The 56,539-nt window shown below is 74.2% G+C and carries 55 protein-coding genes; 26 read left to right on the top strand and 29 right to left on the bottom strand.

Annotated elements, in window-relative coordinates; all coding sequences use genetic code 11:
- From ACJOT3_RS01635 to ACJOT3_RS01665, 7 genes are all read right to left on the bottom strand, one after another.
- On the bottom strand, positions 1-418 hold a 418-nt coding region (locus ACJOT3_RS01635; protein WP_406968069.1), incomplete at its 3' end, for a transposase.
- Positions 415-831, bottom strand: coding sequence for a transposase (locus ACJOT3_RS01640; RefSeq protein WP_406967963.1), 417 nt, complete (start codon positions 829-831; stop codon positions 415-417). The genes ACJOT3_RS01635 and ACJOT3_RS01640, both read right to left, overlap by 4 nt.
- Before the next feature lie 357 nt (positions 832-1,188).
- Positions 1,189-2,115, bottom strand: coding sequence for a cytochrome d ubiquinol oxidase subunit II (locus ACJOT3_RS01645; protein WP_406967965.1), 927 nt, complete (start codon positions 2,113-2,115; stop codon positions 1,189-1,191).
- 13 nt (positions 2,116-2,128) lie between these two features.
- Entirely contained in the window at positions 2,129-3,391 is a 1,263-nt protein-coding gene (locus tag ACJOT3_RS01650; RefSeq protein WP_406967967.1) for a cytochrome ubiquinol oxidase subunit I, read from the bottom strand.
- Between the two features lie 147 nt (positions 3,392-3,538).
- Positions 3,539-4,219 (bottom strand): response regulator, encoded by a 681-nt coding sequence (locus ACJOT3_RS01655; protein WP_406967969.1) that lies wholly within the window; start codon positions 4,217-4,219, stop codon positions 3,539-3,541.
- The gene (locus tag ACJOT3_RS01660; RefSeq protein WP_406967971.1) at positions 4,216-5,403 is read right to left on the bottom strand and encodes a sensor histidine kinase; all 1,188 of its coding nucleotides are present in this window, start codon (positions 5,401-5,403) and stop codon (positions 4,216-4,218) included. Before ACJOT3_RS01660 ends, ACJOT3_RS01655 begins: the two co-directional genes overlap by 4 nt.
- A gap of 114 nt (positions 5,404-5,517) precedes the next feature.
- Positions 5,518-6,360 (bottom strand): spermidine synthase, encoded by an 843-nt coding sequence (locus ACJOT3_RS01665; protein WP_406967973.1) that lies wholly within the window; start codon positions 6,358-6,360, stop codon positions 5,518-5,520.
- Between the two features lie 175 nt (positions 6,361-6,535).
- On the opposite strand from ACJOT3_RS01665, the gene ACJOT3_RS01670 reads away from it, so the two are divergent.
- Positions 6,536-8,272, top strand: coding sequence for a proline--tRNA ligase (locus ACJOT3_RS01670; protein ID WP_406968071.1), 1,737 nt, complete (start codon positions 6,536-6,538; stop codon positions 8,270-8,272).
- A gap of 83 nt (positions 8,273-8,355) precedes the next feature.
- Here ACJOT3_RS01670 and ACJOT3_RS01675 read toward each other — a convergent pair whose 3' ends face one another.
- Entirely contained in the window at positions 8,356-8,802 is a 447-nt protein-coding gene (locus ACJOT3_RS01675) for a DUF4439 domain-containing protein (protein ID WP_406967975.1), read from the bottom strand.
- A gap of 43 nt (positions 8,803-8,845) precedes the next feature.
- Positions 8,846-9,361, bottom strand: coding sequence for a ferritin-like domain-containing protein (locus ACJOT3_RS01680; protein WP_406967977.1), 516 nt, complete (start codon positions 9,359-9,361; stop codon positions 8,846-8,848).
- Between the two features lie 374 nt (positions 9,362-9,735).
- On the opposite strand from ACJOT3_RS01680, the gene rimP reads away from it, so the two are divergent.
- The 7 genes from rimP to truB all read left to right on the top strand — a co-directional run bounded on the left by rimP (position 9,736) and on the right by truB (position 16,748).
- Positions 9,736-10,218, top strand: a complete 483-nt coding sequence (gene rimP / locus ACJOT3_RS01685; protein WP_406967979.1) for a ribosome maturation factor RimP — start codon at positions 9,736-9,738, stop codon at positions 10,216-10,218.
- Between the two features lie 24 nt (positions 10,219-10,242).
- On the top strand, positions 10,243-11,265 hold the full coding sequence (nusA, locus tag ACJOT3_RS01690; RefSeq protein WP_406967981.1) for a transcription termination factor NusA: 1,023 nt from the start codon (positions 10,243-10,245) through the stop codon (positions 11,263-11,265).
- Positions 11,266-11,293: 28 nt separating this feature from the next.
- Positions 11,294-11,602: a YlxR family protein gene (locus ACJOT3_RS01695; protein ID WP_406968073.1), complete on the top strand. Its 309-nt coding sequence runs from the start codon at positions 11,294-11,296 to the stop codon at positions 11,600-11,602.
- Between the two features lie 212 nt (positions 11,603-11,814).
- Positions 11,815-14,937 carry a translation initiation factor IF-2 gene (infB, locus tag ACJOT3_RS01700; protein WP_406967983.1) on the top strand — a complete coding sequence of 1,041 codons (3,123 nt, stop codon included), beginning with the start codon at positions 11,815-11,817 and terminating at the stop codon, positions 14,935-14,937.
- A gap of 87 nt (positions 14,938-15,024) precedes the next feature.
- Complete coding sequence (locus ACJOT3_RS01705) at positions 15,025-15,321, top strand: DUF503 domain-containing protein (RefSeq protein ID WP_406967985.1); 297 nt, start codon at positions 15,025-15,027, stop codon at positions 15,319-15,321.
- A 2-nt stretch (positions 15,322-15,323) separates the two neighbouring features.
- Positions 15,324-15,770 (top strand): 30S ribosome-binding factor RbfA, encoded by a 447-nt coding sequence (gene rbfA, locus ACJOT3_RS01710; RefSeq protein WP_406967987.1) that lies wholly within the window; start codon positions 15,324-15,326, stop codon positions 15,768-15,770.
- Positions 15,771-15,860: 90 nt separating this feature from the next.
- Positions 15,861-16,748: a tRNA pseudouridine(55) synthase TruB gene (gene truB, locus ACJOT3_RS01715; RefSeq protein ID WP_406967989.1), complete on the top strand. Its 888-nt coding sequence runs from the start codon at positions 15,861-15,863 to the stop codon at positions 16,746-16,748.
- Positions 16,749-16,923: 175 nt separating this feature from the next.
- Here the strand turns inward: truB and ACJOT3_RS01720 are convergent, their stop codons facing one another.
- Together ACJOT3_RS01720 and ACJOT3_RS01725 are read right to left on the bottom strand one after the other, a co-directional pair.
- Positions 16,924-17,793 (bottom strand): alpha/beta fold hydrolase, encoded by an 870-nt coding sequence (locus tag ACJOT3_RS01720; protein WP_406967991.1) that lies wholly within the window; start codon positions 17,791-17,793, stop codon positions 16,924-16,926.
- A gap of 66 nt (positions 17,794-17,859) precedes the next feature.
- A complete protein-coding gene (locus tag ACJOT3_RS01725; RefSeq protein ID WP_406967993.1) occupies positions 17,860-18,201 on the bottom strand; it encodes a hypothetical protein in 342 nt (113 codons plus the stop codon).
- 441 nt (positions 18,202-18,642) lie between these two features.
- On the opposite strand from ACJOT3_RS01725, the gene ACJOT3_RS01730 reads away from it, so the two are divergent.
- The 4 genes from ACJOT3_RS01730 to ACJOT3_RS01745 all read left to right on the top strand — a co-directional run bounded on the left by ACJOT3_RS01730 (position 18,643) and on the right by ACJOT3_RS01745 (position 24,173).
- Complete coding sequence (locus ACJOT3_RS01730) at positions 18,643-19,590, top strand: bifunctional riboflavin kinase/FAD synthetase (protein WP_406967995.1); 948 nt, start codon at positions 18,643-18,645, stop codon at positions 19,588-19,590.
- Between the two features lie 256 nt (positions 19,591-19,846).
- Positions 19,847-20,116, top strand: a complete 270-nt coding sequence (gene rpsO / locus ACJOT3_RS01735; protein ID WP_406967997.1) for a 30S ribosomal protein S15 — start codon at positions 19,847-19,849, stop codon at positions 20,114-20,116.
- A 300-nt stretch (positions 20,117-20,416) separates the two neighbouring features.
- Entirely contained in the window at positions 20,417-22,732 is a 2,316-nt protein-coding gene (locus ACJOT3_RS01740) for a polyribonucleotide nucleotidyltransferase (protein WP_406967999.1), read from the top strand.
- Positions 22,733-22,838: 106 nt separating this feature from the next.
- Positions 22,839-24,173 carry a M16 family metallopeptidase gene (locus ACJOT3_RS01745; protein WP_406968001.1) on the top strand — a complete coding sequence of 445 codons (1,335 nt, stop codon included), beginning with the start codon at positions 22,839-22,841 and terminating at the stop codon, positions 24,171-24,173.
- Positions 24,174-24,233: 60 nt separating this feature from the next.
- Here the strand turns inward: ACJOT3_RS01745 and ACJOT3_RS01750 are convergent, their stop codons facing one another.
- The 7 genes from ACJOT3_RS01750 to ACJOT3_RS01780 form a co-directional block, all read right to left on the bottom strand.
- Positions 24,234-24,788 carry a sigma-70 family RNA polymerase sigma factor gene (locus ACJOT3_RS01750; protein ID WP_406968003.1) on the bottom strand — a complete coding sequence of 185 codons (555 nt, stop codon included), beginning with the start codon at positions 24,786-24,788 and terminating at the stop codon, positions 24,234-24,236.
- A 116-nt stretch (positions 24,789-24,904) separates the two neighbouring features.
- Positions 24,905-25,462, bottom strand: coding sequence for a hypothetical protein (locus tag ACJOT3_RS01755; RefSeq protein ID WP_406968005.1), 558 nt, complete (start codon positions 25,460-25,462; stop codon positions 24,905-24,907).
- A gap of 401 nt (positions 25,463-25,863) precedes the next feature.
- A complete protein-coding gene (locus ACJOT3_RS01760; RefSeq protein ID WP_406968007.1) occupies positions 25,864-27,069 on the bottom strand; it encodes a Dyp-type peroxidase in 1,206 nt (401 codons plus the stop codon).
- A complete protein-coding gene (locus ACJOT3_RS01765) occupies positions 27,069-27,617 on the bottom strand; it encodes a copper chaperone PCu(A)C (protein ID WP_406968075.1) in 549 nt (182 codons plus the stop codon). The genes ACJOT3_RS01760 and ACJOT3_RS01765 overlap by 1 nt, the downstream gene beginning before the upstream one ends.
- Before the next feature lie 157 nt (positions 27,618-27,774).
- Positions 27,775-28,248: an Hsp20/alpha crystallin family protein gene (locus ACJOT3_RS01770; RefSeq protein ID WP_406968009.1), complete on the bottom strand. Its 474-nt coding sequence runs from the start codon at positions 28,246-28,248 to the stop codon at positions 27,775-27,777.
- Between the two features lie 18 nt (positions 28,249-28,266).
- Positions 28,267-29,847, bottom strand: coding sequence for a BCCT family transporter (locus ACJOT3_RS01775; RefSeq protein ID WP_406968011.1), 1,581 nt, complete (start codon positions 29,845-29,847; stop codon positions 28,267-28,269).
- A gap of 234 nt (positions 29,848-30,081) precedes the next feature.
- Entirely contained in the window at positions 30,082-30,570 is a 489-nt protein-coding gene (locus ACJOT3_RS01780) for a MarR family winged helix-turn-helix transcriptional regulator (RefSeq protein WP_406968013.1), read from the bottom strand.
- A gap of 178 nt (positions 30,571-30,748) precedes the next feature.
- On the opposite strand from ACJOT3_RS01780, the gene ACJOT3_RS01785 reads away from it, so the two are divergent.
- The 4 genes from ACJOT3_RS01785 to ACJOT3_RS01800 are packed head-to-tail and all read left to right on the top strand — an operon-like array spanning position 30,749 to position 35,336.
- On the top strand, positions 30,749-31,849 hold the full coding sequence (locus tag ACJOT3_RS01785; protein ID WP_406968015.1) for a polyprenyl synthetase family protein: 1,101 nt from the start codon (positions 30,749-30,751) through the stop codon (positions 31,847-31,849).
- On the top strand, positions 31,846-33,363 hold the full coding sequence (crtI, locus tag ACJOT3_RS01790; protein ID WP_406968017.1) for a phytoene desaturase family protein: 1,518 nt from the start codon (positions 31,846-31,848) through the stop codon (positions 33,361-33,363). The genes ACJOT3_RS01785 and crtI overlap by 4 nt, the downstream gene beginning before the upstream one ends.
- Positions 33,360-34,322 (top strand): phytoene/squalene synthase family protein, encoded by a 963-nt coding sequence (locus tag ACJOT3_RS01795; RefSeq protein ID WP_406968019.1) that lies wholly within the window; start codon positions 33,360-33,362, stop codon positions 34,320-34,322. Before crtI ends, ACJOT3_RS01795 begins: the two co-directional genes overlap by 4 nt.
- A 6-nt stretch (positions 34,323-34,328) precedes the next feature.
- On the top strand, positions 34,329-35,336 hold the full coding sequence (locus ACJOT3_RS01800; protein ID WP_406968021.1) for a Rieske (2Fe-2S) protein: 1,008 nt from the start codon (positions 34,329-34,331) through the stop codon (positions 35,334-35,336).
- 4 nt (positions 35,337-35,340) lie between these two features.
- Here ACJOT3_RS01800 and ACJOT3_RS01805 read toward each other — a convergent pair whose 3' ends face one another.
- From ACJOT3_RS01805 to ACJOT3_RS01820, 4 genes are read right to left on the bottom strand one after another with little or no spacing between them, the layout of a single operon-like run.
- Positions 35,341-35,892, bottom strand: coding sequence for a PIN domain-containing protein (locus ACJOT3_RS01805; RefSeq protein ID WP_406968023.1), 552 nt, complete (start codon positions 35,890-35,892; stop codon positions 35,341-35,343).
- 12 nt (positions 35,893-35,904) lie between these two features.
- Complete coding sequence (locus ACJOT3_RS01810; RefSeq protein WP_406968025.1) at positions 35,905-36,372, bottom strand: helix-turn-helix domain-containing protein; 468 nt, start codon at positions 36,370-36,372, stop codon at positions 35,905-35,907.
- Between the two features lie 36 nt (positions 36,373-36,408).
- Positions 36,409-37,950 (bottom strand): FAD-dependent oxidoreductase, encoded by a 1,542-nt coding sequence (locus ACJOT3_RS01815; protein ID WP_406968027.1) that lies wholly within the window; start codon positions 37,948-37,950, stop codon positions 36,409-36,411.
- Positions 37,947-38,693, bottom strand: coding sequence for a class I SAM-dependent methyltransferase (locus tag ACJOT3_RS01820; RefSeq protein WP_406968029.1), 747 nt, complete (start codon positions 38,691-38,693; stop codon positions 37,947-37,949). Before ACJOT3_RS01820 ends, ACJOT3_RS01815 begins: the two co-directional genes overlap by 4 nt.
- A gap of 56 nt (positions 38,694-38,749) precedes the next feature.
- Here ACJOT3_RS01820 and ACJOT3_RS01825 point away from each other — a divergent pair, with 56 nt between their 5' ends.
- Positions 38,750-39,991, top strand: a complete 1,242-nt coding sequence (locus tag ACJOT3_RS01825; RefSeq protein ID WP_406968031.1) for a lycopene cyclase family protein — start codon at positions 38,750-38,752, stop codon at positions 39,989-39,991.
- Here the strand turns inward: ACJOT3_RS01825 and ACJOT3_RS01830 are convergent.
- Positions 39,921-40,823, bottom strand: a complete 903-nt coding sequence (locus ACJOT3_RS01830; RefSeq protein WP_406968033.1) for a MerR family transcriptional regulator — start codon at positions 40,821-40,823, stop codon at positions 39,921-39,923. The two genes, ACJOT3_RS01825 and ACJOT3_RS01830, sit on opposite strands and share 71 nt — an antisense overlap.
- Before the next feature lie 92 nt (positions 40,824-40,915).
- Here ACJOT3_RS01830 and ACJOT3_RS01835 point away from each other — a divergent pair, with 92 nt between their 5' ends.
- The 3 genes from ACJOT3_RS01835 to ACJOT3_RS01845 all read left to right on the top strand — a co-directional run bounded on the left by ACJOT3_RS01835 (position 40,916) and on the right by ACJOT3_RS01845 (position 45,209).
- Positions 40,916-41,407 (top strand): DUF4383 domain-containing protein, encoded by a 492-nt coding sequence (locus ACJOT3_RS01835; protein WP_406968035.1) that lies wholly within the window; start codon positions 40,916-40,918, stop codon positions 41,405-41,407.
- Positions 41,404-42,882, top strand: coding sequence for an SDR family oxidoreductase (locus tag ACJOT3_RS01840; RefSeq protein ID WP_406968037.1), 1,479 nt, complete (start codon positions 41,404-41,406; stop codon positions 42,880-42,882). The genes ACJOT3_RS01835 and ACJOT3_RS01840 overlap by 4 nt, the downstream gene beginning before the upstream one ends.
- A gap of 167 nt (positions 42,883-43,049) precedes the next feature.
- Positions 43,050-45,209: an MMPL family transporter gene (locus ACJOT3_RS01845; protein WP_406968039.1), complete on the top strand. Its 2,160-nt coding sequence runs from the start codon at positions 43,050-43,052 to the stop codon at positions 45,207-45,209.
- Between the two features lie 25 nt (positions 45,210-45,234).
- Here the strand turns inward: ACJOT3_RS01845 and ACJOT3_RS01850 are convergent, their stop codons facing one another.
- Complete coding sequence (locus ACJOT3_RS01850; protein ID WP_406968041.1) at positions 45,235-46,026, bottom strand: aminotransferase class IV; 792 nt, start codon at positions 46,024-46,026, stop codon at positions 45,235-45,237.
- 130 nt (positions 46,027-46,156) lie between these two features.
- Positions 46,157-46,861: a GntR family transcriptional regulator gene (locus ACJOT3_RS01855; RefSeq protein WP_406968043.1), complete on the bottom strand. Its 705-nt coding sequence runs from the start codon at positions 46,859-46,861 to the stop codon at positions 46,157-46,159.
- 235 nt (positions 46,862-47,096) lie between these two features.
- Here ACJOT3_RS01855 and ACJOT3_RS01860 point away from each other — a divergent pair, with 235 nt between their 5' ends.
- From ACJOT3_RS01860 to ACJOT3_RS01880, 5 genes are read left to right on the top strand one after another with little or no spacing between them, the layout of a single operon-like run.
- Positions 47,097-48,347: an NRAMP family divalent metal transporter gene (locus ACJOT3_RS01860; protein ID WP_406968045.1), complete on the top strand. Its 1,251-nt coding sequence runs from the start codon at positions 47,097-47,099 to the stop codon at positions 48,345-48,347.
- Positions 48,348-48,365: 18 nt separating this feature from the next.
- Positions 48,366-49,124 (top strand): LamB/YcsF family protein, encoded by a 759-nt coding sequence (locus tag ACJOT3_RS01865; protein ID WP_406968047.1) that lies wholly within the window; start codon positions 48,366-48,368, stop codon positions 49,122-49,124.
- A 37-nt stretch (positions 49,125-49,161) separates the two neighbouring features.
- The gene (locus tag ACJOT3_RS01870) at positions 49,162-49,773 is read left to right on the top strand and encodes a 5-oxoprolinase subunit B family protein (RefSeq protein WP_406968049.1); all 612 of its coding nucleotides are present in this window, start codon (positions 49,162-49,164) and stop codon (positions 49,771-49,773) included.
- Positions 49,770-50,624: a 5-oxoprolinase subunit C family protein gene (locus tag ACJOT3_RS01875; RefSeq protein ID WP_406968051.1), complete on the top strand. Its 855-nt coding sequence runs from the start codon at positions 49,770-49,772 to the stop codon at positions 50,622-50,624. Before ACJOT3_RS01870 ends, ACJOT3_RS01875 begins: the two co-directional genes overlap by 4 nt.
- Positions 50,625-50,663: 39 nt before the next feature.
- Positions 50,664-51,443: a putative hydro-lyase gene (locus ACJOT3_RS01880; protein ID WP_406968053.1), complete on the top strand. Its 780-nt coding sequence runs from the start codon at positions 50,664-50,666 to the stop codon at positions 51,441-51,443.
- A gap of 30 nt (positions 51,444-51,473) precedes the next feature.
- Here ACJOT3_RS01880 and ACJOT3_RS01885 read toward each other — a convergent pair whose 3' ends face one another.
- The 3 genes from ACJOT3_RS01885 to ACJOT3_RS01895 all read right to left on the bottom strand — a co-directional run bounded on the left by ACJOT3_RS01885 (position 51,474) and on the right by ACJOT3_RS01895 (position 54,740).
- Positions 51,474-52,952 (bottom strand): vWA domain-containing protein, encoded by a 1,479-nt coding sequence (locus ACJOT3_RS01885; RefSeq protein WP_406968055.1) that lies wholly within the window; start codon positions 52,950-52,952, stop codon positions 51,474-51,476.
- Between the two features lie 261 nt (positions 52,953-53,213).
- Entirely contained in the window at positions 53,214-53,822 is a 609-nt protein-coding gene (locus ACJOT3_RS01890; protein WP_406968057.1) for a hypothetical protein, read from the bottom strand.
- Positions 53,823-53,966: 144 nt separating this feature from the next.
- Complete coding sequence (locus ACJOT3_RS01895) at positions 53,967-54,740, bottom strand: alpha/beta fold hydrolase (protein WP_406968059.1); 774 nt, start codon at positions 54,738-54,740, stop codon at positions 53,967-53,969.
- A 53-nt stretch (positions 54,741-54,793) separates the two neighbouring features.
- Here ACJOT3_RS01895 and ACJOT3_RS01900 point away from each other — a divergent pair, with 53 nt between their 5' ends.
- On the top strand, positions 54,794-55,147 hold the full coding sequence (locus ACJOT3_RS01900; RefSeq protein WP_406968062.1) for a MerR family transcriptional regulator: 354 nt from the start codon (positions 54,794-54,796) through the stop codon (positions 55,145-55,147).
- Between the two features lie 223 nt (positions 55,148-55,370).
- Here ACJOT3_RS01900 and ACJOT3_RS01905 read toward each other — a convergent pair whose 3' ends face one another.
- Positions 55,371-56,360, bottom strand: a complete 990-nt coding sequence (locus ACJOT3_RS01905; protein ID WP_406968064.1) for an ROK family protein — start codon at positions 56,358-56,360, stop codon at positions 55,371-55,373.
- Between the last annotated feature and the right edge of the window lie 179 nt (positions 56,361-56,539).

The raw sequence follows: 56,539 nt of genomic DNA on the forward strand, positions 1-56,539 counted from the left end.
CGTGGCCGACCGGTCGGCCCCCGGCCGATCCCTTCCTCTTGCGGTTGGCCGCCTGGTCGGCCTTTTCCGGGATCACCGCTTTGATGCCGCGCCTGCGCAGGTAGGCGCGGTTGGCGCGGGAGGAGTAGGCCTTGTCCCCGGCCGCCGCCCCGGGCCGGGTCCGGGGGCGGCCCACCGGGCCGCGGACCCTGATCTTGTCCATCACCGGGATGAAGCGGGGGCTGTCCGCGGCCTGGCCGGGGGTGAGCACGATCGACAGCGGGCGGCAGCGCCTGTCGGCCGCGAGGTGGATCTTGCTGGTCAGCCCGCCCCGGGACCGGCCCAGGTCGGCGGCCTTGCACCGTGCTCTGCGGCGGCGCCGCAGCGCACGGCGCCGTGCTCGCTCGGTCCCGGCCGTCTCCTGGGCGGTGGGGTCTATGACGTCGTGTCGTTCTGTTCTCGGATCCCCTTTTCCTCGGCCAGGGCCTTGTCGAGGTCGTCCAGTAGGTCGGGGTCCACGTGCATGCCCGCGGCGTGGTGGTGGGCGCGGGTGATGGTGGAGTCCACGCCGACCAGGTCCAGGTCGACGTCGCCGCGGGCGGCGGCGTGGGCGGTCATCTCGTCCATGAGGTGTTGGAACAGGCCGGTGGAGGCCCATAGGCGGAACCGGTCGTAGATGGTGGACCAGGAGCCGTAGCGTTCGGGAACGTCGCGCCAGGGTGCGCCGGTGCGGAACCGCCACATGATGGCGTTGAAGTAGCTGCGCAGGTCGGGGATGGGTCCGCGGGTGCCCAGGGGCAGGTGCGGTCCGATCAGGTCCCATTCGTCGTCGGTGAGGTCGCCGCGTGCCATGGGTCTGGTTTACCGGTTCGGGCCCTCGCCCGGGGGGCGAGTGCCCGAACCGTGATCAAAACCCAGAACAGGCCCTAGTGGCAGTTGCCGCCGCAGGCGCACGAGCCGCCGTTCTGGCAGCCGCAGCCACAGCCCGAACCGCAACCGCAGGCGCTCGGGGGAGTGGTCAAGGGGTGGGTCATGTTCCCTCCTCGGATCGGTCCGAAGTCCGGTCCACCGCGCCCGGGCGGCGCGGTTCCCGACAGATGACGTGCCCGGGGCCGGGCTTTTCCAATCCGAGACGGGGTCCTTGACGAATCCTGACCGACACGCCCGCGGGCCGCGGGGGCCGACCCCACCGGCCTGAGGGGGTCGGACTCAGGCGAAGAAACCCGCGGAACGGCTCGGTCGACGCGTCATTCGGTAGAGCCAAACCTGGCCGATGAGCATGACCGGAATTGCGGGGGCCAGCACCGACCAGACCAGCACCGCGGTCGTGTCCGGAACGGGGGACACCGGCAGGTCGCCCGCCACCGCCACCAGCACGCCCGGCACGGCGATCGCCACCGCAGAGGTGTGCCGCGACAGCATCGGGCCGGACAGGCCCGCGGTCGCCGCCAGGGCGGCCGCCAGCACCACGGCCGGCACCAGCGCCGCAGCGCCCACCCCGGCGCCCGACAGCGGGACGGCCGCCCCGGTGACCAGGGTCCCGGCCAGGGCGGCCAGGGCGAGCCGGCGGGTGTCCCGGGCGGCCACGTCCGCGCTCTCGGCGTCGGCCTCGCCGACCAGCCGCTCGGCCCCGAAGGCCGCGCCCCGCAGCGCGAACAGCAGCGCCACGGTCAGCGCGCACGCGACCGTGAACAGGGAGACCCCCGGCTCCCCGGCGATCAGCGACGCCAGGATCCAGCCCCAGGACAGGGCCAGCGCCCAGCTGCCCGCGACGACGGCGCCGTCCCACAGCGCCGCCCACCCCGCGCCCGGCACCCGCGAGCGCAGCCACAGGCCCGCGTCGCGCACCAGCAGCCCGGCCGCCAGCACCACCAGCACCGGCCACAGCCGCGCCACCACGTGGTGCTCCACCGACGGGAACAGCCCGGCCAGCACCCCCACCAGGGACACCAGCCACACCTCCGTGGCCAGGAAGTAGGGGGCGATCGCGGCCACCACCCGGCGCCGCTGGGCGGGGCCGCGCGCCACGCGCGGCATCAGCATGCCCAGCCCCACGTCGGCCCCGGCCAGCACCAGGTAGCCGACGACGAACAGGGCGAGCAGAAGAGAGGACAGGGAGGTCAGGACGTCCGACATGGCACGGCTCCGTTCAGAACGTGGGGACGGGGGCGGAGGACTCCGCGGGATCGGGGTCGTCATCACGGCGTTCGGCCAGCGGGCCGCCCCCGGGGCCCCGCCGGGCGAACCGCACCAGCAGCCACCAGGTCGTGCCGCCCAGCAGCGCGAACGCCAGAGTGAACAGTCCGAAGGAGACCGCCGCGGCCGCCGGCGACATCGGCGTCACCGCGTCGGCGGTGGTCAGGTGGTGCACGACCGCCCACGGCTGGCGGTTGGTCTCCCGGAACACCCACCCGCCGATGCTCGCCAGGTAGGGCGGGAAGGGCACGGCGGCCAGCGGGTACAGCGCCCACCGCAGCGGCCGTGCGCCCCTGGCGAGCCAGGCCACCACGCAGCCCAGCAGCAGGACCGGGCCCAGCAGGAACATCAGGGTCCACATGACCACCATGAAGATCTCCGCGGCCCCGCCCACGGACTTGGCGATCCCGCCCGCGGCCGCCTCGACGGCCTCGATCTCCGCCGCGGTGTAGGTCTGGCCGCTGGTCGGCGGGTCCTGGCCGAACAGCTGGAACTGCACCCCGCCGAACCCCGCCACCGGGATCGGCAGGACGCACATGACGATCGCCCCGTAGGCCATGCCGCGCGAGAACATCCGCTGCGGGTCGTTCCCCCGCCGCAGGTGGTAGGCGCTGGTCGCGATGATCACCGCCGCGCCCACCAGCAGGGCGCCGGTCACGATGTGCCCGAACGCCATCGTCGCCGCCGGGTTGGCCATCAGCGCCACCGGGTCGGTCAGGTGCGCGACCCCGTCCACCATCTCGAAGCCCACCGGGTTGCGCAGGAACCCGTTGGACACCAGCACCCACCAGGCCGACATGTACGCCGTCGCGGTCACCACCGCGAAGCACCCCAGGTGCGCCCAGCGGCCCATCCGGTCCCACCCGAAGATCCACAGCCCCAGGAACGTGGACTCGATGAAGAACGCCGTCATCGTCTCCAGGGCCAGCGGCGCCCCGAAGGAGTAGCCGTACATCTCCTGGAGGCCGCTCCAGTTGAGCGCCAGCTGGAGCTCCATGACCAGCCCGGACAGCACGCCCATGCCGTAGTTGACCAGGTACAGCCCGCCCCAGAAGCGGACCGCGGACATCCGCGCCCGGTCGCCGGACAGGGTCGCCCGCAGCTGGGCGACGAGGATGTAGGGGGCCAGGCCCAGGGTCAGGGCCACGAACATGAAGTGCGTCGCCGCCGTGAACGCGAACTGCAACCGCGCCAGGAGGAGGGGATCGTCGAACATCGCAGGGCCTCGTGATCGTCGTCGGGAATCACGAGAAGCATCCGGCGAAGGTCCGGCGCCCGGCATCGTCCACCGGAGGGCTTTCGCCCGTCTCCCCCCGCGGTAGCCGGCCCCCGGGCCCTACTCCCCGAGGGCTACGGGGAACCCCTAGGGGGCGCGGTCCCCGGTCCAGCCCGGGGTCACCAGCGCCGACTCGTAGGCGAGCACCACCAGCTGCGCCCGGTCGCGCACGCCCAGCTTGACCATGGCGCGGCTGACGTGCGTCTTGGCGGTGGCGGGGCTGAGCACCAGCTCTCCGGCGATCTCCTCGTTGGACAGGCCCCGGCCCACCAGCGCCACGACCTCCCGCTCCCGGTCGGTGAGGCCGTTCAGCAGCGGCGCGGGCTCGGGGTTCGCGCGCGGACGGCTGGTGTAGTCGGAGATCAGCCGCCGGGTGATCCCGGGCGACAGCAGCGCCTCGCCCCCGTGCACCACCCGCACGGCCTGGAGCAGGTCGCGCGGCTCGGTGTCCTTGACCAGGAACCCGCTCACCCCCGACCGCAGCGCCTCGAAGATGTACTCGTCCAGGTCGAACGTGGTCAGGATGACGATCCGGGTCGCGGCCAGGGCGGGCTCGGCGATGATGCGCGCGGCCGCGGCCAGGCCGTCCACCCCGGGCATGCGGATGTCCATGAGGACCACGTCGGGGCGTTCGGCGCGGGCCAGCCGCACCGCCTCCTCGCCGTCGGCGGCCTCGGCCACCACCTGGATGTCGTCCGCGCTGTCCAGCAGGGCGCGGAAACCGGCCCGCACCAGCGCCTGGTCGTCGGCCAGCAGTACGCGGATCAACGTTCACCCCGTTCGTTCGCCGGAACCCGTGATTCGTCCGAACCCGCGATCGGCAGCCGGGCCCGCACCCGGAATCCTCCACCCTCCCGCGGGCCCGCGTCCACCGTGCCGCCGACCAGGGCGGCCCGCTCGCGCATACCGGTGATCCCGTTGCCCGCGGCGGGCACGCCCAGCGTGCCCCGCCCGTCGTCGGCCACCTCCACGACCACCGCGTCGGGGAGGTAGTCGACCAGCACCGTCGCCCGGTCCGCCTCCGCGTGGCGCACCACGTTGGTCAGCGCCTCCTGCACGGTGCGGTAGGCGGCGGAGTCGGTGCCCACCGGCAGCCGCACGGGGGTGCCGGTGACCTTGACCTCCACCGCGATCCCGGCACCGCGGGCGGCCTCGGCCACCTCGTCGATCCGGTCGACCCCGGCGACGGGGGAGCGCGGGGCACCCTCGTCCGCCGCCCGCAGCACACCGAGGATGGCGCGCAGCTCCACCAGGGTGTCCTTGCTGGTCTGCTTGATGGTCGCCAGCGCCTGGGAGGCCCGCTCCGGCTCGTTCTCCATCAGGTACAGGGCGGTGCCGGCCTGCACGTTGATGAGCGAGATGTTGTGCGCGACCGTGTCGTGGACGTCGCGCGCCAGCCGCAGCCGCTCCTCGGAGGCCCGCCGCAGCAGCTCCTCCTCCCGGGTGCGGTCGGCCTCGGCCCGCCGCTCCCGGTCCGCCTTCTGGTACTCGCTCCGCCAGCGCATCACCTCGCCCGCGCACAGCAGGACCAGCACCCAGCCGATGATGCCGAGCGCCTCGGCCCGGAACGCGCCGCTGAACACCAGCTCGTATCCGTTGAGCGCGGCGAACTGCACCGCTCCCAGCGTCCACCCGAACGTGCGGTACCCCCACCGGACCAGGGTGTAGAGCATCACGGCGGTACAGGCCATGACCACGCCGTCGGGGAACCCCAGCGGGTAGTAGACCGTCGCGGCGGTCACCGAGACCAGCGCCACCGGCTGCGGGAACGCGGTGCGCCACAGCAGCGGCAGCGCGGCGGCCGCGATGACCGCGTACCCCCACGGCCACGGGTCGGTGACGTCGGGCCGCGGATCCACCAGCTGGATCGTGAGCGTGCTCCCCGCCGACAGGACGAACAGGCTCAGGGCGATCCATACATCGGTGCGCGTGGGGCGCGGTAGTGCTGTCACACCCTCGACGGTACGGCGGGCGCGCAAGGGTTTCCGTCCCCCCTCGGGAGGCGATCGCGCCCCGCGCCTACTCCCCGGGGAGTAGGCGGGCGCCCGACGCCGGGGCCCGACCGGTCAGAAGACGTCGTCGGGCGGGGCGGGGGAGTCGACCGCGTCGGCGTCGCGCACCGGGGCGCGGCCGGACACGAACCGGTCCAGCTCCCCGCCGGAGAGCAGCCGGGCCATCTCCGGGTCGCGGTGCGCGCGCCGGGACAGCTCGTCCTCCGGCAGCGGCCCGTGGGAGGCGGTCAGCACCAGGTTGCCGAACCGGCGCCCGCGCAGCACGCCCGGCTCCGCCGACAGCGCCACGTGCGGCAGCACCTCCCGGACGGTCGCGACCTGGCCGCGGGTGTGCGCCAGCGCGCCGCCGTCGCCCACGTTCACCGCCAGCAGCCCGCCGGGGCGCAGCACCCGGGCGGCCTCGGCGTAGAACTCCACCGACGTCAGGCGGGCCGGGGTACGCGCCCCCGCGAAGACGTCGGACACGATGAGGTCGGCGCTCGCGTCGTGCCGGGCCGAGATCCACTCCCGGGCGTCGCCGATGCCCACCCGCAGCTGCGCCCGCCGGTCCCACGGCAGCCGCCGCCGCACCAGGTCCACCAGCGGGGCGTCCACGTCCACCGCCCGCTGCCGCGAGCCCGGGCGGGTGTGCGCGATGTAGCGGGCCAGGGTGAGCGCGCCGGCGCCCAGGTGCAGGGCGTCGACCGGCTCCCGGGCCGGGGCGACCAGGTCGGCGGCGTGCGCGATCCGCCGCACGTACGAGAAGTCCAGGTGCTCGGGGTCCGACAGGTCCACGTGGGACTGCGGGGTGCCGCCCACCACCAGGAACCACGATTCGGAACGGTCGGCGTCGGCCAGCAGCTCCATGCCCGGCGCCCCGATGACCTCGTCGTCGTCCCGTGTCCCGCGTCCGCCCATGTCCCCGTCCCGTCGTTCCGATGCGGCACCCAGCGTAGTCGTCCACAGGTCGGGGAATCGCCGCGCGCCGCGCCCTCCGGTGGCGCTAGCCTGGGGTTCCCCTGTTCTTTCGAGTTGTTCCGATACCCGCGCCCCGTCGGGGCGCGTTCACCGAGGAGTGGCCGTGCTACTGCGGATGTCGACCCTGTTCCTGCGCACCCTGCGTGAGGACCCGGCGGACGCCGAGGTGCCGAGCCACAAGCTGCTGGTCCGCGGCGGCTATGTGCGCCGCGCCGCCCCCGGCGTCTACTCCTGGCTGCCCCTGGGCAAGATCGTCCTGGAGAACGTCGCCCGCGTGGTGCGCGAGGAGATGGACGCTATGGGCGGCCAGGAGCTGCTGCTGCCCGCGCTGCTGCCCAAGGAGTACTACGAGGCGACCGGCCGCTGGGAGGAGTACGGCGACACCCTGTTCCGCCTCCGGGACCGCAAGGGCGCCGACTACCTGCTCGGCCCCACCCACGAGGAGGTCTTCACCCTCCTGGTCAAGGGCGAGTACTCCTCCTACAAGGACTTCCCGGTCATCCTGTACCAGATCCAGGAGAAGTTCCGCGACGAGGCCCGGCCCCGGGCGGGCGTGCTGCGCGGCCGCGAGTTCCACATGAAGGACTCCTACTCCTTCGACATCGACGATGCGGGGCTCCAGGAGTCCTACGACAAGCACCGCGCCGCCTACATCCGGATCTTCGACCGGCTGGGCCTGGAGTACGTCATCGTCAAGGCCACCTCCGGTGCCATGGGCGGCTCGGCCTCCGAGGAGTTCCTCGCGGTCGCGCCCACCGGCGAGGACACCTTCGTGCGCAGCACGGGGTCGGACTACGCGGCCAACGTCGAGGCGGTCACCATCCCGGCCCCCGCCGCGCTGCCGGTCGAGGGGCTGCCCGAGGCGAAGGTCCACCACACCCCGGACACCGCCACCATCCGCACCCTCGTCGACCTGCTCAACGAGCTGGACCTGGGCCGCGACTTCACCGAGGCCGACACCCTCAAGAACGTCCTGGTCAAGACCCGTGTGCCGGGTTCGGACGAGTGGGAGCTGCTGGCCGTCGGCCTGCCCGGCGACCGCGAGGTGGACTTCAAGCGCCTGGAGGCCGCCCTGGAGCCCGCCGAGGTGGCGCTGCTGGACGAGGCGGACTTCACCGCCAACCCGTTCCTGGCCAAGGGCTACATCGGTCCCCGCGCGCTGCTCGACAACAAGGTCCGCTACCTGGTCGACCCGCGCGTGGTCACCGGCACCGCCTGGGTGACCGGCGCCGACCGGGCCGACCACCACGTCATCGACCTGGTGGCCGGGCGCGACTTCACCCCGGACGGCGTCATCGACGTCGCCGAGGTCCGCGACGGCGACCCCTCCCCGGACGGGCGGGGCACCCTGTACACCGCGCGCGGCATCGAGATCGGCCACATCTTCCAGCTGGGCCGCAAGTACGCCGACGCCTTCCAGGTCGACGCCCTGGGCCCGGACGGCAAGCCCAAGCGCATCACCATGGGCTCCTACGGCATCGGCGTCTCCCGGGTGGTGGCCTCGGTCGTCGAGCAGTCCCACGACGACAAGGGCATCGTCTGGCCGCGCGAGATCGCCCCGGCCGACGTGCACGTCATCGGCACCGGCAAGGGCGACCAGATCGAGGAGGCGCTGCGCGTCGCCGGCGAGCTGGAGGCCCGCGGGCTGCGCGTGCTGGTGGACGACCGCAAGGGCGTCTCGCCGGGCGTGAAGTTCACCGACGCCGAGCTGCTGGGCGTGCCCACCGCCGTCATCATCGGCCGCGGCCTGGCCGACGGTGTGGTGGAGCTGCGCGACCGCGCCACCGGCGAGCGCGAGGAGGTCGCCCTGGACGCGATCGTCGAGCGCACCGTGGCCGCCTGCCGCGGCTGACCCCGCGACGACGGCCCCGCCCGGAGGAGATCGAATCCTCCGGGCGGGGCCGTTCGCGCGTTGTTCCTGTTCGGGATCCGCCCCTAGGCTCCCTCGAACCCTGGCAGCGCGCCGGGCTCCCCGCCGCGTTCCACCACCCGCACCGCCGCCTCCTGGAGGCCGCGGGCGCCGGCGGTGCGCAGGTCGGTGCCGCGGGCGGCCGACAGCCACGCGTAGGCGCGGGCCGCCGCCTCCTCCAGCCCCAGCAGGAAGGCGTCCAGGGAGGCGTTGTCGCGCTCCCCGGGCAGGGGGTACGTCGCCAGCGCGGGCGTCGGCTCCACCCCCGCGGCCACCGACAGCGCGTGCAGTTCGTCACGCTGCGCCTTGTGCACCAGCGCCGCCTCCTTGGCCCGGGTGCGGTAGTCGAGGTCGTCCCCGGCCCCGCCCGCGAACTCGTACCCGTACACCGCCGCGTGCTCGGCCGCCAGGGCCAGGGCCAGCGCCTCGGGGCCGTCGTCGACCGCCTCGACGGACAGGTCCGCGTCACTCACCGGCCATCGCCACCTTCCACCGCTCCGTCCATCGCCCGGCCGGTCACGCGCGCGCCAGCAGGTGGGCGTGCACGGCCTCGCAGGCACCGATACCGCTGATCAGCTGCGCCAGGCCGGGATCGGACACCGCCGCCGCCTGGTCGATCCGGGCCGCCGCGGCCGAGGCCTCCAGCACCCGCAGCCCCTCGGCGTCGGGCGCGGTGCCCGGGGCCGGGTCCGTCGGCCGCTCCGAGGGGTCCGCGGCCTCCCGCGCCCCCGGCGCCGCCACCGAGCCCTCGGGCAGCGCCGCCGTCAGCGCGTCCACGTGCTCCAGGTGGTGGGCGCGCAACCGCTCCAGCAGGTCGGCCGGGGCGGACCCGGTCTCGATCGCCGCGGCGTAGCGGGCCGTGACCAGCTCCTTCTCCCACAGCAGCGAACGGACCACGTGCTCGTCGGGGGTCACGTCGGCCGGGTACCAGTCGGCCCCGCCGCACCCGCTCAGCCCGGCGGTACCGGCGACCGCCGCGCCCGCCACCACCGCGCCCAGGACCGTACGGCGGCTGACCCCGACCTCGCCCACGCGCTCTCCCTCCGTGCCCCGGACCCCGCCCCGTGCCGCCCTCGGCACCGGACGCACCCGGCTCCCGCTCTCGTACTCCCATCTTTCCACGCCCGGCGCCGGGACCGCTCCCCGTCCACACCCCTTGCGGGGCAGGGCCTGCGGGCCCGCCGGGGCACACGGCGACGCGCCCCCGCCACGGACGGCGACCTGGAAAGGGTCCGGGTGTGGATACCCTTGCACCACGACCGCCGTCGTACGCGACGCGCGGCCGGTTCGCGTCCCCATCGGGGAACGGACCCACCAGTCGAAGACTTACGTACAGAGCTGGACCGCCCCGTACACCGGCCCGACGGCCGCGCGGGCGGGATTCTCGCCTTGAAGGGGCACACCACATGGGAGCGCAGGCGCGCGAAGAGCGCATCGCCGAGCTGCTGGAACCCGTCCTGGCCGCGGCCGGGCTGGACCTGGAGGCCGTCGAGCTGACACCGGCGGGCAAGCGCCGGGTCCTGCGCGTGGTCGTGGACTCCGAGAACGGGGTGGACCTGGACACCGTCGGTGAGGTCAGCCAGGAGGTCGACACGACCCTGGAGTCCTCCGACGTCATGGGCGAACTGCCCTACGTCCTGGAGGTCACCTCCCCCGGGGTGGACCGCCCGCTGACCCTGCCCAGGCACTGGCGCCGCTCGCGCGGGCGCCTGGTGCAGGCCGCCCTCACCGAGGGCGGCGAGGTCACCGGCCGGGTCACCGGGGCCGACGACGAGGGCGTCACCCTGGACGTCGAGGGTCGTCCCCGCACCTACACCTACGCCGAGATCGGCAAGGGCAGGGTGCAGGTGGAATTCCGCCGTGCCGCCGACACCGACGCGGCGGACTAGAGGGGGAGCCCCGTGGACATTGACATGAGCGTTCTGCGCAGCCTGGAACGCGAGAAGGACATCTCCGTCGAGCTGGTCGCCCGGGCGATCGAGGACGCGCTGCTGATCGCGTACCACCGCGAAGAGGGCCCCGACAAGAAGGCCAGGGTCGAGCTCGACCGCTCCACCGGGCACGTCATCGTGTGGGTGGCCGAACTGGATGAGGAGGGCGAGGTCGTCGGCGAGTCCGACGGCACCCCCACCAACTTCGGCCGCATCGCGACCTCCACCGCCAAGCAGGTCATCCTCCAGCGTCTGCGCGACGCCGAGGACGAGCTGACCCTGGGCGAGTTCGCCGGGCGCGAGCACGACATCGTCTCGGGCATCATCCAGCAGGGCAAGGACCCCCGCAACGTCCAGGTCGACCTGGGCCGGATCGAGGCGGTGCTGCCCCCGCAGGAGCAGGTGCCCACCGAGACCTACACCCACGGCGAGCGCCTGCGCGCCTACGTGGTGCAGGTCCGCAAGGGCCACCGCGGCCCCTCGGTGACCCTGTCGCGCACCCACCCCAACCTGGTGCGCAAGCTCTTCGAGCTGGAGGTCCCCGAGATCGCCGACGGCACCGTGGAGATCGCCGCGATCGCCCGTGAGGCCGGCCACCGCACCAAGATGGCGGTCCGCTCCAACCGGGGCGGCGTCAACGCCAAGGGCGCCTGCATCGGCCCGCTGGGCAGCCGCGTGCGCAACGTCATGGCGGAGCTGCACGGGGAGAAGATCGACATCGTCGACTACTCCGACGACCCCGCGGCGTTCGTCGCCAACGCGTTGTCCCCGGCGCGGGTCAATTCCGTGGAAATCCTCGACATGGCCGCCCGGGTGGCCCGGGTGATCGTCCCCGACTACCAGCAGTCGCTGGCGATCGGCAAGGAGGGCCAGAACGCCCGCCTGGCCGCCCGTCTGACCGGTTGGCGCATCGACATCCGCTCCGACGCGGAGACCCCGCAGGACCGCGAAGAGGCCGAGGGCGGGAACGGTGCGGGCGGTCGCGACGCCGCGACGGACGGTTAATCGGGTCGCGGCCATGGCTCGACGCGATATGGTTGCGGGAGACGGTCCCGACCGTCCCACGCGCACGTGTGTGGGGTGCCGGTCGCGGGCAGTCCAATCCGACCTCGTTCGGATGGTGGCCGAGGGCACGGCCGTCATCCCCGACGTTCGAGGTCGACGTCCGGGGCGCGGTGCCTACCTGCACGACGATCGGCGCTGCTTCGAAGCGGCCGAGCGCAGGCGGGTGTGGTCACGCGCCTTTCGGAGGGGACCGGGCGGCGACGGGTGGGACGTTTCACGTGTGGAGGCGCTGATCGGCGTCACCCCGCACGACCCACCGGCGAGTCCGTCCCGATAGGGTTGGAATGTCCGGGCCGGCCTCCGGGTTGTAGTGACCGAGGTCGGCGCGCAGTGCTGTGCGCTGCGCGTGTTGTGTACGGCCCATTGTTGTGTAGCGATGAGGAAGCAGGTCGAGATTGCGATGAGCGCCTGATGAGTACGCAGCGATGAGTACGAGCTAACAACGGTCCGGCACGAGCCCATGTCCCGGACCGAAGCTGAAGGAGAGTAGTGGCGAAGGTCCGGGTGTACGAACTCGCCAAGGAGTTCGGAGTAGAGAGCAAGGCCGTCCTGGCCAAGCTCAACGAGATGGGCGAATTCGTCCGTTCGGCGTCCTCGACGATAGAGGCCCCCGTCGTGCGACGCCTGCAGGAAGCTTTCAACAACGGAAGTGACGGCGGCAAGAAGGGCGGGGCCCCCAAGCCCGGCCCGCGCGCCGAGTCCGCGGCCCCCAAGCCGGGGCCCGCGCCCAAGCCGGGTCCCAAGCCGGGTCCGGCTCCCAAGCCTGCCCCGCAGGCGCCCGCCGCCCAGGCTCCGGCGTCGCAGGCGCCGCAGGCTCCGGCCGCCCCGAGCCCGGCCGCGCAGACCCCGTCCTTCCAGGGCGAGCCCGCGCGTCCGGCCGGTCCCAAGCCGGGCCCCAAGGCCCCGCGCGGCGAGTCCGGCCAGCGTCCCGGCGGTGCTCCGCGCCCCGGTCAGCAGGGCCGTCCCGAAGGCGGCGCCCCGCGCGGCGACCGTCCCGAGCGCGGTGAGCGCGGCGAGCGTCCGCAGCGCGGCGACCGTCCCGAGCGCGGCGACCGCGGTCCGCGTCCCGAGGGCCGCAACCCCCGTCCGGGCCCGCGCCCGGCCGGTCCGCGTCCCGGTAACAACCCGTTCCAGACCAACGCCTCGGGCATGGGTGCCAAGCCGGCCCCGCGTCCGGGCGGCGGCGCTCCGCGTCCGGGTGGCCCCGCCGGCCAGGGCGGTCCCCGCCCCGGTCCGCGTCCGGGCCCGCAGGGCGAGCAGCGCGCTCCCCGTCCCGGTGGCGGCGCTCCGCGTCCCGGCGGCCCCGGCCAGGGCGGTCCCCGTCCCGGCCCGCGCCCCGGTCCGCAGGGCGACCGCGCCCCGCGTCCGGGCGGTGCCGCCGGCGTTCCGCGCCCCGGTGGCGCGGCCGGCGCTCCCCGTCCCGGCGGCGGCGCCCCGCGTCCGGGCGGTCCGCGCCCCAGCCCGATGAACATGCCCTCGTCCCGTCCGGCCCCGGCCGGCGGCGGCGGTCGCGGCGGTGCCGGTGCCGGTCGTCCCGGCCCCGGTGGCCGTGGTCGCGGCGGCGCCCCCGCGGGTGCCGGCGGTCCGCGTCCGGGCGGTGGCGGCGGTGCCGGTGCCGGTCGTCCCGGTGGCGGCGGCGGCTTCGGCGGTCGTCCCGGTGGCGGCGGCCGTGGTCGCGGCGGCGGTACGGCCGGTGCGTTCGGTCGTCCGGGCGGTCGTCCCGGGCGTGCCCGCAAGTCCAAGAAGCAGCGGCGCCAGGAGTTCAACGACCTCCAGGCCCCGTCCTTCGGCGGCGTCAAGATCCCGAGCGGCAACAACCAGGTCATCCGCCTGTCCCGCGGTGCCTCGCTGTCCGACTTCGGCGACAAGATCGAGGTCAACCCGGCGTCGCTGGTCCAGGTGATGATGCACCTGGGCGAGATGGTCACCGCGACCCAGTCCCTCCCGGACGAGACCCTGATGCTGCTGGGCGAGGAGCTCAAGTACCGCATCGAGGTCGTCAGCCCCGAGGACGAGGACCGCGAGCTGCTGGAGTCCTACTCCATCGAGTTCGGCGAGGACGACGGCACGGAAGAGGACCTGCGTCCCCGCCCGCCCGTGGTCACCGTCATGGGTCACGTCGACCACGGTAAGACCCGACTGCTGGACACCATCCGCAAGACCAACGTCGTCAGCGGCGAGGCCGGCGGTATCACCCAGCACATCGGTGCCTACCAGGTCTCCACCGAGGTGGACGGCGAAGAGCGCAAGATCACCTTCATCGACACCCCCGGTCACGAGGCGTTCACCGCCATGCGTGCCCGCGGTGCGAAGGTCACCGACATCGCGGTCCTGGTGGTCGCGGCCGACGACGGCGTCAAGCCGCAGACGGCCGAGGCCATCGACCACGCCAAGGCGGCCGAGGTGCCGATCGTGGTGGCGGTCAACAAGATCGACGTCGAGGGCGCCGACCCGCAGCGGGTCCGCGCGCAGCTCACCGAGTACGGCCTGGTGGCCGAGGAGTACGGCGGCGACGTCCAGTTCGTGGACATCTCCGCGCTCCGCGGCACCAACATCGACTCCCTGCTGGAGTCGATCGTGCTGACGTCCGACGCGGCCCTGGACCTCCAGGCCAACCCGGACATGGACGCGCAGGGTCTGGCCATCGAGGCCTACCTGGACCGCGGCCGCGGCTCCACGGCCACGGTGCTGGTCCAGCGCGGCACGCTCAACGTCGGTGACTCGATCGTCTGCGGCGACGCCTACGGTCGCGTTCGCGCCATGCTCGACGAGCACGGCAACAACGTGCAGAGCGCCGAGCCGTCCCGTCCGGTGCAGGTGCTGGGTCTGACCAACGTTCCCAGCGCCGGCGACAGCTTCCTGGTCGTCAAGGACGACCGGGTCGCCCGCCAGATCGCCCAGCAGCGCGAGGCGCGCGAGCGCTTCGCCCAGCAGGCGCGTTCGGCCCGCCGGGTCACCCTCGACAACTGGCAGAAGACCCTGGAGGAGGGGGAGCGCTCCGAGCTGCTCCTGCTCATCAAGGGCGACATGTCCGGTTCGGTCGAGGCCCTGGAGGAGTCGCTGCTCAAGATCGACGCCGGTGGCGACGAGGTGAGCATCCGGGTCATCGGGCGCGGTGTCGGTGCGATCACGCAGAACGACATCAACCTGGCGGCCTCCGCCGACGCCATCATCATCGGCTTCAACGTTCGGCCCGAGGGCAAGAACAGCGAGCTCGCCGACCGCATGGGCGTCGACATCCGCTACTACTCGGTCATCTACCAGGCCATCGACGAGGTCGAAGCCGCCGTCAAGGGTCTCCTCAAGCCCATCTACGAGGAGGTCAAGCTCGGTTCGGCCGAGATCCGCGAGGTCTTCAAGGTGCCCCGGATCGGCAACATCGCCGGTTCGATCGTCCGAGACGGCATCATCCGCCGCAACGCCAAGGCGCGGCTCATCCGCGACGGCGTCGTCATCTCCGAGAACCTCACGGTGGACTCGCTCCGCCGGTTCAAGGACGACGCGACCGAGGTCCGCGAGGGCTTCGAGTGCGGTATCGGTGTCGGCTACAACGACATCCGCATCGAGGACGTCATCGAGACGTACGAGATGCAGGAGAAGCCCCGCGACTAGTCGTCGCGAGGCCTGATCCACCGGGGCCCCGGACACGAGCTGTCCGGGGCCCCGCCTTTGACGGTTCACAACACCACAGGTGATCACTTGTACGTTGGGGCGCTGACCCTGGACGTCCTTCTCGGTGACGTCCACTCGCTCAAACAGAAGCGTTCGCTGGTGCGGCCGGTCATCGCCGAGCTGCGCCGCAAGTTCTCGGTGTCGGTCTCCGAGGTGGGAGAACACGACCTGTACCGTCGCGCCAAGATCGGTGTGGCGGTCGTCGCCCCCACCGCGGCCCACGCCCGGGACCAGATGGACACCTGCGAACACTTCGTCGCGGGACGTCCCGAACTGGAGCTGCTGTCCGCCAGGCAGCGGCTCTTCAACGAAGAGGAAGACTGACGATGGTCGACGCAGCACGCGCGCGCAAGATCGCCGACCGCATCCAGCGCATCGTCGCCGAGATGCTGGACCGGCGGATCAAGGACCCGCGCCTGGGATTCGTCACCGTGACCGACGCGCGTATCACCGCGGACCTGCGGGACGCCACGGTGTACTACACGGTGTTCGGCAGCGCCGAGGACCGGGCCGCCTCCGCCGCCGCGCTGGAGAGCGCCAAGGGGCTCATCCGCAGCGAGGTCGGCAAGCAGACCGGGATCCGCCACACGCCGAGCCTGACCTTCGTGATCGACGAGGTGCAGGAGAACGCCCAGCACATCGAAGAGCTGCTGGTCAAGGCGCGGCAGTCGGACGCCGAGGTCGCCGAGCGGGCCACCGGCGCCAGCCCGGCGGGCGAGGCCGACCCGTACAAGGCGCCGCGCGAGATCGAGGACGACGAGGACGAGGACTAGCCCTCCCGTCCGGCTGTACCGAACGAGAAGGGCGGCGACGGTGTGCGCCGCCCTTTCCCCTTTCCCGCCCCCTTCTTCCCGAGGAGACCGATGGCCGAGAGCGGCGTCGTGGTGATCGACAAACCCGCCGACTGGACCTCGCACGACGTGGTCGCCAAGACCCGCGGGCTGGCCCGGACGCGCCGGGTCGGGCACGCGGGCACCCTGGACCCGATGGCCACCGGGGTGCTGGTGCTGGGGATCGAGAAGGGCACCAAACTCCTGGGGCACCTCACCCTGACGGAGAAGGCGTACGACGCCACCCTCCGGCTGGGGCTCACCACCAACACCGACGACGCCGAGGGCGAGCCGGGGGAGCGGGTGGACGCCTCCGGGGTGTCCGACGAGGACGTCCACGCGGCGGTGCGGGCGCTCACCGGGGAGATCATGCAGGTTCCGCCGCAGGTCAGCGCGATCAAGGTGGACGGCAAGCGGGCCTACAAGTCGGCGCGGGAGGGCAAAGAGGTCGAGCTGAAGGCGCGGCCGGTCACCGTCGCCGCGTTCGAGGTCACCGACATCCGCCGGGTCGCCGACGGGACGGGGACGTTCGTGGACGTGGACGCCTCCATCGTCTGCTCCAGCGGCACCTACATCCGGTCGCTGGCCCGCGACATCGGCACGGCCCTGGGCACCGGCGGCCACCTGACGGCGCTGCGCCGCACCCGGGTGGGCCCCTACGACCTGGCGCAGGCGCGCACCCTGGACCAGCTGGCGAAGGAGTTCACGCAGGTCCCGCTCGCCGAGGCGGTCGCCGCGGCCTTCCCCTCGCGCGCCCTCACCGAGGAGGAGACCCGGCGGGTGCGGCACGGCAACCGGATCGACCCCACCGACCAGGGGCGCGGGCCCATCGGGCTGTTCGACCCCGAGGGCCGGGTGATCGCCCTGGCGGAGAACCGCCGCGACCACATGAAGCCCCTGGTGGTCTTCGAACCCGCCTAGCCCGTGCCTCTTTGAACCCCCGCTTCGCCCGCCCGTCGCCCTCCGCCACCCTCAACGGACGGCCTACGGCCGACAGTCTTGTTCTTTTTCGTGCTCGGCGCCCTTAGAAGGCGGGAATGGGTTCGAGGGAACGCAGCGGCCCTACGTCGACATCCTTGTTCCTCGGATGTCTCCTTCAGGGCCTCCAGAACCCCGCCGGCGCCTCGCTCAGGAACCCCGCCAGGGCGGCGGTGAGCTCGGCGGGGCGCTCCACCGACGGCAGGTGCCCGGTGTCGGGCAGCTCCAGCAGCCGGGCGCCGGGGACCCCGGCGGTGTACAGGTCGGCGACCTCCTGGATCTCGCGCACGTCGGACAGGCCCTTGACGACCAGGGTGGGGACGGCGACCTCGGCCAGCCGCCCGTTGGCGGGCGGGTCGATCCACCGCGGCGTGTTGGCGGGGGAGGACCACATCCGGGCGAACAGCTCGCGCAGCATCAGCAGGCTCAGGTCCCAGGCCTCCGGCGCGAGGTCCTCGGGGGCGCGGCCGGGGCCCGCCACCATGAACCGGGCCTGTGCCTGGGCCATCGCGGCCACGTCCGCGGGGTCGGGCTCGGCGTTCCCGGCCCGGTACCGGGCCAGGTTCTCGGCCGGGACGGCGGTGCCCACGGCGGCGGCCGCGGCGTCCGCGAACGACGGCGGCCACCGGTGCCCGGACATCCCGGGGCAGACCAGCGCCAGCGCCCCGACCCGGTCGGGCGCGGCCAGCGCGGCGTCCACGGCGTGCGCGCCGCCGTACGACGCGCCCACCAGAGTGGCCCGGTCGATGTCCAGGGCGTCCATGAGGTCGAGCAGGTCCCGGTGGTGCTCCACCGGTCCCTCGTGGTCGGCGGACCCGCCGACCCCGCGCCGGTCGTAGCGCACCACCCGGTGGTCGGCGGCCAGCGCCGCGAACTGGTGGTCCCACATGCGCCGGTCGGCCGCCCCCGCGTGCAGCAGCACCACGGCCGGCCCGTCGCCGGCCTCGTCATAGGCGAGTCGGGTCGAACCCGTGTCGATCATCGGCATCCGGGCACGCTAACGACCCGCACCCTCCGTTGTCGACCCCCTTCTCCCCACGGCGGACCCCGGCCCTCACGCGCCGCGCAGTCCGGCGTCCTGGAGCTCCTGCCGCACGGCCTGCCGGAGCAGCAGCGCCAGGTGCTCCTCCTGCGCGGACCCCCGCTCGGCGGCGATCCGCTCGGTCAGGTCGAGCTGCCGTTCGATCCACCGCCGCATGAGCGCCGTGGGCTTGACGCCTTCCTGGCGGGCGGCCTCCCTGACCCGGTCCATGGTGGCCTTGGGCAGCCGGATCGAGGACACGATCATGACGTCGTCGCGGGCGACCGGCGGATGTTCGGTGGCCTCGCCCAGTTCGTCGGCCACGTCGTGGGTGTCGTAGTGATCGGCCAGTTCTTCCAGTCTCTTGTCGTCCATTCTCAGCCGCGCTTTCGTTCGAATCGTCGGCGCTCCGCCCGGGTCATGTCCCGGGCGGTCACGATGTACCAGGAACAGTGCTCGTCGGTCGCCTCGACCATGATGACGGTCAGGTGCCGTCCGGCGTGAGTTCTGCCGAGGAGGATCGTGCATCCCTCCCGCCCGGGGGAAGGTGAGGTAAGGGGCCTCGGCGGTCTCCTCCACCTCGTAGGGCTTGACGTCGTGGCGGGCGATGTGCGCTTCGCTGCGCTCGGTCCAGTGGATCCACAGTTTCACACCGAGTAACGTAGTACATCGTAATACTTTGCGTGACGGTTGTCGAGGGTGGCGTGGGGCGGGCCACAGGGGGTTCGTGTCGGCGGGTGGGCCGGGGACGTGGCAGGCTTGGGGCGGGAGGGCCGAAGGGCCCTCCGGCAGGCCCGTGACGAAGGGGAGTCGGACGTGCGGCGATGGGACGGGCCGGAGGGTGTTCCCTCCGGATGGGGGCGGTCCGTGGTGGCCGTCGGTGTCTTCGACGGCGTGCACCGGGGACACCAGGCCCTCCTGGCGACCGCGGTCGAACGGGGCCGGGAGCTGGACCTGCCGGTGGTCGTGGTGACCTTCGACCCGCACCCCGAGGCGGTGCTGCGCGGGGTGACCCCGCCGGTGCTCACGCCGGTGGAGCGGCGGATCGGGCTGCTCGGCGAGCACGGGGCGGACGCCGTGTGCGTCATGCCGTTCACCAAGGACCTGTCGGCGCGCACCCCCGAGGAGTTCGTGCGCGCCCTGCTGGTCGACCGGCTGCACGCCGCGGCCGTGGTGGTCGGCGAGGACTTCCGGTTCGGGCACCGCGCGGCCGGCGACGTGGCCGAGCTGGCCAGGCTGGGCGGCGAGTCCGGGTTCACGGTGGACGGGGTCGCCCTGGTCGCCGACGGGGAGGCCATCACCTCCACCCGGGTGCGCGGCCTGCTGGTCGACGGGGACGTCGCCGCGGCCGCCGAGCTGCTGGGCCGCCCGCACCGGGTCGAGGGCGAGATCGTGCACGGCGCGGCGCGCGGGCGCGAGCTGCTGGGCTTCCCCACCGCCAACATGGACCTGCCGCCGCACACAGCGGTCCCGGGCGACGGCGTGTACGCGGGCTGGCTGAACCGGGCCGAGCCGGTCCCGGGCGGTGAGTCGCGCTGGCCCGCGGCGATCTCGGTGGGCACCAACCCCACGTTCGACGGCGCCGAGCGGACCGTGGAGTCCTACGCCCTGGACCGCGACGACCTGGAGCTGTACGGGGTGCGGATGACCGTGGACTTCACCGCGCGCATCCGCGGCCAGGAGCGGTTCGACAGCATCGACGACCTCATCGTCGCCATGCACCGCGACGTCGAGCGCTGCCGGGTGGTCCTGGGCCTCTCCTGAACCCGGGGAGACCGCCCCCACCCTGCGTGCACGCCCGAGCGCTTCGTGTTTGCGGTAGGGTGGAGTCGTCCACGTGTGCCCCGCACGAGGTCACGGTTCCGTGGCCCGAGGGGGAGCGCGATGTCCTCCCGCCGTCGGCGGGAGCCGCGCGGCACACCCGACGGTGACTGTTCGTACGCGTGGTCACCGCGTCTGACCCCGGCCCCTTCCGGACCGGGTTCGCCCTGCGTACCGCATCATTGAGAAAAGGAACGACGTGTCGATCGACGCCGCCACCAAAGAGAAGATCATCGCCGAGTACGCCACCGGCGAGGGTGACACCGGCTCCCCCGAGGTCCAGGTCGCGCTGCTGACGCACCGCATCACCGAGCTCACCGAGCACCTCAAGGACCACAAGCACGACCACCACAGCCGTCGCGGCCTGCTCCTGATGGTCGGCCGTCGCCGCCGTCTCCTCAAGTACATCGCCAAGCAGGACATCACCCGCTACCGCGCGCTGATCGAGCGCCTGGGCCTGCGCCGCTAGGACGCCGGAGGGAGCGGCTTCGGCCGCTCCCTCTTTCTTAGTAGGGTGTACGTGTCGGCGGTCACCGTCGCACCCGCACCTCAACTGAACAGAGACCACCCGCGCCCACACTCCCTCGGCCGCAGAGTCGAGGCCGGTCCTCGGTAGTGGCCTCCGGAAGGTCCCCTGGTGGGACCCCGTGGGCTTCGATCGATGACCGGCCGTCATCAACTCCGGGGCACGGACGCGGGGAACGAACACACGCGCCGGACCGACGGTCCGGCGCATTCCAACGCGAACACGTGTAGTAGGAGGTCGCCCATGGAGGGCGTTTACTCTGCCGAAGCCGTCATCGACAACGGCAAGTTCGGCACCCGTACCATCCGCTTCGAGACCGGTCGCCTGGCCCGCCAGGCCGCCGGTTCGGCGACGGTGTACCTGGACGACGAGACCGTCGTGCTGTCCGCCACCACCGCCTCGAAGCGTCCCAAGGACAACCTCGACTTCTTCCCGCTGACGGTGGACGTCGAGGAGCGCATGTACGCGGCCGGCCGCATCCCCGGCTCGTTCTTCCGGCGCGAGGGCCGTCCCTCCGAGGACGCCATCCTCACCTGCCGCCTGATCGACCGGCCGCTGCGCCCGTCGTTCAAGAAGGGCCTGCGCAACGAGATCCAGATCGTCGAGACGATCCTGGCCCTGCACCCGGACCACCTGTACGACGTCGTGGCCATCAACGCCGCCTCGATGTCCACCCAGATCGCCGGGCTGCCCTTCTCCGGTCCTCTCGGCGGCGTGCGCGTCGCCCTGATCGACGGCCAGTGGGTCGGCTTCCCGACGCACTCGGAGCTGGAGAACGCCACCTTCGACATGGTGGTCGCCGGTCGCGTCCTGGAGGACGGCGACGTCGCGATCATGATGGTCGAGGCCGAGTCCACGGTGAACACCATCAAGCTGGTCGCCGAGGGCGCCGTCGGCCCCAACGAGCAGACGGTGGCCGAGGGCCTGGAGGCCGCCAAGCCCTTCATCAAGGTCCTGGTCCGCGCCCAGCAGGCCGTCGCGGAGCAGACCAGCCGCGAGGAGGGCGAGTTCCCGATCTTCCTCGACTACGAGGACGACGCGTACGCCGCCGTCGAGGCCGCCGTGCGCGAGGAGCTGGCCAAGGCGCTGACCATCGCGGACAAGCAGGACCGCGAGGCCGAGCTGGACAAGGTCAAGGCCTCCGCCGCCGAGAAGGTCGCCGAGGCCTTCGAGGGGCGCGAGAAGGAGATCTCCGCCGCCTTCCGCTCGCTCACCAAGAACCTGATGCGCGAGCGCGTCCTGCGCGACAAGGTCCGCATCGACGGCCGCGGCCCCAAGGACATCCGTCCGCTGTCCGCCGACGTCGGCGTGCTGCCGCGGGTGCACGGCTCGGCGCTCTTCGAGCGCGGTGAGACCCAGATCCTGGGCGTCACCACCCTGAACATGCTGCGTATGGAGCAGATGGTCGACACTCTCAACCCCGAGAAGACCAAGCGCTACATGCACAACTACAACTTCCCGCCCTACTCCACCGGTGAGACCGGCCGGGTGGGCTCGCCCAAGCGGCGCGAGATCGGGCACGGCGCCCTCGCCGAGCGCGCCCTGATCCCGGTCCTGCCCTCGCGCGAGGAGTTCCCGTACGCCATCCGCCAGGTCTCCGAGGCGCTGGGCTCCAACGGCTCCACCTCGATGGGCTCGGTCTGCGCGTCCACCATGGCCCTGCTGTCGGCCGGCGTGCCGCTCAAGGAGATGGTGTCCGGCATCGCCATGGGCCTGATCAGTGAGGGCGACGAGTTCGTCACCCTCACCGACATCCTCGGCGCCGAGGACGCGTTCGGCGACATGGACTTCAAGGTCGCCGGCACCCGTGAGCTCATCACGGCCCTACAGCTCGACACCAAGCTCGACGGCATCCCCGCCGAGCAGCTGGCGCTCGCGCTCCAGCAGGCCCGCGGCGCCCGCCTGGCGATCCTCGACGTCATGCAGGAGGCCATCGAGCGTCCGGCCGAGATGAGCCCGAACGCTCCGCGCATCCTGACCGTCAAGGTCCCCGTCGACAAGATCGGCGAGGTCATCGGCCCCAAGGGCAAGATGATCAACTCGATCCAGGACGAGACCGGCGCCGAGATCACGATCGAGGACGACGGCACCATCTACATCGGTGCCACCGACGGCCCCTCGGCCGAGGCCGCCCGCGACACGATCAACCAGATCGCCAACCCGACGATGCCCGAGGTCGGCGACCGCTACCTGGGCACCGTCGTCAAGACCACGACGTTCGGCGCGTTCGTGTCGCTGCTGCCCGGCAAGGACGGCCTGCTGCACATCTCGCAGATCCGCAAGCTGCACGGCGGCAAGCGGATCGAGAACCTCGACGACGTGATCAGCATCGGTGAGAAGATCCAGGTCGAGATCCGCGAGATCGACGACCGCGGCAAGCTGTCCCTGGTGCCGGTCGAGGTCGTCGAGGCGGAGTCCGCCCCGGCGGCCCCGGCCGCTCCGGCCGCCGTCGAGGACGGCGACGCCCCGGCCGAGGCCGAGGAGAAGGACGGCGACAACGGCGAGGGCGCCCCGCGCCGGCGTCGCCGCCGTTCGAGCAGCCGCTCCGAGAACACCTGATCCGTTCTGAACACGTGAGGGGGCGGTCGCACCGTGGGTGCGGCCGCCCCCACCGCGTATCCTCGGGCGGTAAGTCCCACGCACACGACGCGAAGAAGAAGGATTCATGAGCTCTGTCCCCATCGCCGCCGAGCAGGAGCCGGGCACGACCGTGACGCTGCTGGACGCGGACGGCGGATCCGGCCTGGTGCGCCGGACCGTGCTGCCCGGCGGCCTGCGCGTGGTCACCGAGCACATCCCGGGCGGGCGCTCGGCCGCGTTCGGGATCTCGGCGACCACCGGCTCGCGCGACGAGGACGCCGCGCACGCCGGTTCGGCGCACTTCCTGGAGCACCTGCTGTTCAAGGGGACCCGGACCCGGTCGGCGCTGGAGATCTCCGCGCTGCTGGACGGGGTGGGCGCCGACCACAACGCCTACACCACCAAGGAGCACACCTGCTACTACGCCAAGGTGCTCGACCGCGACCTGCCGCTGGCCATCGACGTGGTCGGTGACATGGTCGCGAACTCGGTGCTGGACGAGGGCGAGGTGGAGACCGAGCGCGGCGTGATCCTGGAGGAGATCGCCATGTACGAGGACGAGCCCGCCGACCTGGTGGACGACGTCTACGCGGCGCACTTCTTCGGGGACACCCCGCTGGGTCGGCCGATCCTGGGCACCATCGACACCATCAAGGCGCTGCCGCGGGAGCGGATCGCCGAGCAGTACCGGGACGCCTACGTCCCCTCGGAGCTGATCGTCACGGCGGCCGGGAGCCTGGACCACGACCAGGTGGTGGAGCAGGTGCGGGAGATGTTCGCCGAGCGGCTGGCCGCGGCGGGCGACGCCCGCCCGGCGGGTCCGCGCATCGGCGGCGGCCCGGTCCCCACGTTCGGGGGCCAGGTGGTGCAGCCGCGCGACACCGAGCAGGCGCACATCATCCTGGGGTCGGAGGGCATCATGCGCACCGACCCGCGCTGGCACGCGCTGCGGCTGCTCAGCGCCGCCCTGGGCGGGGGCATGTCCTCGCGCCTGTTCCAGGAGGTGCGCGAGAAGCGCGGCCTGGCCTACGCGGTGCACGCCTACCACACGGGCTACGCCGACACCGGCGCGTTCCAGATCTACGCGGGCTGCCTGCCGGAGAAGGCCGACGAGGTCATCGGGGTGTGCCGGGACGAGCTGGCCAAGGTGGCGGCGTCGGGCATCACCGAGGAGGAGCTGCGCCGGGCCAAGGGGCAGATCCAGGGTTCGCTGGTGCTGGGCAGCGAGGGCACCAACGCCCGGATGGGCCGCCTGCTGGGGCACGAGCTGAACCACCCGCGCCACTTCTCCATCGACGAGGACCTGGCCCGGTTCGACCAGGTGACCATGGGGCAGGTCGCCGAGGTGGCCGCCGAGCTGCTGTCGCGCCCGCGGGCGCTGGCGGTCATCGGCCCCTACGAGGAGGGTCGCACGTTCTGACCTCCTGAACGGCCGCCGGGCCCGCACTCCGCGTCGAGCGGGGTGCGGGCCCGTGGCGTGTCAGCCCAGCAGGCCCCGGCGCAGGTCGGCGCGGGCGCGGGCGACCCGGGACCGGACGGTGCCGATGGGGACGCCCAGGGTGCGGGCGGCCTCCTCGTAGCTCAGCCCGGCGACACGGGTGAGCAGGAACGCCCGGCGGCGGTCGGCGGGCAGGGCGTCCACGAGCGAACGCAGGGCCAGCTGCTCGTCGAACCGCCCGGGGGCGGGGCCCTCGGCGGCGGCCGACCCGGTGCACCGGGGGCGGGCGGCGTCGTGCCGGTAGCGGTCGGCGACGGTGTTGCGGGCGATGGCCAGCAGCCAGGCCCGCACCGGACAGCGGCCGCCGAACCCGGGCAGGGCGCGCAGCACGCGCAGGTAGGTCTCCTGGACGAGTTCCTCGACCCGGTCGGCGGGGACCCGCCGGGCGATGTGGCGGCGGACGTCGTCGCGGGTGAGCCGGACGAGGTCGTCCAGCGCCGGACGCGAGCCCGCGCGGGCCTCGCGGGCCAGCCGGTCGAGGTCGGCGGGGGCGGTGGCGGTGGACACGGGGATGACGGGGGTGGCGGAAGCGGACACGGTGATGCCCTCCTGGTTCCGGGCGCACGCCGGTGGACCCCGGGCGTGCGGGGACGATGTGGGAACACGGGCGCGCCGGTGGGGCCGCCGGGCCGCGGACGGCCGGGCGGCGGTGGTCACCGGGTGCGGGAGGAGGGCGGCGGGGCCCGCAGGGCCAGGCTGTGCCGCAGGTAGGGGGCGGCGGGGACGGGGACCGGCCGCTCCACCGGGCGGGGGAGCGGCGGCGCCGCGGGCACCCGGACGACCACGGGCCGCAGCAGCGGGAAGCAGGCGGCGGCGCGCGAACGCAGGTAGGAGAAGAGCGCGGCCTCGCCCTGGCGCAGCCACCAGGCGCAGAGCGCGGCGGCCGCCAGGTGGGCGGCGAGCATCCCGGCCCCGCCCTCGGCGGGGGAGAACGCGCTGCCGTGCCCGTGCCCGGCGGCGGTGGCGGAGAACAGCAGGTGCAGGGCGAGCTGGCCCCACAGCATCCAGCCGGTGATGGTGCCCCAGCGGCGTTCGCGGCCGGTGAGGGCCCAGGCCGAGCCCAGGGCGACGAGCGCGCCGAGCAGCAGCCCGGCCGGCGGCACCCCGGCCCCCGGGCCGGAGGCCGCGAGGTGCCCGCCCACGGACACGGCGACGCACACCGAGGCGGACGCCCCGGCGCGGATCGCGCGCAGGGGCGCCGGCTCGGACATGCCCTCATCGTCGCACCCGCGGACCGGCCCCGCCCACCGGGTCGGCGTTCGGGCACCGGTGACCGTCCTGGGCGCCCGCGAGGGAGGCCGCACGCCGGGCGGGCGCCCCGCCCGGTGTGACCGCCCCGGGTACCCCGAGGGGAGCGCCCCGGCCCGGCCGTCCCCGATGTCCCCGAGGGGAGCGCCCCCCGGGGCGCCCGCCCGGCCCGGCCGTCCCCGGTACCCCGCGTGGGACCGCCCACCGGTCGGGGTGCCCCTCCGGCCCGGCCGTCCCCGGTACCCCGCGTGGGACCGCCCACCGGCCGGGGCGTCCCTCCGGCCCGGCCGTCCCCGATGTCCCCGAGGGGAGCGCCCCCCCGGTCGGGGAGGCCGCCCGCCGGGCGGGCGGACCCTCCCCGCGGTCAGGGTTCGAGGAGGGTGTCCCCGACGTAGCCGCCCTCGGCGCAGCCCGGGGGGACGGCGAACACGGCCGAGCCGACTGCGGTGACCCACTGGTTGAGCAGGTCCAGCTCGTCCAGCCGCCGCTGGATGGGCGTGAACTGGCGGACCGGGTCGGCCTGGAAGGCGGCGAACAGCAGCCCGGCCTCCGGGGTCCCGTGGTCGCGCAGGTCGTAGTTGTAGCCGCGGCGGAAGATCCGCTCGTCCGGGTCGTCGGTGCGGGCCCGGCGCACGTGGGCGAAGTCCGGGACCACCGTCAGCCCGGTGGCGTCGGTGGCGGCCAGGTCCACGGCGGCGTGCTCGCCGCCGCCGGTCAGCGGCGCCCCGTCGGCCAGGCGGCGGCCGATGACCGCCTCCCGGGCGGGCCGGTCCAGCTCGTCCCAGGTGTCCAGGTGGGTCGCGATGCGGCGCAGCACCAGCCCGGTGCCCCCGGACAGCCAGGCCGGCCCGGCCTCCCGCCACACCAGGTGGTCGAAGTCGGCGGTCCCGGGCCGCGGGTTGACCGTCCCGTCCACCTGGCCCATGAGGTTGCGCATGGTGGTGCCGTCGGCCTCGGAGCCGTACGCGCGCCGGAACCCGCTCTGGGTCCATCGGACCCCGGTGAACGCGCGCGCGTCCTTGCCGAGCATCCGCACCGCGTGCGCCACCGTCACCGGGTCGTCCGCGCACACCTGGACCAGCAGGTCGGCCTGCCCCCAGCGCGGGTCCAGGTCGTCGTGGTCGAACTCCGGCAGCGGCCGCAGCCAGCCGGGGACGGCCCCCGGGTCCACCCGCTCCACCAGCCCGGGACCGAACCCGAACGTGACGGTGAGCCCGGCGGGCACGGCCGCCAGCTCGGGCTCGGTGTCGGCCAGGGCGGGTTCGCCCCGGGTCAGCCGGGCGGCGTCGTCGCTGAGCAGCCGCATCAGCCGGCGCACCCCCTCGGCGTCCACGTCCCGGCCCAGGTCGAAGGCGCAGAACGAGGCGTGCGCCTGCGGCGGGGTCTCCACCCCGGCCTGGCGGGGGCCGTGGAAGGGCACTACCCGTTCCCCGTTGCGGGGCCCCGCCGCCTGCGCGGCCGGGGTGTCCGCCCCCCGCCCGGCGAGGACGCCCCCGGCGGCGCCGACGGCGGCACCGGCCCCGGCGGCCGCCCCGCCCAGCAGCAGGCCGCGTCTGCTGATGCCCGCCATCAGTGCCCCCCGTGCCCGTCGCCCTCGTACTCCTCGTTGGCGCCCGCGTACTCCTTGACCGGCGCGGTGAACTCGGCGGTGGAGCCGTCGGCGAACTCGACGGTGACGGTCGCCTCGTCGCCGGGCTCCAGGTCCTCGGTCAGCTCCATGAGCATGATGTGGTCGCCGCCCGGGGCCAGGCTCCGGGTGCCCCGCGCGGCCACGGGGAAGCCCCCGTCGATCTCGCGCATGGTGGAGTCGGCGCCCTCGGTGACGACCTCGTGCAGTTCGACCAGCCCGGCGGCGGGGTGGTCGGCGGCCACGATCACGATCTCGGCGTCGGAGCCGTTGGCGATCTCGCCGAACACCCCGGTCATGCCGCCGGCCCCGGCGGCCTTGACCCACGGGTCGGTGATGGAGAAGGCGTCGGCCTGGACCCCGGCCTCGGCCGCGGCCGGGGAGGGGGACGGGCTCGCGTCCGGTGCGGCCGCGGCGCCGGTCTCGACGGCTCCGCCGCCCCCGCAGGCGGTCAGCGCCAGCCCGAGCAGGGTCGCCGCCAGCGCGGGCATGGTACGGGTGCGGATGGTGCGGGTGGGGTTCACGGTGCCTCCGATGCGGGGCCGCTCCACTGCGGCCGTTCACCACCGGGAGTCGGATGCCGCACCCGTTCGGTTCCCGGCCGCCCCGGGAAATCCGCGGCGGCCCCGGGAAAACCGCGTCGGCGGCTCAGGAACCCCGTTTGCGCCGGTGCACGGCGATCGCCTTGGGCGCGGCGGCGTTGGCCGCGCCGTGCACCACCACCTCCAGCAGGCCCTCCCCGTAGGAGGCGTCCACGTCGCGTTCGGTGACCCCCTCGGGCAGGGTGATCTCGCGGCGGAAGGTGCCCATGAACCGCTCCGACGAGTAGTAGACGACCGTCCCCTCCTCGTCCCGCCTGCGCTCCCCGCTGATGGTGAGGACCCCGTGGTTGAGGCTGACGGCCACGTCCTGCTCGTACACCCCGGGCACCTCGCAGCGGATGACCAGGTCCTCGCCGCGGGCGAGGATGTCGGTGGGCGGGCTCCAGGCGTCGGCGTAGCCGCGTTCGCGCAGCCCCACCTGGCTGGTCTCGATCGACGCCATGGCGTCGGAGACCCGGTTCATCTCGGTGATCATGTCCACGACCCCGTGGAACGGGTTGCTGAACCTCTTCGGCGCCATCGCTGGCCCCTCCTTCTTCTAGCGCGAGCGGCCGCCGGGCGGGCGGTGGGACGGCATCCGGTCCTCGGGTCCGTACACGGTCTCGGGCCCGTGCCTGCGCGGCTCGTCCTTGAGCGCCTTGGCCAGCCCCCAGCACATGAACAGCAGGATCACCGCGAACGGCAGCCCGGTGACCACCGACGCCGCCTGGAGCGCGGCCAGCGCCTCCGAGCCGCCCAGGACCAGCAGGACCAGGGTGACGGCGCCCTCGCTGATCGCCCAGAACGCCCGCTGGAGCTTGACCGGGTTCGGGTCGCCGCCGTTGGTGAGCATGTCCACCACCAGGGATCCCGAGTCGGAGGAGGTGATGAAGAAGACCGCCACCACGACGATCAGCAGCAGGGAGATGGCCACCCCGGCGATCGGCCCGACCGGCAGCATCTCGATGAGCCGGAACGCCCGGTCCTCCTCGGTGAGCGCGTTCAGGCCGCCGCCCTCGAAGAGGTCGTAGTACAGCCCGGCCCCGCCGAACACCCCGAACCACAGGACGGACACCAGCACCGGGGCGAGCAGGGCGCCGATCACGAACTCGCGGATGGTCCGCCCGTAGGACACCCGGGCCAGGAAGATGCCGACGAACGGCGCCCAGGAGATCCACCAGCCCCAGTAGAAGATGCTCCAGGTGGTGGTCCACTCCGCGGCCTGCGGGTCCGTCAGCGGGCTGGGGAAGGACAGGCTCCACGGCACCAGGTTGGCCAGGTACTCGCCCAGGCCGGTGGTGGTGATGCTGACGATCCACAGCTTGGGGCCGAGCAGGAACACGATGAGCAGCAGGATCGCCGCCAGCCACAGGTTGAGCACCGACAGGCGGCGGATGCCCTTGTCGATCCCGGACAGGACGCTGAGCAGGGCCACGGCGGTGATGACGATGATGAGCACCGAGTGGACCAGGGCGTTGGGCTCCAGGCCGAACACGTACTGGAGCCCGCCGGCGATCTGGAGGGTGCCGAACCCCAGCGAGGTGGCCAGTCCGAAGATGGTGCCGAACACGGCCAGGATGTCCACCAGGTTGCCGGGCCAGCCGAACGCCCGGTCGCCCAGCAGCGGGTACAGCGCGGAGGCCGGGCGCAGCGGCAGCCCCTTGCGGAACGTGAAGTAGCCCAGGGACAGGCCCAGGGCGATGTAGATCGCCCACGGGTGGAAGCTCCAGTGGAAGAAGCTCAGCGCCATGGCCTCGCCCGCCGCCGCCACGGAGGGCGCGTCCCCCTCGGCGGCCAGGTGCTCGGACGAACGCGGCCAGTGCAGGTGGTGGACGGGCTCGGACACGCCCCAGAACACCAGGCCGATGCCCATGCCGGTGGTGAAGAGCATCGCGAACCAGGCGACGGTCCCGAACTCGGGCCGGGAGTCGTCCGGCCCCAGCCGGATGCTCCCGTACTTGCTGACCATCAGGAACAGGGCCAGGACGAGGAAGAACGTGGTGGCGAGCACGTACAGCCACCCCAGGCTGGCCCCGATCCAGTCCCGGGTGGCCGTGGCGGCGTCCAGGAGCGGGTCGGTGAACGCGATGCCCAGGATCACGAAGGCGAGGATGACGATCCCGGACACCGCGAAGACCATGGGGTTGGTGTGTTCGCGGACGTAGGCGAGCAGGGTCGAGATGACGACTCCTCCCCAACCGCGGCGGGGGTTCCCGGGTGGAGTGTCGGCCGGGCGCGAAGCCGGACGCGGACGGTTCTGTCGGCATCGTAGGAGCGGGGCCCGCGCACGGCCGGGAGCCGCACGGGTGCGGAGGTTCGGTGGCGGACCGCCGCGATCGTGGAGGAAACGGGGAGAAGCGGGGGAAAGGGGCGGTCAGGGCGCCTCGGAGAGCCGGTCCAGGGTGCGGCCGACCCGGCCCAGCCAGTCGACGATGACGGCCAGTTCCTCGTCGGTGTAGTCGCCGTGCAGCTCGGTCATGGCCGCGCGCATCCCGGGCGCGGTGTCGGGCGAGGCGCGCTTCGCCTTCTCGGTGAGGCGCACGGCGACCTTGCGCCGGTCGCCGTGGTGGCGGGTGCGTTCCACCAGGCCGTGGTCCTCCATGCGGTCGATCACCCCGGTGACCGAGCCGGTGGACAGGCACAGACTGGTGGCGATCTGTCCGGGTGTCATCGTGCCCGCGACGCGCAACAGCGTGTAGCACTGGAAGTCGGTGGGGTTCATCCCGGAGCGGTCGGCCATCCGGTGCAGGAGCTTGATGAGCCGCACGGCGAGCATCTGCCCGTCGTTCTGCAGGGACATGTACAGCTCGGCCCGGGGGGCGGTGGGGCCGGGGGGAGAAGCGGCGGCCGACGCGGTGTCCATGGTTCCTCACTCACCGGTGGATCGGTACCTCCGATCATGCCCGAGTCTACGGTCCGCGGGAGCCGGTGATCCCGGTTCGCGGAGGTTGGCCGGACGGGATGGGGGAAATGGTTCGTTTATCAAGATTCATGGAATACGAGGGGTTTTGATGGGACCGTCCGACCCGGAGGAGGCAGTCGTGGCCCCCGTCCTGAACGGCCGTCGGCCGAACACACCCGAGGGCGATCGCGTGCGCGGTGAGGTGGAGGCGACCCTGCGCGCCCACCTCGACCGGCGCCTACGCGAGGCCGAGCACCTCGACACCGGTTTCGCCCGCGACCTGGCCGACCGGACCGCCCGCTTCACCCTCGACGGCGGCAAACGCCTGCGGCCCCTGCTGGCCTGGTGGGGGTGGCGCGCCGGCGACGGAGAGGCGTCCGGACCCGCCGCCCGCTCGGCCCTGGCCGCCTGTGCCGCCCTGGAACTGGTGCAGACCTTCGCCCTGGTCCACGACGACGTCATGGACGGCTCCACCCGCCGCCGGGGCCGCCCCGCCGTGCACACCCTCTACGAGGAGGAGCACCGCCGCCTCGGCCTGGCCGGGGAGGCCCGCCGCCACGGCGAATCGCTGGCCGTGCTCGTCGGCGACCTCGCCCTGGTCTGGGCCGACGACATGCTCGCCGAGGCCCTGCCCGGCACCCCCTGCCCCCGGCCCGCGCGCGCCGTGTGGCGGGCGATCCGCACCGAGATGGTGGCCGGGCAGTTCCTCGACGTGCGCGGCCAGGCGCACCGGTCCCGCTCCGAGACCCTGGCCCTGCGCATCGACCTGTTCAAGACCGCCGCCTACACCGTGGAACGCCCCCTGCACCTGGGCGCCGCGATGGCCGGGGCGGACCCCGCCGTCGTCGAGGCCCTGCGCGGCTACGGCCGCGACGTCGGCCTGGCCTTCCAGCTCGCCGACGACCTGGCGGGCGCCTACGGCGACCCCGGGGAGACCGGCAAACCCGTCGGCGACGACCTGCGCGAGGGCAAGACCACCCTCCTCCTCGCCCTGGGCACACGCCTGGCCGACGAACGCGCCGACACCGGCGCGGCCCGCGTCCTCGCACGGGTGGGCCGCGGCGCCGACCCCGCCGAGGCGGCCGCCGCCCTGGACCGGGTGGGCGCCCGCGCCCGGGTCCGCGACCGCTGCCGGGAACTGGCCGAACGCGGCATCGGGCACCTCAACGGCATCGACCCGCCCACGGAGGTCCGCCTCGCGCTCCTCCACCTGGCCCACCGCATCGGGGAGACGACATGACCGCCGCCGACGCCCGCCGCCGGCCCACCCCGCCCCGCCGCGGCCGGGACCGCGTCGTCATCGTCGGGGCGGGCCTGTCCGGACTGGCCTGCGCCCTGCACCTCATCGGCGCCGGGCGCGAGGTCACCGTCATCGAACGCGACCCGCACCCGGGCGGGCGCGCCGGGCGCCTGGACCTGGACGGCTTCCGCATCGACACCGGGCCCACCGTCCTCACCATGCCCGAGCTGCTGGACGAGGCGCTCGCGGCGGTGGGGGAGTCCGTCGCCGACCGGCTCGACCTGGTCCCGCTGCACCCCGCCTACCGGGCCGCGTTCGCCGACGGCTCCACCATCGACGTCCACACCGACCGCGACGCCATGGCCGCCGAGGTGGCCCGGGTGATCGGGGAGCGGGAGGCCGAGGGCTACCTGCGGCTGCGCGACTGGCTCACCCGCCTGTACCGGGTGGAGATGGGCACCTTCATCGACGCCGCCTTCGACTCGCCGCTGGACCTGCTCCGCCCCGACCTGGTCCGGCTGGCCGCCCTGGGCGGATTCGGCGGGCTCGCACCCGCCGTGGGCCGGTTCGTGCGCGACGAGCGGCTGCGCCGGATCTTCTCCTTCCAGGCCCTCTACGCCGGGGTGGCCCCGCGCCGGGCCCTGGCCGCCTACGCGGTCATCGCCTACATGGACACCGTCGCCGGGGTGTACTTCCCCCGGGGCGGGATGCGCGCCCTGGGGGAGGCGCTGGCCGGGGCCGCCGCCGACGCGGGGGCGGCGTTCCGCTACGGCGACGCCGTGACCCGGCTGGAGCGCCGGGGCGACCGGATCACCGCCGCCGTCACCGCCTCCGGCGAGCGCTTCCCCTGCGACCACCTGGTCGTCACCGCCGACCTGCCCGCCGCCCACCGGCTGCTCGGCCACGTCCCCCGGCGGCCCGTGCCCCTGCGGTACTCGCCGTCGGCCGTGGTGCTGCACCTGGGGGTGGACCGCACCTGGGACGCGCTGGAGCACCACACCATCTCGTTCGGCGCCGAGTGGGAGGGCACCTTCGACGAGATCATCCACCGGGGCCGGGTCATGAGCGACCCCTCCCTGCTCGTCACCCGCCCCACCCGCACCGACCCGGCGCTCGCCCCCGACGGCCACCAGCTCCTGTACGTGCTGGCCCCGGCCCCCAACCTCGCCGCGGGGCGGATCGACTGGGACCGCACCGGACCCCGCTACCGGGACGAGCTGGTCGCGACCCTCCAGGAGCGCGGCCTCACCGGCCTGGACGCTGCCATCCGCACCGAACACCTGGTCACCCCCGCCGACTGGGCCCGCATGGGGCTGGCGCGCGGCACCCCGTTCTCGCTCGCGCACACCTTCGCCCAGACCGGGCCGTTCCGCCCCCGCAACACCGTCCCCGGCCTGGCCAACGTCGCCCTGGCCGGGTGCGGCACCACACCGGGGGTCGGCCTGCCGACCGTGCTGATCTCCGGCAAACTCGCCGCCGCCCGCGTGGCGGCCCGAACGGAGGGGCGCCGATGAGGACCGCCGTCACCGAACTCGACGCCGCCGGGATCACCGCCGACCCGCTGCGGCGCGCCTACCTCAGGTGCCGGGAGCTCCACTCCCGCCACGGGCGCACCTACTTCACCGCGACCCGGGTACTGCCCCCGGACCGGCGGCCCGGGGTGCACGCCCTGTACGGGTTCGCGCGCTGGGTGGACGACATCGTGGACGAGCCCGGGCCCGGGGTCACCCGCGCCGAACAGGGCGAACGGCTGGCGGCCGTCGACGCGGACCTGGCCCGGGCGCTGGCCGGCGGGGAGCCCGGGGAACCGGTGCTGCTCGCCCTGGCGCACACCGTGGACCGGTACGCGCTGCCCGCCGCGCACTTCACCGCGTTCATGCGCTCCATGCGCATGGACCTCACCGTCACCGACTACCGCGACCTCGACCACCTGCGCGAGTACATGTACGGGTCGGCGGCGGTCATCGGCCTCCAGGTGCTCCCCGTGCTGGGCACCGTGGTCCCGCGGGAGGAGGCCGAGCCGCCCGCCGCCGCGCTGGGGGAGGCGTTCCAGCTCACCAACTTCCTCCGCGACACCGCCGAGGACCTGGACCGGGGACGGGTGTACCTGCCCGCCGACGTGCTCGCCGCCCACGGCGTGGACCGGGGGCTCCTCGAACACTGCGCCCGCACCCGCACAGCCGACCCGCGGGCCCGCCGGGCGGTCGCCGACCTGGTCGCGGTCAACCAGGGGTTCTACCGCCGGGCCCGGCCCGGGATCGCCATGCTCGATCCGGTGGCCCGCCCGTGTGTCGCCACCGCCTTCCGGCTCTACCGCGCCATCCTGGACGAGATCACCGCCGCCGACCACGACGTGTGGAGCACCCGCCACCGGGTCTCCGACACCCGCAAGCTCGCGGCGGCGGTGCCCGCCCTCGCCCGATCCCTGCTGGCCCGGTCGATCCCGCGCCCCCGCACCTCACCCGAAAGGTAGGTCGCCATGACGCTCCCGGATCCGGCTCCGCGCCGCTTCCCGCTGCGGCGGATGCCCGCCGCGGCGTGGAGCGCGCAGGCCCCCACCTGGCGGGAGGGCTCACCCGCCGTCATCGCGGCGGCGCTCAAAAGGGCGCTGGCCCGGCCCTCCGGCAACTGGTACGTGCTGGCCGCCTCCACCGAGGTCCGCGCCGACAGGCCCTTCGGCCGGGTGGTCGCGGGCGTCGAGCTCGTCGCCTGGCGCACCCCCGACGGGACCGCGCACGCCGGCCCGGGCGCCTGCCCGCACCTGGGCGCCCCCCTGTGCCGGGGCGCGGTCGCCGAGGGCCGCCTGGTGTGCCGCTGGCACGGCCTGGCCCTGGGCGCGGAGGGCTTCCCCGGCTGGAGCCCCTACCCGGTCCACGACGACGGGGTGCTGGTGTGGGTGCGCCTGGACCGCGTCGGCGGCGAGGGGTCCCTGGACGCGCCGGTCGTCCCCGAGCGCCCGCCCCCGGACCGGGCGATCAGCGCGGTCGAGAGCATGGCGGGCCGCTGCGAGCCCGAGGACGTGGTCGCCAACCGGCTCGACCCCTGGCACGGCTCCTGGTTCCACCCCTACTCGTTCGTGGCGCTGCGCGTCACCGAGGTGCCGCGGGGCCCCGACCCCGACCCGGACCGGATGGTCGTCGAGGTGGGGTTCAAGGTGGCGGGCCGCTGGGGGGTGCCGGTGCGCGCCGAGTTCCACTGCCCCGAACCCCGCACCGTGGTCATGCGCATCATCGAGGGCGAGGGCCTGGGCAGCGTCGTGGAGACCCACGCGACCCCGCTGGGCACCGACGCCCGCGGCGTGCCCCGCACCGCGGTCATCGAGGCGACCATCGCCGCCTCCGACCGCCCCGGCTTCGCCCTGGCCCGCCGCCTGTCCGCCGCCGTCCGCCCGGCCGTCCGCGCCGCCGCCCGCCGCCTGTGGCGCGACGACCTCGCCTACGCCGAACGCCGCTACCTCCTCCGCTCCACCGGCCGCTTCCCCGGCTGACCGGTCAGCGCAGATGCCGCCGCACCTCGGCGGCGAAACGAGGCACACCCGTGCGCTCCAGCAGACCGAGCACACCGATGACGGTGGTCGGCTCCCTCCGGTAGGAGGCCGCCTGTCTCTCCAGCGCGGCGAGGGTCGTGCCGGGATGGAGGTCGAGCTGGTCGAGGAGGAAATCGTCCGGATGTACAGCGGTCACGTCGTACGGGGCGAGCGCGCTGTCCGGGAAGTCCTTGATGTTGAAAGTGACGACCACCTCGGCACCACCGCGGACGGCCGCGGCGAGAACATGCCGGTCCTTGGGGTCGTTGGTCATGCCGTCGGCCATGGGTCGATGGCCGTGCACGGTCGCGTCGGGGAACGCCCGCCGCATCTGCGCGATGCGATGGTCGACCTTGGTGGCGGGAACACCGCGCGCGATCACATTGCGGCGCAGCTCATCCAGGATGTCGTCAGACCATAGGGGGCGGTAGGCGCCGGCGGAGGCCAGACGCAGCAGGGTGTCGCAGAGGTAGGCGGGATACAGGACACAGGTGTCCAGGAGGGCGGGGAAGGCCACGGTCGTCCGTTCTCACCGGGTGTTCTCGGGCGGGTCGGTCACGTCGTACAGGCCCGCTTCCTCGCCCTCGGCCGTCATGGCGTCCAGGATGTCCTCCCGCTCGCGGTGCGAGCGTTCCCGGTAGCCGAGCAGGTCGTGGAGCAGGACCCGCCGGTGTCTTCCCCGCATGCTGTAGGGGATCTCTCCCTCGGTGAGCAGTCTGACCAGGGTGGGCCGGGAGATGCCGAGGAGGTCCGCCGCCTCCTGGGTGGTCAGCATCGTGTTGTGCGGGGCGATGGAGATGGCCAGCCCCTGGGACAGCGCCGCCACGACGTCCCGCAGCACGGAGTAGAGCTCCTCGGGGAGTTCGATCTCGGACCCGTCCGGGCCGACCAGCCGGGCTCGCGGACCACCGTCGGCGGTCAGGTCACGAGCGATCTTGGCCAGTGCGGATCGGTCGTCTGGCGGCAGGACGGTGCGTTCGTGCAGTGTGGTGGCCATACCCCCAATCTACCCTATTCGAAAAAAACGAAAACCCTATTGGAGGATGTCGCCCCGGGTGAGGCGGGCGAGGGTGCGGGCGGGGGCGAGGCGGCCGCGGCGGGGGACGGTCCAGAGGGTGTGGCCGGGCAGGCCCCAGCGGGAGAGCAGGGTGTTGGCGGCCAGCAGGCCGGAGGTGGCGGCGCGCTCCATGAGGGCGACCGGCAGGTCGGTGCGCACGTGGTCGCCGGCCAGCACCAGGAACGGGTCCGGGGTCGCCACGCCGGGGCGGTCGCGGTGGGTGCCCGGGGCGAAGAGCGGGCAGTCGGCGCGCAGCTCGTGCCGGGCGTCCACCACGCGCGCCGCGGCCAGCTCCGGGTACACCGCCGCGGCCTGTTCCCACAGGCGGGCGCGTTCGCGGTCGGGGTCGCAGTCCTCGGGCAGGGCGTAGGCGTGCAGCTCCACCACCGAGCCGCCGGTGCGCCGGGCCCACTCCCGGGCCTGGTCCTCGTAGCGGTCGAGCACGCTGACGTTGTCCAGGGTCGGGTACCCGGCGGTGCCCAGGAACGCCTGCCGGTGCGGCCGGACCGGCTGGTCCAGCCAGTACCGCGACACGAGGAACGGCGGCGCCGACTCCAGGCGGGCCACCCGGCCCCGCCACGCGGCGTCGCCCAGGCCGGGCGAGGCGGCGACCAGGGCGCGCACCCCCGGGACGTCGGCGGCCAGCACCACGGCGTCGAACTCCCCGTGGCCCGGCAGCGAGAAGCGCCGCCCGGTCCCCGGGCCGACCCGCTCCACCGGGGTCGCGGTGTGCGTTTTCACGCCCAGGCCGGTGAGGTACCCGACCAGCGGGTCCCACAGCGCCCGCGGGAACGGCGCGTTCGGCACGTCGAAGACCAGCCCCTCGGCCGACCCCAGGAAGTACAGGTGGAACATCAGCGCCAGCTCCGCCGCCGACAGGCGTTCGGGGGCGGCGAAGAAGCTGCGGGTGAACACCTCGAACGCCAGGTGGCGTGCGGTCGGCGGGAACCGGACCGCCTCCAGCAGGTCCACCGCGCTCACGTGGTCCAGCCGCTCGTACACCCCCGGCACGTCCACGTCGAGCAGGTCCAGCGCGGCGGGCAGGTTCACCCGCGCCAGGTCGCGCAGCGGAAAGCTCGGGCTGGTCGCGGCCAGCACCGCCGCGTTCCACGGCGGGGTCGCGGGCAGCCCCGAGAACCGGTCGCGCGGCCCGTCCCGGTGCACCAGCGGGTAGTCGGCCAGCGGCACCAGCGATCCCAGGTCCGGGTCGGCCCGGCGCAGCAGCCCGCGCAGGTTGTAGTACTGGCGGAAGAACGCGTGGAAGCCCCGGCTCATGACCGCCGGCGACCCGTCGGCCAGGACGGTGTCCCAGCCGCGCAGCCGCCCGCCCGGCGACCCCTCCCGCTCGAACACGGTCACGCCCACCCCGCGTTCGGCCAGTCCGCAGGCCGCCGCCAGCCCGGCGATCCCGCCGCCGACCACCGCCGCCTCCGGCGTCTCCCGGGGCCGGGTCCCCGTCGGCGGGCCGGGCGGGACCTCCTCGGCGCGGCGGTCGCGCACGTCCGCCGGACGGCTCACCGGTCCTCCTCCGGGCGTCGGCCCGCGAACGTGTGCGTGATCCCGTACTGCCAGCCCGGCAGCGGAGCCGAGGCCACCGACTCCAGCCCCGCCCGCCGCATCCGCTCCAGCAGCGCCCGGCGGCCGTCGAACTCCAGGACGCTGCGCCACAGGTACCGGAACAGGTCGCCGCTGCCCGTCAGCGCCCGGCCCGCCGGGATGATCACCCCCCAGCACACCGCCGTCCACACGGCCCGCGCCGCCGTGGAGTCGGCCACCGAGTACTCGTGCAGCACCAGCCGCCCGCCCGGCCGCAGCAGGTCCCGGATCACCCCCAGGGCCAGGTCCGGGTCGGGGCAGTTGCGGATCAGGTAGGCCCCGAACACGGCGTCCACCGGCCCGCCCAGCCGCTCGGCCGCCCACCGCGGGGTCAGCTCCTCCGCCCGCGCCCGGTGGAACGACACCGTGTCCGGCCAGGGCTTCTCCCGGGCCGCCGCCAGCATCCCCGCCGAGGCGTCCACCCCCACGATCCGCGCCGACGGCGCGGCGTGCAGCAGCGCCGCGGTGGAGGCGCCGGTCCCGCAGCCCAGGTCGAGCACCCGCGGTTCGGGACCCAGCGCGCCCGGGTCCAGCCTGCGCGCGGAGGTCCGCAGGTGCGCGTGGTAGCCGGGGTCGCCCGCGACCAGCCGGTCGTAGGCCCGCGCCGCGTGGTCGAACCCCTCGGTGACCCCGCCGTCGTGTTTGGCCCGTGTCGTGGCGTCCACGCAGTCCTCCCGGTGTGTCCGGCGTGTAGGCGGCGTTCCCCGGGCAGGCTGGGGGCATGACCGATCATGACGTCGTGATCATCGGCGGGGGCGCCGCTGGGCTCACCCTGACCCACCGGCTGGGCCGGGTCAACCACCCCCGGGGCGGCCCGCCGCGTGTCGCCCTCGTCGAGCCCCCGCCCGGCCCGCACACCCCGCCCCCGCGCACCTGGTGCTTCTGGGAGCCGGACGGCGGCGACTGGGACGGCCTGCTGGCCGCCCGCTGGCGGAACCTGACCGTGGTGGGACCCGGCGGCGCCGCCCGCACCGCGCCCGCCGACCCCTACGTGTACAAGATGCTGCGTTCGGCCGACGTGGACGCCCACGTGCGCTCCCGCGGCGGCTTCGAGCCGGTCCCGCTGCTGGTGACGGCGGTGCGCGACGGCGCCGACCACGCCGCCGTCGAGGGGACGCTGCCCGACGGGACCCCCGCCCGGCTGACCGCCCGCTGGGTGTTCGACTCCCGTCCGCCCCGGCCCGCCCCGGTCGGCCGCACCCTGCTGCTCCAGCACTTCCGGGGCTGGTTCGTGCGCACCCCCGCCGACGCCTTCGACCCCGGCGCGGCCGTGCTCATGGACTTCCGGCCGCCCCAGCCCGAGGGCGCGGTGGCCTTCGCGTACGTGCTGCCGCTGTCGGCGCGCGAGGCGCTGGTGGAGTACACCGAGTTCGGCCCCGAACCGCTCACCACCGCCGAGTACGACCGCGCCCTCGCCGACCACTGCGCCCGGCTGGGCCTGTCCGGGTTCGAGGTGACCGCCGCCGAACAGGGCGTCATCCCCATGACCGACGCGCCCTTCCGGCCCCGGGCCGGCCGCCGCGTCTTCCGGATCGGCGCGGCCGGCGGGGCCACCCGGCCCTCCACCGGGTACACGTTCAGCGGGGTGCTGCGCCAGGGCGCCGCCGTGGCCGCCGCCCTGGAACGCGGCCGGGTCCCGGTGCCGCCGGTCCCGCACCGGCGCCGCCACCTGGCGATGGACGCCGTCCTGCTGCGGGCGCTGGCCACCGGGCGGGTGCGCGGCGCGGAGTTCTTCACCGACCTGCTCACCGCAGGCCGACTCGGCGACGTGCTGGCCTTCCTCGACGGCGGCGGCCGGTGGTCCCGCGAACTCGCCCTGGGGCTGCGCACCCCGGTCGCCGCCATGTCCCTGACCACGCTGGACCACCTGTGGTACTCGGCCCGCACCGCCCTCACCCCGGGTCGAGGGTCCGCACCGCCTCCGACAGCGACCCCAGGTGGCCGCCGCCGGCCCGTTCGCTGAGGGAGCGCCACCCCGCCCCGGCCGTGTACACCGCCACCGCCTGCGGCGAGTCCGCCGCGGCGCCCGCGGCGGCGCGCAGCGCGGCCACGTCCCCGGCCCCGCCCACGTGCGACCAGAGCACCACGGCCCGGGGCGCGGTGCGCCGCACCGTGCGCTCCGTCGCGTCCACCGGGGTGCAGCCGCCCAGTACCAGGTGCGGCAGTCCGCGTTCGCGCAGCGCCGCCGCCAGCGCCTCCACCGGAAGGCTGTGCATCTCCTCGGGCCCGCAGGCCAGGACGACCGGCCGGACCCCGGACGGGGACGGAACGCCGGGCGCGGGGACCCGGCGCAGCGCCGAGGACACGCACCACGACAGCAGGTGCTCCACCTCGACGTAGCGGCGGGTGTCCTCCCACTTGCGGCCCATCCCGTACAGCAGCGGCATCGCCAGGTCCTCCCAGGCGGCCACCACCCCCTCGGTGCGCAGCGCGCGCCCCACCAGCTGCTCCACCAGGTCGGCGTCCAGCCGCATCGCCGCCCGGGCGACCCCCTGGAGGGCGGGCGCGCCGCCCACCGGCAGGGTCTCCCCGCCGGGGCGCTGACCCGGCACCCGCGGGGCCGCGGGGCCGGGACCGGAGAGCACCCGTTCGGCTGCCACCGCCGGTGGCAGCCCCTCGCCGACCAGGCGGCACAGCTCGCGCAGCCGGGCCACGTCCCGCGGGGTGTAGCGGCGGTGCCCGCCGGGACTGCGCTCGCGCGGGCCGATCCCGTAGCGGTGGTCCCAGCTGCGCAGGGTGGAGGGGGCGACGCCGAGCAGGCGGGCGGTCGCCCCGGGTGTCAGTGCGTCGGACATGGCGCCCCAAGCGTTGCGCAAGCGCCGCGAGTTGCCGCGCTTCTCCCTCCCGACCGACTCTAGCTGGGAGGACACCGCAAGGGAGGGACATCATGGACCTGGACACCACGCGTTCGGCGGACCCGCGCCTGGCCATCGTCCACCGCGTCGGGACCGGACTCCTCGGGCTGGTGCTCGTGGGCTTCGGCGTCACGAGCCTGTTCGTGCGGCTGCCGCTGTTCGACACCCGGGGCGAGGTCGTCGCCGGACTCACCACCAACGGGGCGCTCGGCTTCCTGTCGGTGGCCATCGGGTCGCTGCTGCTGTGCGCGACGGTGGTGGGCGGAACCTACTCCTCGACGGTGTCGACCCTGGTCGGAGCGGGTTTCATCGTGAGCGGACTGGTCAATCTGTATCTCATGGACACCGCTTACAACATCCTCGCGTTCTCGATGCCGAACGTCGTCTTCAGCCTCGTCGTCGGCATCGCCCTGCTCACCGTCGGCATGTACGGCCGGTTCACCGGCGGCCTGCCGCACGACAACCCGTACCGCCTGCACCGGGAACGGCGCCGTGACCGCCGGGTGAGCGGGGCGGCCCGGTGAGCGGGCGCACGGTCCTGGTCACCGGGGCCACCGGCTACATCGGCGGGCGGCTGGTCCCGCAGCTGCTGGACGCCGGGTTCGAGGTACGCTGTCTGGCCCGCGACCCCGGGCGGCTGCGCGACCACCCCTGGCGCGACCGCGTCGAGGCGGTCCGCGGCGACGTGGTCTCGGGGGAGGGGCTGGACGAGGCGCTGGAGGGCGTCCGGGTGGCCTACTACCTGGTGCACTCCATGTCCGGCGGCCGGGACTTCTCCGACACCGACGCGCGGGGCGCCCGGAACTTCGCCGGCGCGGCCGCCGCCGCGGGTGTGGAGCGGCTGGTCTACCTCGGCGGGCTGGCGCCCGAGGGCGAGGAGCTGTCCCCGCACATGGCCTCCCGCGCCGAGGTGGGCCGCATCCTGCTGGAGGGACCGGTCCCCGCGGCCGTGCTGCGGGCCGCCGTGATCATCGGTTCGGGGTCGGCGTCCTTCGAGATGCTGCGGTACCTGACCGAGCGGCTGCCGGTGATGACCACGCCCCGGTGGGTGCGCAGCCGGGTGCAGCCGATCGCCGTGCGCGACGTGCTGCGGCTGCTCGTGGAGGCGGCCGACCTGCCCGCGGACCAGGACCGCGCCTTCGACGTCGGCGGGCCCGACGTGCTCACCTACGCGGAGATGATCCAGGGGTTCGCGACGGCGGCGGGCCTGCGCCCCCGCCTGATCCTTCCGGTCCCGGTGCTCTCCCCGGGACTGTCCAGTCTGTGGGTCGGGCTGGTCACTCCGGTGCCGCCCGCCATCGCCCGCCCGTTGGTGGAGTCGCTGCGCCACGACGCGGTGTGCGGCGAGGACGACCTGTCCGACCTGCTCGACGATCACGGCCGCATCGGCTTCGACCGCGCTGTCGCGCTGGCACTGCGCCGTACCGCCGAGGCCCGGGTGGACACCCGGTGGACCTCGGCGGCCTGGGCGGGCGCGCCGTCGGACCCGCTGCCCAGCGACCCGGACTGGGCGGGCGGCAGCCTGTACACCGACGAGCGGGTGCGGGAGGTGGCCGCCCCGCCGGAGGCGGTGTGGCGGGTGGTCGAGGGGATCGGCGGCGAACGCGGCTGGTACTCCTGGCCCCTGGCCTGGGCGGCCCGCGGCTGGATCGACCTGGCGGTGGGCGGGGTGGGCCCGCGTCGGGGCCGCCGCGACCCGGGTCGCCTGCGGGTGGGCGACTCCCTGGACTTCTGGCGGGTGGAGGAGATCGTCCCGGGTGAGCTGCTGCGGCTGCGCGCGGAGATGCGGCTGCCCGGCCCGGCGTGGCTGGAGTTCACGGTCGAACGCGGTGAGGGGCGCACCCTGCTGCGCCAGCGCGCGCTGTTCCGCCCCCGGGGCCTGCCCGGCCACCTGTACTGGAAGGCGGTGACGCCGTTCCACGGGGTGGTGTTCGGGTCGATGTCGCGCAACATCGCCGCGGCGGCCGAGCGGGAGGCCCGCGCCCCGCTCCACGCCTGAGGACCGCCTGAGGGCCGGGCGAGGACCGGCCGAGGGTCGGGGGAAGACAGCAAGGGGCCGCCCGGCCACGACCGCGCCGGAGGGTGTAAGGTCGCGACCAAGAAAAGCTCGAAAAGCAAGATACTTGTTTTCCGTGGCTTGTTGGCGCGCGGCGAAGGGGAACGGCAGTGAACGAGGAGAAGCGACCGGCCCGCCGGTCGCGCCGGTGGATCGGGGCGGCCCTGCTCGTCGTCCTCGTCTGGACGCTGGGGGCCGGACCCCTGGGCGCCTTCCTCGGCCGGCTCGGCGAGGTGCAGACCAACGACCGGGCCGCGTTCCTGCCGGTCGGCGCCGAGTCCACCGAGGCCGCCCGGCTCGCCGAGGACTTCGACCGCGGCGACGCCGTCCCCGCCATCGCCGTCTGGTCGGGGGAGGCCGACCTCACCGAGGCGGACCTGGCCGCCGTCGCCGCCGTCGGTGAGCGGGTGGCCGCCGAGCCCTGGGTGTCCGGCGACGTCATCGGCCCCTTCCCCGGCACCGAGGACCCCTCCGTCGCCCAGCTCGTCGTGCCCGTCGACTCCGCGTACAAGACCTCCGACGCCGTCGAGGAGCTGCGCGCGATCCTCGCCGACCACCCCGTCGGCGACCTGACCGCGCAGGTCACCGGGCCCGCCGGGTACGCCGCGGACCTCGTCGCCGCCTTCGCCGGGATCGACTCCACCCTGCTCCTGGTCGCGGTCTCGGCGGTGCTGGTCATCCTCGTCGCCGTCTACCGCTCCCCGCTGCTGCCGGTCCTGGTGATCCTGGCGTCCCTGCTGGCCCTGGGCCTGTCCGGGTTCCTGGTGTACCTGGCCGCCGACACCGGGCTGGTCAGCCTCAACGGGCAGAGCCAGGGCATCCTGTTCATCCTGGTGGTGGGCGCCTGCACCGACTACGCGCTGCTGCTCGTCGCCCGCCACCGCGAGGAGCTGGCCCGGCACGAGCGGGTCCCGGCCGCCGTCCTGGCCGCCCTGCGCGGGGTCGCCGGTCCTGTGCTGGCCTCGGCCGGGACCGTCGTCCTGGGCCTGCTCTGCCTGCTCGCCGCCGACCTGGCGTCCACCCGCAGCCTCGGCCCGGTCGTGGCGATCGGCGTCGGCGCGGCCGTGCTCTCGGCGATGACCTTCCTGCCCGCCGCGCTGGCCCTGGTCGGCCGGGCCGCGTTCTGGCCGAGCGCGCCGCACCGGCCCGCCGCCGACACCGCCGCCGCCACCGACACCGTTGGCGGTACCGCCGGCGACGTCGACCGCGTCATGGCCGCCCACCCCCTCTGGGGCCGGATCGCCCGCACGGTCGCCCGCCGCCCGCGCACCCTGTGGCTGGCCACCACCGCGCTGCTGGCCGCGGCCGCCGTGTTCGCCCCCGCGTTCAGCGCCCAGGGCACCGGCCAGGCCGAGGTGTTCCGCACCGAGGTGGAGGCGGTCACCGCCCAGGAGGTCCTGGACCGCGGCTTCGGCACCGACGCGGCCGCCGCCCCCGCCCTGGTCGTCGCCGACGCCGACCACCTCGTCGCCGTCGTCGCCGCCGCCGAGTCCTCGCCGACCGTGGAGAGCGCCGCCCCCGTCACCGAGCCCGGGCCGCCCGGGGTCGACCTCCCGCCGCTGACCGAGGACGGCCGCGTGCTGGTCGAGGCGGTCCTCACCGTGGGCCCGGAGTCGCCCGAGGCCGTGGACGCCGTGCGCGAACTGCGCGAACGCCTGGCCGAGGACGCCCCGGACGCCGGCGCCCTGGTCGGCGGCGTCTCCGCCACCGACCTGGACACCCTGGAGACCGCCCGCCGCGACTTCGCCGTGGTGGTGCCGCTGGTGCTGGTCGTGGTCCTGCTGGTGCTCGTCGTCCTGCTGCGCGCCCTGGTCGCCCCGCTGCTGCTCATGGCCGCCAACGTGCTGTCGTTCGCCGCCGCCCTGGGCGTGGGCACCCTGGTCTTCGACCACGTGCTGGACCTGCCGGGCGCCGACCCGGTGGTGCCGCTGTTCGCGTTCGTCTTCCTGGTGGCGCTGGGCATCGACTACAGCATCTTCCTCATGTCGCGGGCCCGGGAGGAGACGCTGGCCCACGGCCACCGCGACGGCGTGCTGCGGGCGCTCACCGTCACCGGCGGGGTCATCACCTCCGCCGGGGTGGTGCTGGCGGCGACCTTCGCGGCGCTGGCCGTCATCCCGCTGCTGTTCCTGCTCCAGCTGGCCTTCCTGGTGGCGTTCGGCGTGCTGGTGGACGCGCTGCTGGTGCGCACCGTGCTGGTGCCCGCGCTGGCGCTGGACGTGGGTCCGCGCACCTGGTGGCCGGGCCGTGCCGGACGGGTCGGGGCCTGATCCGGCGGTCACCTGCTTCGGCGGCTCAGAGGGGGTCGCCGGGCAGGTCCCGGTAGGTGGCGGCCAGCTTGTTGGTGAGCGCCGCCAGCGGCAGCCGCGCCCCGTCGATCGCGGTCACCGGGCGCACCCCGGTGACCGCGTTGGTCACGAACGCCCCCGCCATCCGGGCCGCGGCCGCCGCCGACAGCGGCCGGGTCGAGACCGGCACGCCCATGTCCTCGGCCAGCCCGGTCAGCAGCCGGGCGGTCACCCCGGGCAGCGCCGGGGCCTGCGGCCACACCAGGCCCTCGCCGTCCAGGAAGCAGATGTTCCAGGTGGGCCCCTCCGACACCCGGCCGTCCACCCCGTGGAACAGGGCGTCGTCGTGCCCGTCCAGCTGCGCGGCCCGCCGCTGGCGGATCGGCCCGAACAGGCTGGTGCCCTTCACCCGCGGGGTGTCCCGCGTGTACAGGCGCGTGCCCAGCCGCAGCGGCGGCGGCAGCCGGTCGGGGACGGGCGCGGGCCGGGTGGTGACCAGGATCTGCGGAAGGCTGCGCTTGGCGGGCCTGCCCAGGTCCAGCCCCGGGTCGAAGACGGTCACCCGGATGACGGCGGGGGAGGGGTGCGCGCGGGCGCTGCGCCGGGCGAGTTCGCGCACCCGCGGGATGTCCAGTTCGGTGCCGAACAGCGTCCGGCAGTCCCCGCGCAGCCGGTCCATGTGCAGCTCCAGGCCGCGCACGCGCAGGTCGGTGACGAGCATGGTGGTGAAGTGGCCGTAGCCGTGGAGGGCGAGGGAGGCGAGCTCCCCGGTGGTGGCAGGGCGTCCGTTCAGTTCCATTGCGCGCCCATCATGGCATTTCGGGACCAGTGTCACGGGGCTTTTGCTCCGCCTCGCGCGAAGCGGTGGCGAACCCCCAGGTCAGCGCGGCGCCGATCGCGCGTTCAGCGGGCGCAGCCGGCCGGTGCCGTCAGCCGGTGCCCTCCGCCTCGCGGGCGAGGAAGGCGGTGAGCAGCTGCTCCTCGGAGGTGGCCAGGTAGGTCTCCAGCTCGGCGGCCGCGGCGGTGTGGTCGCCCTCGACGAGCAGCGTGTGGATGCGCCGGTTCCAGTCCAGGTAGGGGGCGTGGAACTCGCGGGGCGCGTCCATCACGTGGAAGACCAGCCGGGTCTCGGCCAGGACCCGGCTCATGAACTCGTCGATGCGGGTGCTGCCCGACAGCCCGGCCAGCGCCTGGTGGAAGTGCATGTTGGCGGTGCCCACCCCCCACCAGTCGCTCGCGTCGCGGGCCGCCTCGCCCTCGTCGACGGCCCGGCCCACCGCCGCCACGGCCTCGGGGTCGGGGTCGGTGGCGGTCCGCACCGCGGTCAGCTCCAGGGAGCGCCGCGTCTTGAACAGGTCGCGGACGTCCTCCGCGGTGGGCAGCGTGACGAACACGCCGCGGTGCATCTGGTGGACCACCAGGCGTTCGCGGACGAGCAGCCGGAACGCCTCGCGCAGGGTGTTGCGGGAGACGCCGAGCTCCTCGCACAGCCGTTCCTCGGACAGCCGGCGGCCGGGCGGGTGGTCGCCGTCGATGACGGCCTCGCGCAGCAGCTCGGCGACCCGCTCGGCCTGGCTGGGCAGCGGCAGCAGCCGTCGGGTCGGCCTGCCGATGCGGTCGTCCGTGGCCGTCACTGGGGCTCCTCGCTGGGAAAGGGTCGGTGCGCCCTCCCATTGTCACCGATGCGACGGGGTTCCGGGCGGCGGGACCCGGACGGTGCGGTGTGAACGGACCGTTACACCGGTGACCGGGGATTTTACGGACCGACTCTTTACCCGTCTCGTTGGATTGAAGTATTGTTCAACAATCCAACGGCGTGGAGTGGTCCGCGTCACGTCGAATCTCCAGTCCGCCTCCCCAGGAGGGACCATGGGCGACACGCCCCCCGCACCCGCCAAGGTGCGCCCCCGCCCCGGACGGGTCGCACTGAGCAGCACCCTGCTCGGCGCGATGTTCCTCATGGCCACCAGCGCCATCGGCCCGGGCTTCATCACCCAGACCACTCAGTTCACGGCACAGCTCGGCGCCACCTTCGCCTTCGCGATCCTCGTCTCGATCCTCGTGGACATCGCCGTCCAGCTGAACATCTGGCGGGTCGTCGGCGTCGCGAACACGCGCGCCCAGGACCTGGCCAACAAGGTCGTCCCCGGCGCCGGCTACCTGCTCGCCGTCCTCATCGTCTTCGGCGGCCTGGTCTTCAACATCGGCAACCTCGCCGGCACCGGCCTGGGCCTGAACGCCCTGGCCGGGCTCGACCCCCGGATCGGCGCGGTCATCTCCGCGATCCTCTCGGTCGTCATCCTGGGCGCCAAGAGGCTGGGCGCGGCCCTGGACCGCATCCTCGTCGTGCTCGGCGTCGCGATGATCGGCCTCACCCTCTACGTCGCGATCATCTCCCGGCCCCCCGTGGGCGACGCCCTGCGCCAGTCCGTCCTGCCCGAGCAGCTGGGCACCGACGTCTTCCTCGCCACCGTGACCATCATCGGCGGCACCGTCGGCGGCTACATCACCTACGCAGGCGTCCACCGCCTCATCGAGGCCGGACAGGGCGGCGCCGACAACGTCGCCGCCATCTCCCGCACCTCCGTGCTGGGCATCGTCGTCACCGGCGTCATGCGCATCCTGCTCTTCCTCGCCATCCTCGGCGTGGTCTCCGGCGGCATCGACATCATGCAGGCCGACAACCCCTCCGCCGAGGCCTTCTTCCAGGCCGCGGGCGAGGCGGGCATGCGCCTGTTCGGCGTGATCATGTGGGCGGCCGCGGTCAGCTCCGTGATCGGCGCCTCCTACACCTCGATCTCCTTCGTCTCCACCTTCCACCCGGTGCTGGAGAAGCGGCGCGGCGTCCTCGTCACGGCGTTCATCGGCATCTCCCTGGCCATCCTGCTGGTCTCCGGCCAGGCCCCGACCACCCTGCTGGTCCTGGCCGGCGCGCTCAACGGCGTCATCCTGCCGGTCGGCCTGGGCATCATGCTCTGGGTGGCGGCCCGCCGCTCCCGCGACCTGCTCGGCGGCTACAAGTACCCCGTGTGGCTGATCGTCATCGGCGTCGCGGCCTGGGCGCTCACCGTCTTCATGGCCTACAACTCCCTGGGCGGTATCGCCGCCCTCTGGCAGTAGAAGAGAGGAGGACCGGCGTTGCGCATCGACCTCAACTCCGACCTCGGCGAGGGCTTCGGCCGCTGGGAGCTCGGCGACGACCGGGACCTGCTGTCCATCGTCACCAGCACCAACGTCGCCTGCGGCTTCCACGCGGGCGACCCCGTGGTGCTGCGCCGCACCACCGCGGACGCGGTGGCCGAACAGGTGGCGGTCGGCGCCCACGTCGGCTACCGGGACCTGGCCGGGTTCGGCCGCCGCTTCATGGACCTGCCGCCCGCCGAGCTGACCGCCGACGTCCTGTACCAGATGGGCGCCCTGTCGGCCTTCACCCGCCTGGCCGGGGACCGCATCCGCTACGTCAAACCGCACGGGGCGCTCTACAACACGATCGTCCACCACGAGGAGCAGGCCGCCGCCGTGGTCGAGGCCGTCCGCGCCTTCGACCCGGGGCTGCCCGTGCTCGGCCTGCCCGGCTCGCGGTTCCTGGCCCTGGCACAGGAGGCCGGGCTGCCCACCTACCGGGAGGCGTTCGCCGACCGCGCCTACACCCCCGAGGGCACCCTGGTCTCCCGCCGCGAACCCGGCGCCGTCCTGCACGACCCCGACGAGATCGCCGACCGCTGCCTGCGCATCGCCCGAGGGGAACCGGTCACCGCGGTCGACGGGAGTGAGATCCTCATCGAGGCCGACTCCCTGTGCGTCCACGGCGACAGCCCCGGGGCGGTCGCCATCGCCCGCGCGGTCGCCCAGCGGCTGCGCGCCGAAGGCGTCACCGTGGCGCCGTTCACCCGCTGACCTCCCGGGGACCCCTCCCCGGCCCGAAGGAGAATCCGTGCGCGTACTGACCTGCGCCGACAGCGGTGTGCTGGTGGAGGTCGCCGACCTGACCGAGGTGATCGCCCTGGGGGCGGCCCTGGAGGCCGCCCCCGTCCCGGGCGTCGCCGACGTCGTCCCGGCGGCCCGGACCGTGCTGCTGCGGCTCGCCCCCGGGGCCGACCCCGGGGCGGTGGCCGCCGCGGTGGAGCGGGTCCCGCTCGCCCCTGCGGGGGAGCGCGCGGAAGGGGAGACGGTGGTCGTCCCGGTGGTCTACGACGGCGAGGACCTCGCCGACGTCGCCGAGCTCACCGGCCTCACCCCGCGCGGGGTGGTCCAGGCGCACACCGCCGCCACCTGGACCGTCGCGTTCTGCGGCTTCGCCCCCGGGTTCGGATACATGGTCTGTGACGACGAGCGCTTGCACGTGCCGCGCCGGGCCGAGGCCCGCACCCGCGTGCCCGCCGGGTCGGTCGCCCTGGCCGGGGAGTTCACCGGCGTGTACCCGCGCAGCTCGCCCGGCGGCTGGCAGCTGCTCGGCCGCACCGAGGAGAAGATCTGGGACCTGCGCCGCGACCCGCCCGGACTGCTGCGCCCGGGCGTGCGCGTCCGCTTCGAGGAGGTGTCGTGAACGCCCTGGAGATCGTGGCGACCGGTCCGCTGGCCACGGTCCAGGACGCCGGACGCTTCGGCCACGCCGCCCTGGGCGTGGGCCGCTCCGGGGCCGCCGACGCCGCCTCCTACGCCCTGGCCAACCGCATGCTCGCCAACCCGGACGGGGCCGCCGCCCTGGAGGCCACCCTGGGCGGGCTCCGGGTCCGCGCCCGCGGCCCCCTCACGGTCGCCGTCACCGGGGCCGGGGTCCCGCTCAAGGTGGACGGCCGCGGGGCCGCCATGAACACCGTCCTGCGCCTGGACGACGGCGCCGAACTGGCCATGGGCGTCCCGCCCCGGGGCCTGCGCACCTACCTGGCCGTCCGCGGCGGGGTGGCCGTGCCGCCGGTCCTGGGCTCGCGCAGCACCGACGTGCTGGCCGGGCTCGGCCCCGACCTGCCCGCCCCCGGCGCCCTGCTGCCGGTCGGCCCGCCGCCCGCCGGGTTCCCCAACATCGACCTGGCCCCCGTCCCGCCGGTCGGCGGACCGGAGACGACCCTGCGCGTGGTCCCGGGCCCGCGCGAGGACTGGTTCACCGGCGAGGCCCTCAAGACCCTGCTCACCTCCGCGTACGAGGTCACCTCGCGCAGCGACCGGGTGGGCGCCCGGCTGTCCGGCCCGGTGCTGGAACGGTCCCGCGACGGCGAGCTGCCCAGCGAGGGCATGGTGCCCGGGTCCCTCCAGGTGCCGCCCACCGGCGAACCCGTGCTGTTCCTGGCCGACCACCCGGTGACCGGCGGATATCCGGTGATCGCGGTGGTCCGCTCCGCCGACCTGCCCCGGGCGGCCCAGGCCCGGCCCGGGACCGCGATCCGCTTCACGCTCTAGGTTCCCCACCCCGGGAACGCAGGAAAGGAGAGGCCGCCGATGGACCCGGCCGAGCTGTCACCCGCGCAGGCCCGCGCGCTGTTCCGCTCCGGGCTGCGCACGCCCACCTCGGGGTTCAGCCCCGGGTACGCCCAGGCCAACCTCATCGCGCTGCCGCGCGAGGCGGCCTTCGACTTCCTGCTGTTCGCCCAGCGCAACCCCAAGCCGTGCCCGGTGCTGGACGTGACCGAACCCGGGCAGGTGTCGGCGTCGGTGTTCGACGGCGACCTGCGCACCGACCTGCCCGCCTACCGCGTGTACCGGCACGGCGAGCTGGTCGAGGAGCGCACCGACGTCACCGACCTGTGGCGCGACGACCTGGTCGCCTTCCTCATCGGGTGCAGCTTCACCTTCGAGACACCGCTGCTGGAGGCCGGGGTCCCGGTGCGCCACATCGAGGCCGGGACCAACGTCGCCATGTACCGGACGAACCGGGAGTGCCGCCCGGCCGGGCGGTTCCGCGGCCCGCTGGTGGTGTCCATGCGGCCGGTCCCGGCGGACCGGGTGGCCGACGCCGTGCGCATCACCTCCCGCTACCCGGCCGTGCACGGGGCGCCGGTGCACGTGGGCGACCCGGCGGCGCTGGGCATCGCCGACCTGTCCCGGCCCGACTACGGCGACCCGGTGGAGGTGCGGGAGGGGGAGATCCCGGTGTTCTGGGCCTGCGGGGTGACCCCGCAGGCCGCGGTGGCGGCCTCGGCCCCGGAGTTCGCCATCGGGCACGCTCCGGGGCACATGGCCGTCACCGACGTGAAGGACTCCTTCTACCAGGTGCCCTGATATCAGGTGCTTTGGCCCGGCCGACCGGGGTCAGGACCGCTCGTTGCCGTCCTCGCTCCCGCCCTCGCCCTGCTCGTCGGGGGAGGAGAGCCCGCGGTCGGGGTCCTGCCCGCTGATCCGCCCGGGGCTCTGCGGGCCCGGCGGCGGAGGGGGCGGGGCCTGCGGGCCCTGGGGGGCCTGGGGACCCTGCCCCTGGGACTGCTGGGACTGCTCGTAGCGGCCGCGCTGGCGGGTGTACCCCGACTGGCTGGAGTAGGCGGTCTTGGCGGCCCGCGAGAGGTCGTCCTCCCGGGCCATCCGCGCCATGTCCCGCAGCTCGGCGGCCTGCGCGGCCGCGGGCGCGGGCGGCGCCCCCGCCGGGCGGGCGGAGCCGGGGGCGGCCGGGCCGCCCGGGTAGTCCGGGGTGTCCAGGTCGTCCAGGTCCTGCCCGGCCCGGTCCAGCAGCCGGGCGGCCTCGGCCCGGTCGCCCCGCCGCAGCGCCTCGCTCGCCCGCTTCTTGGCGGTCTGCGCCCGCTGCAACGCCTCCTCGGTGCGCACCTCCGGGCGCGGCACCCGCCCCGCGGCCTCGTCGCCCGGCACCACGTTCACGCTGACCGGCAGCGTCGCGGTGTAGGTCGTCAGGGTCTCGGGGTCCACATAGGTGGCCTCCAGCGTCGTCAGGGTGACCGTCCCCAGCGACGACACCCCCGGCACCTCCAGCCGCAGCAGCAGCCGACGCTCCTCGCCGGAGTGGAAGTCGCCCAGCTCCACCACCACCGACCCGTCCGGAAGCCGGTGCGAGGGCATCTCGCCGACCACGTCCACCGCCCGCACGTGCTCGCCCGCCGGGATCCGCAGCGACACCGCCTGCGCGCTCTTGGCCAGCAGGTACTCCGCCTCCTGGGCGATCAGCCCGCCCGCGGTGTCGGGGTCCTCGGCGAACAGCGCGCTGCCGGTGCCGCCCTCGGACACCGCGCCCAACAGGGCCTCGTCGTAGCCCAGCCCGTAGCCGAGCGTGGCCACCGTGACCCCGTGCCCGTAGGCGTCGGCGGCCACCTGCCGCAGCAGGTCGTGGTCGGTGACGCCGTGGTTGGCGTGCCCGTCGGAGATGAGCAGCAGGGTCGCACCCCGCTGCCCGCCCGCCCGGCGGGCCTCCTGCACGCCGCGCAGCAGGCCGCTGGACAGGTCGGTGCCCCCGCCCGCCCGCAGCGACCCGACCAGCCTCGCGGTCGCGGCCTTGTCCGTCAGCGGCCCGCAGGGCACCACGACCCGGGCCTGGTTGTTGAACACGACCACCCCGAAGTCGTCGGAGGGGTCGAGCCGGTCGATCAGCCCCAGCAGCGCCTTGACCGCCCCGTCCAGGCGGCCGCCGTGCATGGAGCCGCTGGTGTCCAGGACGATCTGGAGGGTGGCCTTGGGGCGTTCGGTGTCCTTGGCGCGCTCGGGCGCGGTGATGTCGAGCAGAACGGCCACGGCGTCCTCGGTGTCCAGGGGGACGACGTCGAAGTCGAGCAGGGCGGAAAGGTGCATCTGCGGCTCCCGGGGGTCGGTTCCCTCCAGGCTAGGCAGAGGCACCGACATCCGCCCGGCCCGCCGTGGCCGGATCGGGCCACGGCGGGACCCGGTCTCAGACCGGACCTCAGGACCGATCGCAGGACCGATCGCAGGCCCGGACTCAGGCCCGGTCCAGGGTGCGCGGGCGGCCGTCGCGCACCTCCGGCACACCCGGTCGCGCCATCACCGCGGCGCTCCGGCGCGGCCTCATCCGGGTGGGGTGAGGCCGCGCCCGCCTCACTTCGCCTTGAGCCCCAGGCGGCGCAGCTCCAGCGCCGCCAGCCGGTCCAGGGTCGCCGCGTCCCCCGAACGCCAGGCGTCGGCGGGGTCGGCGTGCACCGCGGCCAGCCGGGCCGGGGCCACCGTGGTCAGGGCGCGCAGCGCCAGCAGCCGGGAGCGGGCCCGCGGGGACAGCTTCCCGGCCCGGCGCACCGCGGTGGCCCGGGCGATCCAGCGCGCCCGGGCGGGCAGCCAGGTGGTGGCGACCAGCAGGATCGGCACCGCCGCCACCAGCAGGGGCAGGGTGGCGGCCAGCGAGGCGACCGTCTCCCGGAAGGAGTCGCCCGCCGAGGTCAGGGAGGCGCCGGTCTCGCTCATGTTCGTGAACGGCACGGCCAGCGTCTCCCCGGCCAGGGGCACCTTGGCGGCCTGCTCGGCGGCGCTGTCCATGTGCTCGCTGAACCCCTGGCCGGTGGCGACCATGAGCTCGCCGGGCCGGTCCAGTCGACCGATCAGGTCGCGCAGCTCCAGCGCGGCCCGGACCCACAGGTAGACCCACGCCGCGGCCAGGGCGTCGGAGGCGAGCTGGAACAGGGCGCGGACCGGGCGGTCGGCGTACAACTTCACGGGGTCTCCCAGGGGGTCGGGGAGCCGGACACCGTGTCCGGACGCTCATCCGTTACCCGCTCCGGCGCCCCCGCACTCCGCCGGTTCCCGGGTCGGAAGACGATCTTGCGTCCGCCGTGACCGACCCGGGAACCGCGGTCCTCCCTAGACGCCGTGCCGGTCCAGGAACTCGCGTACCGCCTTGCCCCATTCCTCCGGCGCCTCGGCGGCGACCAGGTGCCCGGAGTCGACCTCGACCAGCTCCGCGCCGGGGATGCCCGCGGCCAGCGCCCGGGACAGCTCAGGGGAGGCCAGCCGGTCCAGCGCCGCGGCCACCACCAGCGTCGGCACCGAGATACCGGGCAGGTCGCCGCGGGTGTCCACCCGCTCCACCAGGTCCACCTGCTCGGGGGTGCCCGCGGGGACCGACCCGGCCACCGCGCGCACCGTCTCCTCCAGTTCCTCGGCGGACAGCGCCTCCAGGGCGGGCGCGCCGAAGGCGACGGAGAGGTTGAAGCGGGCCAGCGTGTCCCGGTCCCCGTCCAGCAGGGCGCGCCACACGTCCACGTTCAGCCGGGTCCGGTGGTCGACCCGGGCGAACCCGGCGGTGAGGACCAGCCCCGTCACACGTTCGGGGTGGCGGGCGGCGGCGCGCACCGCCACGGCGGTGCCCAGGGAGTAGCCCAGGACCGTGAAGCGTTCGACCCCCTCCTCCACGGCGGCGGCCACCAGGGCGTCGGCCACCGCGTCCAGCTCCAGCGGCGCGGTGGCGCGCGGGGTGTCCCCCGCCCCCGGCAGGTCCGGGGCGACCACGGTGTGCGTGCGGGTCAGGTCCGCGAGCAGCGGGCCGAAGTTCGGCTCGATCCCGCCCCCGCCGCCGTGGGCGAGCAGCAGGCCGGGACCGGAACCCTTGACGGTTCGTGCGTAACGTTCGATCATGCGGCGACGGTAGGCCGTGACACCGGTGTGAAGGTCAAGAGAGAGGTCACCTCGTGCTGATCGGGGAGCTGTCGGAGCGGACCGGCGTGAGCCGCAGGCTGCTGCGCTACTACGAGGAGCAGGGGCTGCTGGACTCGGGGCGGGCCGCCAACGGGTACCGGACCTACGACCCCGACGCGGTCCGCACGGTGCGCGCCGTCCGCGCCCTGCTCGCGATGGGGCTGACGACGGAGACCATCGCCTCGGTGCTGCCGTGTGTGCGCGACCCCGAGGCCGACCCGGTCGAGCTGGAGCTGTGCCCCGATCTGGTGGCCACCATCCGGGCGGAGGTCGCCGCCCTGGACTCCCGCATCGAGGAGCTGGCCGGGCGGCGCGGCGCCCTCAGCGCCCAGCTGGCCGGCTGCTGAGAGCCGGCCGGCGGCGGTGGAACGTGCGCCGCCCCGTACCGGCCTCGGAAGGCCGGTACGGGGCGGGCGGGGAGCCGGTGCGGCACCGGGAGTCCACAGGAGTCGTGCGCGCACCGGGCGCGGTCCGTGAGCGCCGAAGCCGTGTGTTATTGATGGTGGTCGACCGGATTTTGCGGCCCTGTCCCGCCCGGGGCCTGTTGACGGATGGCCGTCGCACCCCCGGTCAGCGGGTAAAGGCGATCATGTGGTCGGGTTCGTTGTCGAATGGGGCCCGCAGCACCAGGTGCGCTCCACCGAAGGCGGAAGACCACTCCTTCATCTGCGCGGTCATGGTGGTCACGCGCTCTCCGATCTCGGGGACGGCGTGCCCCAGGAGGGAACGTCGCACCGGTTCCAGCAGCAGTTCCTCGGCCGAGCTGAGGGCTCCGCCCAAGGCGATCACGTCGGGACTGGTGAAGTTGACGACCGAGGCGAGCGCGATTCCGAGCTTCTCCCCGGCGTCGGCGATGATGCGGCGCGCCCCCAGGTGGTTCGGCCCGGTGGACCTGGCCAGGGCCACCAGCTCGGTCAGCGTGCTCTGCTCCGGTGGACCCAGGATGTACTGGGCCTGGCGGAGCAGCACCTGACCTCCGATGTACGTCTGGAGGCAGCCGCGGCTCCCGCACTCGCACCCGGGGCCCTGCCAGTCGATCGAGACGTGGCCGAGTTCCCCGGCCATGCCACTGGTGCCCCGGTGGGGGCGGCCGTTGCGGAAGATGCCGGCGCCGACACCCAGCGAGACCTTGACGTAGACGAGGTAGGCGTGCCGGTCGACGGTTCCGGCCGCGTGCTCGCCGAGCGCCCCCAAGGTCGCGTCGTTCTCCACGAGGACCCGTGTGCCGGGCATCTCGGCGTGGAACAGCTGCACCGGGTCCTGGTCGGTGACCCGGGGGAAGAGCGTCCGCGAGATCCGGCCCTCTCGGTCGATGGGACAGGGCAGGCCCAGACCGACGGCGAAAAGGTCCTCGGGGGAGTGGCCGGTGCGGTGCAGGAGGGTCCGCAGGACACGCATCGACGCCCCCAAGCAGTAGGCCAGGTCCTCGATCGCTCCGTTGGGCAGTTTCTCGTCCTCCCGGTCCACGAAGTCGTGGCCCAGGGTGAGCAGCACGGCTTTGATGCTGCCCCGGCCGATCTCCACCCCGGCCACCAGCCCGGCGGCCGGGGAGAGCTTCACCCGTGAGGCCCTCCCGGACTTCGTGTCCTCCACGAGGAGCCCCAGACCTCGGAGCCGGGACAGTGACGCGTGCACGACCGGGCGGGACAGCCCAGAGAAAACACCCACCTCGGACTTGGTCGAGGGGCCGTTATGACGCAGGACGTCCACCACACGCTGGACATTCGACCAGTTGACCG

This window comes from Nocardiopsis protaetiae (assembly GCF_045446735.1).
Taxonomy (GTDB): domain Bacteria; phylum Actinomycetota; class Actinomycetes; order Streptosporangiales; family Streptosporangiaceae; genus Nocardiopsis; species Nocardiopsis protaetiae.

Coding starts and splice junctions, on each gene's coding strand:
- ACJOT3_RS01640 (WP_406967963.1), bottom strand. CDS start 831: ATGGCACGCGGCGACCTCACCGACGACGAATGGGACCTGATCGGACCG.
- ACJOT3_RS01645 (WP_406967965.1), bottom strand. CDS start 2,115: ATGTCGGACGTCCTGACCTCCCTGTCCTCTCTTCTGCTCGCCCTGTTC.
- ACJOT3_RS01650 (WP_406967967.1), bottom strand. CDS start 3,391: ATGTTCGACGATCCCCTCCTCCTGGCGCGGTTGCAGTTCGCGTTCACG.
- ACJOT3_RS01665 (WP_406967973.1), bottom strand. CDS start 6,360: ATGGGCGGACGCGGGACACGGGACGACGACGAGGTCATCGGGGCGCCG.
- ACJOT3_RS01670 (WP_406968071.1), top strand. CDS start 6,536: ATGTCGACCCTGTTCCTGCGCACCCTGCGTGAGGACCCGGCGGACGCC.
- rimP (WP_406967979.1), top strand. CDS start 9,736: ATGGGAGCGCAGGCGCGCGAAGAGCGCATCGCCGAGCTGCTGGAACCC.
- nusA (WP_406967981.1), top strand. CDS start 10,243: ATGAGCGTTCTGCGCAGCCTGGAACGCGAGAAGGACATCTCCGTCGAG.
- ACJOT3_RS01695 (WP_406968073.1), top strand. CDS start 11,294: ATGGTTGCGGGAGACGGTCCCGACCGTCCCACGCGCACGTGTGTGGGG.
- rbfA (WP_406967987.1), top strand. CDS start 15,324: ATGGTCGACGCAGCACGCGCGCGCAAGATCGCCGACCGCATCCAGCGC.
- truB (WP_406967989.1), top strand. CDS start 15,861: ATGGCCGAGAGCGGCGTCGTGGTGATCGACAAACCCGCCGACTGGACC.
- ACJOT3_RS01720 (WP_406967991.1), bottom strand. CDS start 17,793: ATGCCGATGATCGACACGGGTTCGACCCGACTCGCCTATGACGAGGCC.
- ACJOT3_RS01725 (WP_406967993.1), bottom strand. CDS start 18,201: ATGGACGACAAGAGACTGGAAGAACTGGCCGATCACTACGACACCCAC.
- ACJOT3_RS01740 (WP_406967999.1), top strand. CDS start 20,417: ATGGAGGGCGTTTACTCTGCCGAAGCCGTCATCGACAACGGCAAGTTC.
- ACJOT3_RS01745 (WP_406968001.1), top strand. CDS start 22,839: ATGAGCTCTGTCCCCATCGCCGCCGAGCAGGAGCCGGGCACGACCGTG.
- ACJOT3_RS01755 (WP_406968005.1), bottom strand. CDS start 25,462: ATGTCCGAGCCGGCGCCCCTGCGCGCGATCCGCGCCGGGGCGTCCGCC.
- ACJOT3_RS01760 (WP_406968007.1), bottom strand. CDS start 27,069: ATGGCGGGCATCAGCAGACGCGGCCTGCTGCTGGGCGGGGCGGCCGCC.
- ACJOT3_RS01765 (WP_406968075.1), bottom strand. CDS start 27,617: ATGCCCGCGCTGGCGGCGACCCTGCTCGGGCTGGCGCTGACCGCCTGC.
- ACJOT3_RS01770 (WP_406968009.1), bottom strand. CDS start 28,248: ATGGCGCCGAAGAGGTTCAGCAACCCGTTCCACGGGGTCGTGGACATG.
- ACJOT3_RS01775 (WP_406968011.1), bottom strand. CDS start 29,847: ATGGTCTTCGCGGTGTCCGGGATCGTCATCCTCGCCTTCGTGATCCTG.
- ACJOT3_RS01780 (WP_406968013.1), bottom strand. CDS start 30,570: ATGGACACCGCGTCGGCCGCCGCTTCTCCCCCCGGCCCCACCGCCCCC.
- crtI (WP_406968017.1), top strand. CDS start 31,846: ATGACCGCCGCCGACGCCCGCCGCCGGCCCACCCCGCCCCGCCGCGGC.
- ACJOT3_RS01795 (WP_406968019.1), top strand. CDS start 33,360: ATGAGGACCGCCGTCACCGAACTCGACGCCGCCGGGATCACCGCCGAC.
- ACJOT3_RS01800 (WP_406968021.1), top strand. CDS start 34,329: ATGACGCTCCCGGATCCGGCTCCGCGCCGCTTCCCGCTGCGGCGGATG.
- ACJOT3_RS01810 (WP_406968025.1), bottom strand. CDS start 36,372: ATGGCCACCACACTGCACGAACGCACCGTCCTGCCGCCAGACGACCGA.
- ACJOT3_RS01825 (WP_406968031.1), top strand. CDS start 38,750: ATGACCGATCATGACGTCGTGATCATCGGCGGGGGCGCCGCTGGGCTC.
- ACJOT3_RS01830 (WP_406968033.1), bottom strand. CDS start 40,823: ATGTCCGACGCACTGACACCCGGGGCGACCGCCCGCCTGCTCGGCGTC.
- ACJOT3_RS01835 (WP_406968035.1), top strand. CDS start 40,916: ATGGACCTGGACACCACGCGTTCGGCGGACCCGCGCCTGGCCATCGTC.
- ACJOT3_RS01850 (WP_406968041.1), bottom strand. CDS start 46,026: ATGGAACTGAACGGACGCCCTGCCACCACCGGGGAGCTCGCCTCCCTC.
- ACJOT3_RS01860 (WP_406968045.1), top strand. CDS start 47,097: ATGGGCGACACGCCCCCCGCACCCGCCAAGGTGCGCCCCCGCCCCGGA.
- ACJOT3_RS01880 (WP_406968053.1), top strand. CDS start 50,664: ATGGACCCGGCCGAGCTGTCACCCGCGCAGGCCCGCGCGCTGTTCCGC.
- ACJOT3_RS01885 (WP_406968055.1), bottom strand. CDS start 52,952: ATGCACCTTTCCGCCCTGCTCGACTTCGACGTCGTCCCCCTGGACACC.
- ACJOT3_RS01895 (WP_406968059.1), bottom strand. CDS start 54,740: ATGATCGAACGTTACGCACGAACCGTCAAGGGTTCCGGTCCCGGCCTG.